This window comes from Protofrankia sp. BMG5.30, assembly GCF_001983005.1.
GTDB classification, from domain to species: domain Bacteria; phylum Actinomycetota; class Actinomycetes; order Frankiales; family Frankiaceae; genus Protofrankia; species Protofrankia coriariae.
On record NZ_MOME01000011.1, the window covers coordinates 57672 to 115342 of the forward strand.

Annotated in this window: 46 protein-coding genes (2 of these 46 cut by a window edge); 22 read left to right on the forward strand and 24 right to left on the reverse strand. The window is 71.0% G+C overall.

What is annotated here, in order from left to right:
* A protein-coding gene (locus BL254_RS07015) for a lytic transglycosylase domain-containing protein (protein ID WP_086055199.1) crosses the window boundary here: on the forward strand, window positions 1-241 show its final stretch. It extends 443 nt beyond the left edge of the window; only the last 241 of its 684 coding nucleotides appear in the window; its start codon lies off the left edge, out of view; the stop codon is at window positions 239-241.
* A gap of 83 nt (window positions 242-324) precedes the next feature.
* Window positions 325-1611: a CdaR family transcriptional regulator gene (locus BL254_RS07020; protein ID WP_047221418.1), complete on the forward strand. Its 1287-nt coding sequence runs from the start codon at window positions 325-327 to the stop codon at window positions 1609-1611.
* A gap of 19 nt (window positions 1612-1630) precedes the next feature.
* Here the strand turns inward: BL254_RS07020 and BL254_RS26905 are convergent, their stop codons facing one another.
* Window positions 1631-1789 carry a hypothetical protein gene (locus tag BL254_RS26905; RefSeq protein ID WP_157180352.1) on the reverse strand — a complete coding sequence of 53 codons (159 nt, stop codon included), beginning with the start codon at window positions 1787-1789 and terminating at the stop codon, window positions 1631-1633.
* A gap of 160 nt (window positions 1790-1949) precedes the next feature.
* Here BL254_RS26905 and BL254_RS07025 point away from each other — a divergent pair, with 160 nt between their 5' ends.
* From BL254_RS07025 to BL254_RS07050, 5 genes are all read left to right on the forward strand, one after another.
* Window positions 1950-2951 carry an ACP S-malonyltransferase gene (locus BL254_RS07025; RefSeq protein WP_047221417.1) on the forward strand — a complete coding sequence of 334 codons (1002 nt, stop codon included), beginning with the start codon at window positions 1950-1952 and terminating at the stop codon, window positions 2949-2951.
* Complete coding sequence (locus tag BL254_RS07030) at window positions 2948-3886, forward strand: beta-ketoacyl-ACP synthase III (protein ID WP_076842853.1); 939 nt, start codon at window positions 2948-2950, stop codon at window positions 3884-3886. The genes BL254_RS07025 and BL254_RS07030 overlap by 4 nt, the downstream gene beginning before the upstream one ends.
* Before the next feature lie 151 nt (window positions 3887-4037).
* Entirely contained in the window at window positions 4038-4286 is a 249-nt protein-coding gene (locus tag BL254_RS07035) for an acyl carrier protein (RefSeq protein ID WP_047221415.1), read from the forward strand.
* The gene (fabF, locus tag BL254_RS07040) at window positions 4283-5509 is read left to right on the forward strand and encodes a beta-ketoacyl-ACP synthase II (RefSeq protein ID WP_047221414.1); all 1227 of its coding nucleotides are present in this window, start codon (window positions 4283-4285) and stop codon (window positions 5507-5509) included. The genes BL254_RS07035 and fabF overlap by 4 nt, the downstream gene beginning before the upstream one ends.
* A gap of 532 nt (window positions 5510-6041) precedes the next feature.
* A complete protein-coding gene (locus tag BL254_RS07050) occupies window positions 6042-7433 on the forward strand; it encodes an acyl-CoA carboxylase subunit beta (protein ID WP_076842855.1) in 1392 nt (463 codons plus the stop codon).
* A 6-nt stretch (window positions 7434-7439) separates the two neighbouring features.
* On the opposite strand, the gene BL254_RS07055 is transcribed toward BL254_RS07050, so the two are convergent.
* The 5 genes from BL254_RS07055 to BL254_RS07075 all read right to left on the reverse strand — a co-directional run bounded on the left by BL254_RS07055 (window position 7440) and on the right by BL254_RS07075 (window position 16178).
* A complete protein-coding gene (locus tag BL254_RS07055; RefSeq protein WP_217699244.1) occupies window positions 7440-8612 on the reverse strand; it encodes a homoserine O-acetyltransferase in 1173 nt (390 codons plus the stop codon).
* A 19-nt stretch (window positions 8613-8631) separates the two neighbouring features.
* Window positions 8632-9924, reverse strand: coding sequence for a bifunctional o-acetylhomoserine/o-acetylserine sulfhydrylase (locus BL254_RS07060; RefSeq protein ID WP_047221411.1), 1293 nt, complete (start codon window positions 9922-9924; stop codon window positions 8632-8634).
* A 362-nt stretch (window positions 9925-10286) separates the two neighbouring features.
* Window positions 10287-12713 carry an AAA family ATPase gene (locus BL254_RS07065; RefSeq protein WP_076842919.1) on the reverse strand — a complete coding sequence of 809 codons (2427 nt, stop codon included), beginning with the start codon at window positions 12711-12713 and terminating at the stop codon, window positions 10287-10289.
* Between the two features lie 11 nt (window positions 12714-12724).
* A complete protein-coding gene (locus BL254_RS07070) occupies window positions 12725-13399 on the reverse strand; it encodes a hypothetical protein (RefSeq protein ID WP_047221410.1) in 675 nt (224 codons plus the stop codon).
* Between the two features lie 253 nt (window positions 13400-13652).
* On the reverse strand, window positions 13653-16178 hold the full coding sequence (locus BL254_RS07075; protein WP_076842856.1) for an EAL domain-containing protein: 2526 nt from the start codon (window positions 16176-16178) through the stop codon (window positions 13653-13655).
* A gap of 437 nt (window positions 16179-16615) precedes the next feature.
* On the opposite strand from BL254_RS07075, the gene BL254_RS07080 reads away from it, so the two are divergent.
* Together BL254_RS07080 and BL254_RS07085 are read left to right on the forward strand one after the other, a co-directional pair.
* A complete protein-coding gene (locus tag BL254_RS07080; RefSeq protein WP_139342213.1) occupies window positions 16616-17338 on the forward strand; it encodes a DUF5995 family protein in 723 nt (240 codons plus the stop codon).
* 178 nt (window positions 17339-17516) lie between these two features.
* Window positions 17517-17825 (forward strand): hypothetical protein, encoded by a 309-nt coding sequence (locus BL254_RS07085; RefSeq protein WP_254857875.1) that lies wholly within the window; start codon window positions 17517-17519, stop codon window positions 17823-17825.
* Here the strand turns inward: BL254_RS07085 and BL254_RS28215 are convergent.
* Both BL254_RS28215 and moaA read right to left on the reverse strand, forming a co-directional pair.
* Window positions 17822-18718 carry an NTP transferase domain-containing protein gene (locus tag BL254_RS28215; protein WP_076842859.1) on the reverse strand — a complete coding sequence of 299 codons (897 nt, stop codon included), beginning with the start codon at window positions 18716-18718 and terminating at the stop codon, window positions 17822-17824. The two genes, BL254_RS07085 and BL254_RS28215, sit on opposite strands and share 4 nt — an antisense overlap.
* A 9-nt stretch (window positions 18719-18727) precedes the next feature.
* Complete coding sequence (gene moaA, locus BL254_RS07095) at window positions 18728-19714, reverse strand: GTP 3',8-cyclase MoaA (protein WP_047221409.1); 987 nt, start codon at window positions 19712-19714, stop codon at window positions 18728-18730.
* Between the two features lie 274 nt (window positions 19715-19988).
* On the opposite strand from moaA, the gene ppgK reads away from it, so the two are divergent.
* The 4 genes from ppgK (at window position 19989) to BL254_RS07115 (ending at window position 24066) form a co-directional block, all read left to right on the forward strand.
* Entirely contained in the window at window positions 19989-20813 is an 825-nt protein-coding gene (gene ppgK, locus BL254_RS07100; protein ID WP_047221408.1) for a polyphosphate--glucose phosphotransferase, read from the forward strand.
* Window positions 20814-21099: 286 nt separating this feature from the next.
* Window positions 21100-22380, forward strand: a complete 1281-nt coding sequence (sepH, locus tag BL254_RS28220) for a septation protein SepH (RefSeq protein WP_076842860.1) — start codon at window positions 21100-21102, stop codon at window positions 22378-22380.
* Between the two features lie 119 nt (window positions 22381-22499).
* Window positions 22500-22703: a hypothetical protein gene (locus tag BL254_RS07110; protein ID WP_013874748.1), complete on the forward strand. Its 204-nt coding sequence runs from the start codon at window positions 22500-22502 to the stop codon at window positions 22701-22703.
* 436 nt (window positions 22704-23139) lie between these two features.
* On the forward strand, window positions 23140-24066 hold the full coding sequence (locus BL254_RS07115) for a YihY/virulence factor BrkB family protein (RefSeq protein WP_254857877.1): 927 nt from the start codon (window positions 23140-23142) through the stop codon (window positions 24064-24066).
* On the opposite strand, the gene BL254_RS07120 is transcribed toward BL254_RS07115, so the two are convergent.
* Window positions 24060-25124, reverse strand: coding sequence for an LCP family protein (locus tag BL254_RS07120; RefSeq protein WP_076842920.1), 1065 nt, complete (start codon window positions 25122-25124; stop codon window positions 24060-24062). The two genes, BL254_RS07115 and BL254_RS07120, sit on opposite strands and share 7 nt — an antisense overlap.
* A gap of 391 nt (window positions 25125-25515) precedes the next feature.
* Window positions 25516-26646: a CaiB/BaiF CoA-transferase family protein gene (locus BL254_RS07125; RefSeq protein WP_076842861.1), complete on the reverse strand. Its 1131-nt coding sequence runs from the start codon at window positions 26644-26646 to the stop codon at window positions 25516-25518.
* A gap of 273 nt (window positions 26647-26919) precedes the next feature.
* Here BL254_RS07125 and BL254_RS07130 point away from each other — a divergent pair, with 273 nt between their 5' ends.
* Entirely contained in the window at window positions 26920-28341 is a 1422-nt protein-coding gene (locus BL254_RS07130; RefSeq protein ID WP_047221405.1) for an aminopeptidase P family protein, read from the forward strand.
* A 258-nt stretch (window positions 28342-28599) separates the two neighbouring features.
* Here BL254_RS07130 and BL254_RS07135 read toward each other — a convergent pair whose 3' ends face one another.
* A complete protein-coding gene (locus tag BL254_RS07135; protein WP_013874753.1) occupies window positions 28600-28941 on the reverse strand; it encodes an Lsr2 family protein in 342 nt (113 codons plus the stop codon).
* Window positions 28942-29371: 430 nt separating this feature from the next.
* Here BL254_RS07135 and BL254_RS07140 point away from each other — a divergent pair, with 430 nt between their 5' ends.
* On the forward strand, window positions 29372-29833 hold the full coding sequence (locus tag BL254_RS07140; protein WP_047221404.1) for a hypothetical protein: 462 nt from the start codon (window positions 29372-29374) through the stop codon (window positions 29831-29833).
* Between the two features lie 103 nt (window positions 29834-29936).
* Here BL254_RS07140 and BL254_RS07145 read toward each other — a convergent pair whose 3' ends face one another.
* Both BL254_RS07145 and BL254_RS07150 read right to left on the reverse strand, forming a co-directional pair.
* Entirely contained in the window at window positions 29937-30761 is an 825-nt protein-coding gene (locus BL254_RS07145) for an ABC transporter ATP-binding protein (RefSeq protein WP_076842862.1), read from the reverse strand.
* 75 nt (window positions 30762-30836) lie between these two features.
* Window positions 30837-34055, reverse strand: coding sequence for a SpoIIE family protein phosphatase (locus BL254_RS07150; RefSeq protein ID WP_254857879.1), 3219 nt, complete (start codon window positions 34053-34055; stop codon window positions 30837-30839).
* A 757-nt stretch (window positions 34056-34812) separates the two neighbouring features.
* On the opposite strand from BL254_RS07150, the gene BL254_RS07155 reads away from it, so the two are divergent.
* On the forward strand, window positions 34813-36843 hold the full coding sequence (locus tag BL254_RS07155) for an acetoacetate--CoA ligase (RefSeq protein ID WP_083730905.1): 2031 nt from the start codon (window positions 34813-34815) through the stop codon (window positions 36841-36843).
* Between the two features lie 134 nt (window positions 36844-36977).
* On the opposite strand, the gene BL254_RS07160 is transcribed toward BL254_RS07155, so the two are convergent.
* The gene (locus BL254_RS07160; RefSeq protein WP_076842863.1) at window positions 36978-38255 is read right to left on the reverse strand and encodes an RNA polymerase sigma factor; all 1278 of its coding nucleotides are present in this window, start codon (window positions 38253-38255) and stop codon (window positions 36978-36980) included.
* A gap of 392 nt (window positions 38256-38647) precedes the next feature.
* Here BL254_RS07160 and BL254_RS07165 point away from each other — a divergent pair, with 392 nt between their 5' ends.
* Entirely contained in the window at window positions 38648-40054 is a 1407-nt protein-coding gene (locus BL254_RS07165; protein WP_047221402.1) for an amylo-alpha-1,6-glucosidase, read from the forward strand.
* 34 nt (window positions 40055-40088) lie between these two features.
* Here BL254_RS07165 and BL254_RS07170 read toward each other — a convergent pair whose 3' ends face one another.
* The 3 genes from BL254_RS07170 to BL254_RS07180 all read right to left on the reverse strand — a co-directional run bounded on the left by BL254_RS07170 (window position 40089) and on the right by BL254_RS07180 (window position 43994).
* Window positions 40089-42998 carry a vitamin B12-dependent ribonucleotide reductase gene (locus BL254_RS07170; RefSeq protein ID WP_047221401.1) on the reverse strand — a complete coding sequence of 970 codons (2910 nt, stop codon included), beginning with the start codon at window positions 42996-42998 and terminating at the stop codon, window positions 40089-40091.
* Between the two features lie 68 nt (window positions 42999-43066).
* Complete coding sequence (gene nrdR / locus BL254_RS07175) at window positions 43067-43528, reverse strand: transcriptional regulator NrdR (RefSeq protein ID WP_076842864.1); 462 nt, start codon at window positions 43526-43528, stop codon at window positions 43067-43069.
* Between the two features lie 163 nt (window positions 43529-43691).
* Window positions 43692-43994, reverse strand: a complete 303-nt coding sequence (locus tag BL254_RS07180; RefSeq protein ID WP_047221399.1) for a LysM peptidoglycan-binding domain-containing protein — start codon at window positions 43992-43994, stop codon at window positions 43692-43694.
* Window positions 43995-44289: 295 nt separating this feature from the next.
* Here BL254_RS07180 and lexA point away from each other — a divergent pair, with 295 nt between their 5' ends.
* The 4 genes from lexA to hflX all read left to right on the forward strand — a co-directional run bounded on the left by lexA (window position 44290) and on the right by hflX (window position 48445).
* Window positions 44290-45039, forward strand: coding sequence for a transcriptional repressor LexA (gene lexA, locus BL254_RS07185; RefSeq protein WP_076842865.1), 750 nt, complete (start codon window positions 44290-44292; stop codon window positions 45037-45039).
* 17 nt (window positions 45040-45056) lie between these two features.
* Window positions 45057-45971, forward strand: coding sequence for a tRNA (adenosine(37)-N6)-dimethylallyltransferase MiaA (gene miaA / locus BL254_RS07190; RefSeq protein WP_076842866.1), 915 nt, complete (start codon window positions 45057-45059; stop codon window positions 45969-45971).
* A gap of 65 nt (window positions 45972-46036) precedes the next feature.
* Window positions 46037-46978 (forward strand): EAL domain-containing protein, encoded by a 942-nt coding sequence (locus tag BL254_RS07195; RefSeq protein ID WP_047221482.1) that lies wholly within the window; start codon window positions 46037-46039, stop codon window positions 46976-46978.
* A gap of 84 nt (window positions 46979-47062) precedes the next feature.
* Complete coding sequence (gene hflX, locus BL254_RS07200; RefSeq protein WP_076842867.1) at window positions 47063-48445, forward strand: GTPase HflX; 1383 nt, start codon at window positions 47063-47065, stop codon at window positions 48443-48445.
* A gap of 25 nt (window positions 48446-48470) precedes the next feature.
* On the opposite strand, the gene BL254_RS07205 is transcribed toward hflX, so the two are convergent.
* From BL254_RS07205 to BL254_RS07235, 7 genes are all read right to left on the reverse strand, one after another.
* On the reverse strand, window positions 48471-49316 hold the full coding sequence (locus tag BL254_RS07205) for an alpha/beta fold hydrolase (protein ID WP_047221397.1): 846 nt from the start codon (window positions 49314-49316) through the stop codon (window positions 48471-48473).
* Window positions 49316-50086: a hypothetical protein gene (locus BL254_RS07210; protein ID WP_076842923.1), complete on the reverse strand. Its 771-nt coding sequence runs from the start codon at window positions 50084-50086 to the stop codon at window positions 49316-49318. The genes BL254_RS07205 and BL254_RS07210 overlap by 1 nt, the downstream gene beginning before the upstream one ends.
* The gene (gene miaB / locus BL254_RS07215; protein ID WP_076842868.1) at window positions 50083-51534 is read right to left on the reverse strand and encodes a tRNA (N6-isopentenyl adenosine(37)-C2)-methylthiotransferase MiaB; all 1452 of its coding nucleotides are present in this window, start codon (window positions 51532-51534) and stop codon (window positions 50083-50085) included. Before miaB ends, BL254_RS07210 begins: the two co-directional genes overlap by 4 nt.
* 65 nt (window positions 51535-51599) lie before the next feature.
* Window positions 51600-53315: a ribonuclease Y gene (gene rny / locus BL254_RS07220; protein WP_047221396.1), complete on the reverse strand. Its 1716-nt coding sequence runs from the start codon at window positions 53313-53315 to the stop codon at window positions 51600-51602.
* A gap of 271 nt (window positions 53316-53586) precedes the next feature.
* Entirely contained in the window at window positions 53587-54081 is a 495-nt protein-coding gene (locus BL254_RS07225) for a regulatory protein RecX (RefSeq protein ID WP_052914216.1), read from the reverse strand.
* A 16-nt stretch (window positions 54082-54097) separates the two neighbouring features.
* Window positions 54098-55135, reverse strand: a complete 1038-nt coding sequence (gene recA / locus BL254_RS07230) for a recombinase RecA (protein ID WP_076842869.1) — start codon at window positions 55133-55135, stop codon at window positions 54098-54100.
* Between the two features lie 228 nt (window positions 55136-55363).
* Window positions 55364-55558: a DUF3046 domain-containing protein gene (locus BL254_RS07235; RefSeq protein WP_047221395.1), complete on the reverse strand. Its 195-nt coding sequence runs from the start codon at window positions 55556-55558 to the stop codon at window positions 55364-55366.
* Window positions 55559-55613: 55 nt separating this feature from the next.
* Here BL254_RS07235 and BL254_RS07240 point away from each other — a divergent pair, with 55 nt between their 5' ends.
* Window positions 55614-57671, forward strand: partial view of a DEAD/DEAH box helicase gene (locus BL254_RS07240; RefSeq protein WP_076842870.1) — the beginning only. It continues 2406 nt past the right edge of the window; 2058 of the gene's 4464 nt are visible here — the first part of the coding sequence; the start codon lies at window positions 55614-55616; its stop codon lies off the right edge, out of view.

Below are 57671 nucleotides of genomic sequence, written 5' to 3' on the forward strand. Positions count from 1 at the left end.
CGACGGCGCGGTCGACCCGCTGGATCCGGCGGACGCCATCCTCTCCGCCGCGCGTTACGACGCCCACCTGGCCCAACTCGTCCAGAAACTGCCCGGTGACCGTGTCTCGCTGATCCTGGCCGCCTATAATGCGGGGCCCGCGGCTGTCCGCGATGCCGGCGGAGTTCCCGATTTCGCCGAGACGCGGGCATATGTCGCGAACGTCCACAACTGGACCAGCCGATTCAACAACCAACTCTAGACACCTGCCGGCGGCTTCGCCCCCGCACCGTCCGAAGCCCCGGAAAAATCGATGGAGAAAACAATGACCGACAATGGTGGGCGGTGACACGGCCGCTGCCGGACGCCGACGCCGCCCCGCCGCCCGCCGTCGACTCGGCACCCGCCGCGAACCCGGCGGCCACTGTCGACCCGGCGGTCGAGGACGTCATCCGGCGGATCGAGCGGTCCAGCGGCATGCTCGCCAGCCGCGCGGTGGCCCGCATGCACGAGGTCCTGCCCTGGTTCACGCCCATGTCGGCCCGGCACCGGGCCGACATCCAGTTGGTGGTGCAGGCCGGGATCTCCTCGTTCGTGGAGTGGTGCCGGCGTCCCCAGCACGCCCGGGAGCTGTCCGGGGACGTGTTCCGAGTCGCTCCCCGTGACCTCGTCCGAGCCGTCACCTTCCGCCGCCTGGTCGAACTGGTACGGGTGGCGGTCGAGGCGATCGAGGCCGAGGTGCCCGCCCTGGCCGGCCCCGACCACGAGCAGCGGCTGCTCGCCGACGTGCTGCGCTACTCCCGTGACATCGCCTTCGCCGGCGCGGTCGTCTACGCCCGCGCTGCCGAGGAGCGGGGCGCGTGGGACGCCCGGCTGGAGGCGCTCGTCGTGGACCACGTCGTGCGCGGCGAGGTGGAGCGGGCGCTGCCGTCACGCGCGGCGGCGCTGGGCTGGCGCAATCCGCCGGCCGTCGCGGTGATCGTCGGGGACACCCCGGACCACTCCCCCGAGGTGGTCGTCGACCAGGTCCACCGCCTCGGACGCGGGGCCGGTCTGGAGGTGCTCACCGGCGTCCACCACGAACGGCTGGTCGTCATCGTCGGTGGGGACTTCGTGGCCGGGTCCGCGCGGCGGCCGGCCCGGCCCGGTGGCGTCGGGTGCGGACGTGCCCTGCTCGACGCCGTCGACGCCCTGTTGCCGGCCTACGGGCCCGGGCCGGTCGTCATCGGCCCGGTCGCCGCCGACCTGGCCACGGCCGCCTCCTCGGCGCACGCGGCGCTGGCCGCGGCCGACGTGGTCACGGCGTGGCCGGCCGCCCCGCGCCCGGTGACCGCGCAGGCGCTCCTGCCGGAACGAGCGCTCGCTGGCGACACCGGGGCCCGCCGAGCACTGATCGAGGACGTGTACACGCCGCTGCGGGAGGCGGGGGCACCGCTGCTGGCGACGGTGGGTGCCTACCTCGACTTCGGTGCCTCGCTGGAGGCCACGGCCCGCGCCCTGTACCTGCATCCCAACACGGTCCGTTACCGACTTCGCAAGGCAGCCGACGCGTGCGGGCTCGACCCGACGGACCACCGGGAACGGTTCACCCTGCACGTGGCGCTCATCCTGGGCCGGCTCGCCACGGTGTGACCGCCGGCGGGCCGGTCGATCAGGCGATCGGCCGGCCCGCCGGCCCGCCGGCCGCGGCCGTGATCGTCAGCTGTTCGCTGCCGTGACCGACCATGTTCGGTTCGGCGTTCGGTTCGGCGTTCGGCACGGCGTTCAGCGCGGACTCACCGACGCCTGATCCGACGGGGCACGTTGCCATCACTTGTCGCCCCTGTCACCGAATTCCCCACCGGCCTGGCGATGGGCAATAAAGATATGGGACGACCGAATCACTTTGTAGAGATCCCACAATGAGCCGACGGCACAACGGTGAGTGCCCGCCAGCGACAGCCGGTGGGCGGGAAGGGTTAGGTGGTCCGGTGCTCGCTATCCTCGCCCCAGGTCAAGGTGCCCAGACTCCCGGTCAGCTGAAACCCTGGCTTGAGATCGGCGGTGTCGAGCCCCGGTTGCGATGGTGGTCGGCGGCCGTCGGAATCGACCTTGTGGACGTCGGCCGTGACGGCTCCGCGGAGACGATCCGCGACACCGCCGTCGCGCAGCCGTTGATCGTCGCGACCGGTCTTGTCGCCGCCGAACAACTTTCCCTTCCCCGGACGGGGAATCTTCTTGTCGCCGGGCACAGTGTGGGGGAAATCACCGCTTCTGTCCTGGCCGGTGCTCTGGACGCTGAAAGCGCGCTGCTCTTCGTCGCATTGCGCGGCCGTGCCATGGCCGAGGCCGCGGGGCGCGTCCCCACCGGTATGACGGCGGTCGTCGGCGGCGATCCGGACGAGGTCACCGAGCATCTGCGCCGGCTGGACCTGACCGCGGCGAACCGCAACGGCGCCGGGCAGATCGTCGCGGCCGGCTCCCTCGAGGCGCTGGCCCGCCTCGCCGAGGAGCCGCCGCCGCGCGCCCGGCTGCGCCCACTGTCCGTAGCCGGCGCCTTCCACACCCACTTCATGCAGCCCGCCAGCGACCAGCTCGCCGGGGTCGCCCCCGGACTGCGCCCGCGTACGCCTGTCGTGGCCCAGCTGTCCAACGCCGATGGTAATGTCATCGACAACGGTCCCGAGCTGGTCCAGCACCTTGTCGATCAGGTCGCCGCACCGGTGCGGTGGGACCTGTGCCTGGCCCGTATGCGTGATCTCGGGGTGACCGCCATCGTGGAACTACCACCCGCCGGGACGCTGGCAGGCATAGCCAAAAGGGAGCTCACCGGCGTGCAGATCCTTGCTGTGAAGACACCTGACGACCTRCCCGCGGCCCGTGAGCTGATCGCCCGCCACACGGACGCGCCGAGCGGCGGCGATCCGGATGGCGGCGGCGATCCGGCGGCGGCATCCTCCACCGCAGCCGGGCTCGTGGGAGCAACGCGGTGAACGGCTCCCGGCTGATGGGGATCGGCACCTACCGTCCCGCCCGCCTGGTGACCAACGACGACCTGGCCAAGCGGGTCGCGACGTCCGACGAATGGGTTCGCTCGCGGACCGGCATCGCCACCCGCCGGATCGCCGACACCGACGAGACCATCGTCGCGATGGGATCCATGGCCGCGGAGAAGGCGCTCGCCGCGGCCGGCATCGACGCCGCCGAGCTCGACATGGTGCTGCTGGCGACCTGCACGAACCCGTCCCAGATCCCGGGCTCCGGGCCGCAGATCGCGCACCGGCTGGGCGCCGTGCGCGCCGGCGCGCTCGACATCAACGCCGGCTGTGCCGGGTTCGCGTACGCCCTGTCGGTGGCTTCGGACATGGTCCGGGTGGGAAGCGCCCGACACGTTCTGGTGGTGGCGGCCGAGCGGCTGTCGGACTACACCGACTGGGATGACCGCTCCACCTGCATCCTGCTCGCCGACGGCGCCGGAGCCGCGGTGGTCGGGCCCGCCCCGACCCGCGAGATCGGCCCGGCGGTCTGGGGCCACGACGGCGGGAAGGCCGGCGCCATCCGGGTGCCCGGATACGGCGACAACCTCTTCCGCATGGAAGGCCAGACGGTGTTCCGGTGGGCCATCACCCTGAYCCCGACGGTCCGACGCGCCTGCGAGCTCGCCGGTGTCGCGCCGTCCGAGCTCGCCGGTGTCATCCCGCACCAGGCCAACCTGCGGATAATCGACGCGCTGGTGGCCGGCATCGGCGCCACGAACGCCGTGGTCGCCCGGGACGTGGTCGAATCCGGCAACACCTCGGCCGCCAGTATCCCGCTGGCATTCAGCCGGATTCTCGACGGCGGCCAGCTGCGGCCGGGCGACCCCGTCCTGCTCTTCGGCTTCGGCGCCGGCCTGACCTACTGTGGTCAGGTCGTGCGTTGCCCATAGGATTCATCTCATCGGCCGAGGACGACACGAGCCTGGTTGTTCGCGTCTTCCGGCGGTCTTTGTCAAAACCAGTTGGAACCAGTTTGGCCGATGGTGGCACGGGCAAATCCGCCCGTGTTGTCCGTGACGTCACGGAGGAACAGGAGGAATAATGTCGCAGTCTGACATCCTGGAGGGTCTCGCCGCGATTCTTGAGGAGGTCGCCGGAGTCGACCCGGCCGACGTCACCGCGGACAAGACGTTCATCGACGACCTGGACGTCGACTCGCTGTCCATGGTCGAGGTCGTCGTCGCCGCCGAGGAGAAGTTCGACGTCAAGATTCCTGACGAGGACGTCAAGAGCCTCAAGACCGTCGGCGACGCGGTGTCCTACATCCAGCGGGCGGGTGTCGCCGCGTGACCGCCACCCCCAGGCAGGTCGTCGTCACCGGCCTCGGGGCAACCACCCCTCTCGGCGGCGACGTCGCCTCCACGTGGGAGGGTCTGCTCGCGGGCCGTTCCGGTGTGCGTCGGCTGACCGACGAGTGGGTCGAGCAGCTTCCGGTTCACATCGCCGCGCCCGTCGCGGTGGAACCCCCGCTGGAGCGGCTGGAGGCACGCACCCTCGACCGCGTGCAGCAGCTGGCTCTGGTGGCCGCCCGGGAGGCGTGGGCCGACGCCGGGACGCCCGAGGTCGACCCCGAACGGCTCGCCGCGGTGGTCGGCTCCGGCATCGGCGGGGTGCTGACCCTGCTCAACCAGTACGACATACTGCGCGAGCGGGGCCCGCGCCGGGTCTCCCCACATGTGGTGCCGATGCTCATGCCCAACGGTCCGGCCGCGACCGTGGGGCTGGCCTTCACCGCCCGGGCCGGGGTGCACGCCCCGGTCAGCGCGTGCGCGTCGGGCGCGGAGGCCATCGGCTACGCCCTGGACATGATCCGGGCCGGCCGGGCGGACGTGGCCATCACCGGCGGGTCGGAGGCGGCGATCCACCCGCTGCCGCTCGCCGGATTCGCCCAGATGCAGGCCCTGTCCCGGCGTAACGACGCCCCGCAGGCGGCATCCCGGCCGTTCGACAAGGGACGCGACGGGTTCATCCTCGGGGAGGGCGCCGGCGCCCTCGTCCTGGAGTCCGCCGAGCACGCCGCAGCCCGCGGCGCGCGGGTGTACGCCACCCTGGCCGGGTCCGGGACCAGCGCAGACGCCTACCACGTGACCGCCCCCGAGCCCAGCGGCGCCGGCGCCGCCCGGGCCGTGCGTGCAGCGCTGCGCTCCGGGGGGCTGACCGCGGCCGACCTCGTGCACATCAACGCCCACGGCACCTCCACACCCATCGGGGACGTCGCCGAGGCCCACGCGCTGCGGGCCGCGCTCGGGGATGCCCTGGACAGGGTGGCGGTGACCTCCACCAAGTCCATGACCGGGCATCTGCTCGGGGCGGCCGGGGCCGTCGAGGCGGTGATAGCCGTCCTCACCCTGCGGGACAAGGTCGTGCCGGCCACCCGTAACCTCGACGCCCTCGACGACGAGATCGACCTCGACGTGGTGTCCATCGACAACCGTTCCATCCCCGGGGGCGCGGTCCTGTCGAACTCGTTCGGTTTCGGCGGGCACGACGTCTGTCTCGCCTTCACTCCCTGAGCACGCTCCCTGATCGCACCYCCTGAGCGACCGCCGGGCCACCCCCGGCGGCCTGCCGGCACCCTGACGGGAACAACGCGTCCCACCGCTGGTTCCCGGACCCGGCATCCATCCCGCCGGTGATTCCGTCCAGCCAGTTCGTGTCCTGTTCAGCCAGTTCGTTCAGCCGGATATTCATGGCGAACACCCGGTACCGACCGTCGCATCCGGCCGACGTGCGGTCGGTGGCCGGGTGCTTCCGTGTGCAGGTGTCCGGTTCTCTCGGTTCCAGATTTTCTGCTCTGATTTCTTTACCCACTTTTTTCCATACCTGCTTTTCTCATGCCCACAACCAGCGGATCATATGGCCCGACCGCTGTCCACAGACATAAACAACGGGAAATTACGGGTGACTGCGACAGAAAACCGTGAGGACCCGTCCGGTCGCAAACGGGAACGATGATCCGATGAGCCCGCGGGCCACGGCACGGCCCCGGCCCGCGGGCGCTCGCCTGCTCTCGTCACTGACCCAGGGATCCCAAGGAGATAAACGGTGAGTCTCTCCACGCTCGAACGCACCGACCCGCGTGCTCCGTCGGCCCGGCTGGCCCAGTTCTTCGACCCCGACACCTTCGAGCCCTTCACCACCACAGACACCTCCGGCGTGCTGGCGGGAACGGGCACCGTCGAGGGCAGCCCGGTGGTGGCCTTCGCCACCGACGCGGCCATCCAGGGCGGAGCGATGGGACGCGAGGGCTGCACGCGGATCGTCGACGCCATCGAGGCGGCGGCCCGCCTGCGCCGCCCGGTGGTCGGGATCTGGCATTCCGGCGGGGCCCGGCTGCGGGAGGGAGTGGCCTCCCTCGACGGGGTCGGCCGGGTGTTCGCGGCCACGGTCCGCAACTCCGGGCGCATCCCCCAGATCTCCCTGGTGCTCGGCGCCGCCGCCGGCGGTGCCGCCTACGGCCCCGCGCTGACCGACATCGTCGTGATGGGCCCGGCCGCCAAGGTCTTCGTCACCGGCCCCGACGTCGTACGGACGGTGACCGGTGAGGACTGCACCGCCGACAGCCTGGGCGGGCCCGACGTGCACGCGCGCCGCAGCGGGGTCGTCGCCGTCACCTGCGACTCCGACGAGGCCGCCGTCGCCCGGACCCGCCAGTTGTGCGTGCTGCTCGGCGAGCAGGGCGGCATCGGCACGGTCCAGGCCCGCGAACTCGGTGACCTGCTGCCGGAGTCCCCGCGCCGCGCCTACGACGTACGCCCGCTGGTGGCGGGCATCCTCGACGACGACGTGGTCGAACTGCACCCCCGCTGGGCGCCGAACATCGTCACCGCTCTGGGCCGGCTCGGCGGCCGGACGGTGGGTGTGGTGGCCAACAACCCGCTGCGCCGCGGCGGCTGCCTGGACGCCACGTCCGCGGAGAAGGCGTCCCGCTTCGTGCGGATGTGCGACTCCTTCGGCGTGCCGCTGGTCGTCCTGGTCGACGTCCCCGGCTACCTGCCCGGTGTGGGCCAGGAATGGGAGGGCGTGGTCCGGCGCGGCGCGAAGCTGCTGTACGCGTTCGCCGAGTGCACCGTGCCCCGAGTCACCGTTGTCACCCGCAAGGCCTACGGTGGCGCCTACGTCGCCATGAACTCGCACAGCCTGGGCGCGACGGCCGTGTTCGCCTGGCCGACCGCGGAGGTGGCGGTGATGGGCGCCGAGGCCGCCGTCGGGATCCTCCACCGGCGCGAGCTGGCCGAGGTCCCGACCCAGCGCCGTCCGGAGGTGGTCGCCGAGCTTGCCGCCGAGCACGTGCGCGCGGTCGGCGGGATCGACCGTGCGGTGGAGCTGGGCGTCGTGGACGCCGTGGTCACCCCGGCGGCCACCAGGGCGGCGATCGCCCAGGCCATCGCCGCCGCCCCGGCGGGTGCCGCGGGCCACGGCAACATCCCGCTGTAGCGATGGTCACTGCTGCGCCCGTTGTCCCGGCTTCGCCCGCGGGACGGCGGGCGCGGCGTCCAACGCCCCTCGGATGACGTCCGCGACCTGGTCAGCCTCCAGCAGGAACGCGTCGTGCCCGTACAGCGACCGGATCACCGCGAGCCGGCCGGCCAGGGCGGGTACCCGTGCCGTCTCGGCGATCTCACGCTGGAGGTACAGCGGGTAGAGCCGGTCGGAGTCGACGCCGGCCACCGCGATCGGCACCGGGCAGCGCGCCAGCGCCGCGGCCACCCCACCCCGGCCACGGCCGGCGTCCTGGGTCATCATCGCCCGGGTCAGGGTCACGTAGCTGCCGGCGTCGAACCGGCGGACGAGCTTGTCCGCGTGGTGCTCGGCGTAGGACTCGGCCTCGAAACGGCCGTCGGGCCGCACCCGGTTGCCGAAGCGGCCGGCGAGCTCCCGCTCGCTGCGGTAGCTGACCTGGGCCATCCGGCGAGCCAGCCCCATCCCCGCGTGGGGGCCGGCACCGGCGGGCCGGTGGTGGTAGTCCCCGCCGCGCCAGCCGGGGTCGGCGGTGATCGCCGCGATCTGAGTGGAGTACAGGGCGATCTGCTCGGCGGTCGCGGCCGCCCCGCAGGCGACGACCACCGCCCTGGCGACGCGGTCGGGATAGCGCAGCGCCCACTCCAGGGCACGCATCCCCCCCATCGACCCGCCGACCACGCCGGCGAAGCGCCGGATCCCGAGCGCGTCGGCCAGCAGCGCCTCCACCAGCACCTGGTCACCGATGGTGATCTGCGGCCAGCGGCTGCCCCAGGGCCGGCCGTCCGCGGCGGTCGAGGACGGGCCGGTCGTCCCCTGGCAGCCACCCAGGACGTTCGGGCACACGACGAAGTAGCGTTCGGTGTCCAGCGGCCGGCCCGGACCGATCATCGCATCCCACCAGCCACGGCTGACGTGCCCCGGGCCGGCCGGACCGGCGGCGTGGCTGTCACCGGTCAGCGCGTGCAGGACCAGCAGGGCGTTGGACGCCGTCGGGTCGAGCCGCCCCCACGCCTCATAGGCCACTGTCACGCCGGGTAGCGACGCCCCGCTCTCCAGTTCGACCGGGCCGGGCAGCTCGACGAACCGGCGCGCCCCGGCCGGGTCGCGTCCGGCCCGCCACGCGCCGGAGACGGGCGGCAGGCGGTCGCCCACCGCCCGGTCCGGGCTACTGTCAGCCCTTGGCGGCACGGAAGCCGGCGTCGAGGTCCGCGAGGATGTCGTCGATGCCCTCGATTCCGACGGAGAGGCGGACGAGGTCGGGGGTCACCCCGGTGCTCGCCTGCTCGGTCTCGGTGAGCTGCGAGTGCGTCGTGGTGGCCGGGTGAATGATCAGCGAACGTACGTCGCCGACGTTGGCCAGATGGCTGAACAGCTCCACGCCCTCGACGAACTTCCGGCCCGCCTCAGCACCGCCGACGATCCCGAACGACAGGATCGCGCCGGCGCCCTTCGGCAGCACCCGCTGGGCCCGGTCGTACCACCTCGACGACTCAAGCCCCGGGTAGTTGACCCAGCTCACCTCGTCCCGCGCCTGGAGCCACTCGGCCACCCGCTGGGCGTTGGCACTGTGCCGCTCGATCCGCAGCGACAGCGTCTCCAGGCCCTGCAGCAGGAGGAACGAGTTGAACGGCGAGATCGCCGCGCCGATGTCACGCAGCAGCTGGACGCGCGCCTTGGCGATGAAGGAGCCGTGGCCGAGGACGTCCCAGTAGACCAGCCCGTGATAGCTCGGGTCGGGCGTGGTGAAGTTCGCGAACCGGCCCGACGCGCCGAAGTCGAACCGCCCACCGTCGACGATCACGCCGCCGATCGCGGTGCCGTGGCCGCCGATGAACTTCGTCGCCGAGTGCACAACGATGTCGGCGCCGTGCTCGAACGGCCGGTAGAGGTAGGGCGTGGCCAGGGTGTTGTCGACGATGAGCGGGATACCGGCGGCGTGCGCGACCTCGGCGATCCCGGCGGTGTCGAGCACGTCCCCCTTGGGGTTGCCGATCGTCTCGCCGTAGAACGCCCGGGTGTTCGGGGCGATCGCGGCGCGCCAGGCGTCGAGGTCGTCCGGGTCCTCGATGAAGCTGACCTGGATGCCCAGCTTGGGCAGCGTGTAGTGGAACAGGTTGTACGTGCCGCCGTACAGGCTCGCCGAGGTCACGATGTGATCGCCGGACTCGGCCAGGTTCAGGATCGCCAGCGTCTCGGCCGCCTGGCCCGAGGACAGCGCGAGCGCTCCCACTCCCCCTTCGAGCGCGGTGATCCGCTGCTCGAAGACGTCCTGCGTGGGGTTCCCGATCCGGGTGTAGATGTTGCCGGTCTCACCGAGGGCGAACAGCGCGGCGGCGTGGTCGGTGTCCCGGAAGACGTAGCTCGTCGTCTGGTAGATCGGCACGGCACGGGCACCGGTCGTCGGATCCGGCTGGGCACCGGCGTGGATCTGGCGGGTCTCGAACGACCAGCTCTCTACTGACATGAAACGTGATCCTCCCCGGAAATGGGCGGCTGCGCCGGACAGGCCGCGTTAGCACTCATACCGGGACGGACGCGACCGCCGGGTCACGGCCACATGGATTTCGAACATCACCAACGGCCGTCAGGCGGGACAACAGACCTCGTCCACAAAGACCTCGTCCACAAAGGTCTTGTCCACGAACAGGCGCGCCGGGCACTCCCGCATGTCGCACGACATGACTAACCAGGAGCGCACATTTCGGACTCTAGCACCCGCCAGCGGGCCTCGTCCCCGGGAAGGGTGTCTCCCGGGGATCCTGCCGGTGGCCCGGCCCACGCGCCCCGCGCGACCCGCGGCCGCCCGCCTCGACAGCGCGTACCAGCTCAGGCCGACGCGGGGGCGGCCGACGGGCCCTCGGACGCCGGGGTGGCCGCGGCCTTGCCGGTGAGGTCCGGCAGCCGCAGCTGCTCGACGCGCTGGCCACGGTGCGCCAGCACCGCGCTGGAGTGGTACTCCTCGGCGAGGGAGAGGAAGTCCGGCTCGTGGTAGCGGCGCCCGTCCACGGTGGGGCCGGGCGTGCCCTCCATGATCGCTTCCACGTCCTCGCCGGTGATGGTCTTGTTCGTCTCCAGCGCGTGGGTGACCGCGAGGATCTCCCGGCGGTTGGCCTCCAGGATCGTCTCGGTGCGCGCGTAGAGCTCCTGCAGCTTGGCCTCCACCTCCGCGACGAACGTGCCGCCGAGGTAGCCCGGGCTGCTGCCCGAGTAGGCCGGGTTGCTGCCCAGTCCGGAGGCCAGTGCGGGGCGTGACGTGAGCGTGGTGCCCATGGCGTGCCGTCCGATGCTGCGGGCGACCAGCTCGGTGGCGGCGTGCAGGTCCCCGCCGACGCCCTGGGTGTGGTCGCCCTCGAAGAACATCCGCTCACCCACGATGGAGGCGAGGAAGGTCATCACGTCGATCTCGACCTCGGAGCGCCAGTCGACGAACCTGTCCTCCAGCGGCACCGGGGCCACGAAGCCGCCGGTGTCCCCCCGGCGCTCGATGGTCGCCATGTCGATCGCCATGTGCTTCTGCAGCCGGTACATGACCACCGCGTGGCAGGCCTCGTGCAGGGCGACGCTGTGCCGCTCCCGMTCGACGTACTCGTGGTCGTCGGGCAGGCCGTGTTCCTTGATTGCCTTGGCCTTGAGCAGGTCCGRCCAGGTGACGACCTCCCGGCCCGACTTGATCGCCTGGATCAGCGCCTCGTTGACCATGTCCTTGATGCTCGCGCCGGTGGCGTACGGGCTCATCACGGCGAGCCGCTCCACCTGCTCGGGCGCCACGTCGTGGCGGACCTTGGACAGGTAGCCCTGGAAGGTCCGTACCCGGCCCTCCTTGCTGGGGTAGCCGACCTTGTAGATGCGGTCGATACGGCCGGGCCGCAGCAGCGCCTCGTCCAGGGACTGCGGCATGTTGGTCGCCATCATGATCATAATGCGGTACTTCGGCGGCGGCTTCGGCCGCATCCCCAGGGCACGGCGAACGACCCGGTTGAGGAAGCCGCGGGGCTTCTTCAGACCCGATATCTCGGTCAGCAGCGCCTGCAGCGTCCCGTCGAAACTCGACTGGCCGCCACCRCCGCCGCCGGGGACGACGAACTGGGCCTCGGCGAGCTGCCGGCGGCTGCCGTGGCTGGCATAGGCCAGCCCGTTGCACGAGGAGTGCGCCAAGCCGCCAGGCCCGAAGACGGGGGTGCCGCCAGACCCGAAGGCGGAGGTGCCGGGCCCGAAGACGGGGATGTCGACCAGGCCCGCCGGAGCCGCCCGCCCGAAGTCGCCGGTGAGCTGGCCACGGTTGCCCAGGGTGTCGGCCTCGTCGAAGAAGACGATCACACCGCCGTAGCGGAGGGCCAGCTTGCGCAGCTTGCGGAAGAGACTCTTGACCTTCATCACGCCGACGCCGAAGAACATCGCCCGGAACGCCCCGGGGTCGACGAAGACGTAGGGCTTGCCGGTCTCGCCGGCGACCGCCTCCGCGATCAGGGTCTTGCCGGTACCCGGCGGGCCCCACAGCAGGATGCCGCCCGGCACGTAACCGCCACGGCTTTCGATCTCCTCGGGCTTCTCCAGGTGGAAGACCACCTCCTTGACCCGGGACAGGACGTGGTCCTGACCCCAGACGTCGGTGAACCGGGTCTTGATGTCCTCCGGGAAGTAGACGTCCACACCGCCGCGGGAGAGAAACCAGAAGATCGCTACGAACTGGCCGACGGCGAGCATCATGAACAGGACGAGCTGGAGCACGAACGGGACCGCGTCCCAGATGTCACCGGGGAGGGTGACGAGGGCGTTGAAGATCGAGTCGTTGCGGATCCGGGCGTAGACGAAGGCAGCGACCGCGAGGGTCACCACCCACTTCAGGGCCCGGCTCAGCCGGTAGCGGTTCCAGTCGTTGAACCGCAGCAGGCGGCGCTCGAAGCGGCCGAAGATCCGGTCGGTCCAGAACACGTAGTAGGCCGACGAGCGTTCGCCGATGAACATGTGCACCTGGCGGACGAGCTCGATCGCGAACAGCGCGACCAGCCACCAGCTCGTCGACACCTGCTCGCGCAGGGCGTCGGAGAAGGCCATGATCGGGTTGTCCGACATGGCCGCGGCCACCACGAACCCGAACAGCGCCGCGATCAGGACGAGGAACTTCACCCTGTCCCACAGGGCCAGCCGCCTGCGCACCGGCCCCGACGGCCGCGGCGGAGGGTCGGCGGGAGCGATCTGGAACGGCTGCATGGGCGGCTGCACAGGCTGCTGCGAGGACGAGGTCTGATTCATGGTCTTCAATCTCAGGTGATCGGCTTGATCGTGAACGATGTCTGAACCTGGTTGATCTGCGCACCGTGCTTGTCGTAGCACCAGGCGGAACAGGCGAACACGAGCTGGTAGAGCATCGTCTGATCCCGGTCGAAAAGACTGGTCTGGTCGATGGTGACCAGACCGGTGTCCACCCGGAGYTGGTAGATCAGATGGACACCGTGCACACCGCCGTCCTTGCGGACGGCCTCGTCGGTCAGTAGCAGGAAGTGCGGCGCCAGCCGGGCCCCCTCGGGATCCCGCCGGATCTCCTCGGCCTGCTCCCGCTCGGCGTCGTCGATGGAGATGAGCAGGTTACGCAGGTCGTTGGTGGACAGCGTGGCCGCTTCCTCCGGCAGGAGCTGGCGGACCTGGACGAACCCCTTCGGTTCCTGGGCGTCCGGGAGCAGGAGGTTCTTGTCGTCGAACTTCGCCGCCGCGTCGATCCCCACCACCCACTCGCGGGAGGCGAGCACCCGGGCCGCCTCGGGCGAGACGTTGCGAGCGTCTATCCCGACGAAGGCCGGGCCGAGCATGGGCTGGTGCTGCCAGGAGCTGGGGATCTTGAGAAACGTGCCCGCGTCCTTGTTCGTCACGTACTCGTAGCGACCGGAGCCACACCCGGCGAGAACGACGATGGCCGCCAGGAGAGCGGACACGACAGGCATGGCGCATCCCAGCGGCGTACGACTTCCCCTGYCCACGGCCGACCTCCAGAATGTAGTGAGGCTGAGCCTATGGTGCAGCACAGCGCGCCAACGTGACACCTTGTCCGGGAAAGCAGTGCGCACGCGTCGGCATCGACACGGGGGCAACACGCCCCGATTCCTCCCGACCCCGTCCTCGGCCTCCCGTCATGCTAGGACGTGCCCGAGGGATGTTCGATCGCGCGGGCGGCACTCAGACGACCACCAGACAGTTCTAGGCCGCGAGATCCGCGGGCGGCACCGGGTGACCGAGATAGAAACCCTGCCCCTCGTCGCACCCCAGGTCGCRCAGCAGGCTACAGACCTCGCTCGACTCGATACCTTCAGCAACCACTCGAAGATCGAGATTGTGAGCGAGATCGRTGATCGACCGGACGATCGAGAAGTCCTTCGTGCGATGCGCCACATTCACCACAAACGATTTGTCGATCTTGAGATCGTGGACGGGAAGATCACGCAGGTAGGCCAGGGACGAGTATCCCGTCCCGAAGTCGTCCACCGAGATCCGGATTCCCTCACCGCGTAACCGGGTGATGACGCTCATCGCGTTACGCGTGTTCACCATGACCGCGCTCTCGGTGAGCTCGAGTTCGAGCGCCCGCGGCGGCAGGCCGGTGCGGTCCAGCTCCGCCCGCACGGTCGAGATCAGCTCCGCGTCGTGCAGCATCCGGGCGGAGACGTTCACCGCCACCGGCAGCAGCCGGCCGGCGTCCCACCAGGACCGCGCCTGGTCGAGCGCGAGCATGAGCACCCGGCGGGTCAGCGGCTTGACCAGGTTGCTCTGCTCGGCGAAGGGGACGAAACGGCCCGGCTCGACCAGCCCGTGGGCCGGGTGCTGCCAGCGGACCAGCGCCTCGACCGCCGTGGTCCGCCCGGTACGCAGGTCCACCTTGGGCTGGTAGTGCAGGACGAGCTGACCGCCGGCGATCGCCGAACGCAGGCCACCGAGCAGCTCAAGGCGCTCCCGGCGGTTCTGGTCGGCGTCCGGGGCGTAGACGGCGACGCCGAGGGAGAGCTGCTTCGCCCGGTACATGGCCACGTCCGCGCAGCGCACCAACGTCCCGGGATCACGTCCGTCAGCGGGGGCGAGCGTGATCCCGATGCTGCCGTCCACATGCAGGGGCAGGGAGCCGACGTCGATGCGCTCGRCCAGCGCCGCCCGGATGCAGCCCGCGACCGCCAGCGCGTCCGCGGCACCCCCCGGTGTCGACGGGAGCAGGATCGCGAACTCGTCCCCGCCGAGGCGGGCGACCGTGTCGCCGGGCCGGGTGGCCCGGCCCAGCCGTACGGCGACCTCGCGCAGCACGTCGTCGCCCACGTTGTGACCCAACGTGTCGTTGATCTCCTTGAACCGGTCGAGATCCATCAGCAGCAGCGCGAGCCGCCCGCCGTCCCGCTCGATCTCCCCCAGTGCCCCGGAGATCCTGTCGTGCAGGAGGATCCGGTTGGYCAGGCCGGTCAGCGGGTCGTGCAGGGCCTGGCGGCGGACCTTCTGCTCGGCGTTGTGCCGTTCGATYGCCGCGGCCAGCACGTTGGCGACCGACTGGACGAAGTCCGCCTCGTCCGCGGCAAACTCCCGTGGTTGCGTCGTGTACGCCACCAGCAGCCCGAAACCGCGGCCGGCTGCTCCGACGCGGGCGGCGACACCGGCGACCCGGCCGACCCCGCCGTAGACCTCGGAGGCGCCCGGCAACGGCACGCCCAGGGGCGTCACGCCGTGGTCGACGACCACCGGGCTGTCCGCGGCCAGTACCCTCGCGATCACCGAGCCACGCTGCGCGACGGGTCCCAGCACCTCGCAGTACGGCACACCCAGCGTGTCGCGCACGACCTCGGCGGCCTCCCGCCGCAGGCTGCCGACCGTCGTCCCGACGAGCGCGCGCTGGCCGAGGCGGGCGACGGCCGCCTGCCGCCGTTCGGCCTGCCGCAGGTCCGTGACGTCCTGCAGCACCACCGCCAGCAGGTCCCGGGACTCCCCGACCTCGGGGATCACCGACACCCGCAGCGCCCGCTCCCGCGCGTACCCGTCGACCACCGGTCCGGCGGCCAGGCGCAGGCTCAGGTAGGCGTGCTGCGGCTGCTCGGTCCGGATCGCCGTCGCGACCAGCCCCCACTCGCCTTCCAGGGCGGTTGCGCCGGCGTACGGCCGCAGCAGCCCGGCCAGCCGATCCAGCGGGTCACCGGCCCGCAGCCGGCCGTCGATCAGACGGTCCACGACCGGTGACGCGCGGCGGATCCGCCGCGCGCGGTCGACGAGCAGGATCCCCATCGGGAGATCGTCGACCGGGGCGCCGTCGGAGACGAGCTCCAGCAACGCCGTGTGCTCGCCGACCGTCTCGGCGTCGATGTGGCCGCGGGTCACATCAATGATCGTTCCCAGGTTGCCCACGACCTGGCCGTCCGGGCCGCGCAGCAGACTGGCGCGGATCCCGACGCGACGGTAGGACCCGCCCCGGGTCCTATAGCGCGTCACGTGGTGACAGTGGTCGGCACCGCCGGCCACCACCGCCATGAACAACGCCACCGTGTGGTCGCGCTCGTCCGGGTGTACGTAGTCGAGGAAGTGCTTCCCCAGGCTGGCTTCGACCTCGAAGCCGGTCACCACCGTCCACGCGGGGTTGAGATAGGTCCAGCGGCCCTGGGCATCGGTCCGGAAGACGATCTCGGGCAGTCTGTCGAGAATGTCCCGGGCGGCACCGTCCGCGGCGGGCGGCGGATCCGTACCCGCGAGGCCTGCCATGGCCGCGGGACCAGAACGGCCTCCGGCGCCGGCGGGACCCTCGGCGCCGGCAGGGCCCGCTGCCGCCGGATCGTCCTCGGCCGGGCCGCGGTGAGCGGATCCGCCGCCAGCACCCTGGCGATGCCACGAACTGCGCAGCGTAGCCATCTCACGCGAAGTGTGACCGTTGGAGGACATGGCGCAGCAGTATTGCGACTCACCGCGGGGTTGTAAATACTTCTGGTAGCCATAAGGCTACTATGAGACCCATGATCCGGCTACGCACAGCAATCGCGATATCTCTTGCAGCCGGCTTACTGATCATCGCTATACCCGCTCGGGCGACCGTGCCGACCAGCCGGGCCTCGACGCCGGCCACCCCCGCCTGGACGCGACAGACGGACGGGACGTTTCCGCCACCCTGTACGACCGGTTCGGCAGCGTGCACGGACGCCGTAGTGACTACAATGCGTAACCGGCTGCGACTACTGGAAGACCACTGCGACCCCCGCGCGTCCTTCGCCCTGGTCTACCTGCGCACGACCGAGACGTTCCGCGACGCGGTCGCGACACCGGACTACTTCGCCGACCCCGCCTGGGTCCGGGCCGAGGCCGCGCTGTTCGCCGAGTACTACTTCCGGGCGTTCGACGGCTGGTCCGACGGCAGGCTGGCCGACGTGCCACCGGCGTGGCGGACCGCCTTCGCGGCGGCCTCGGCGCCCACCGTCTCCCCCGCCGGCGACCTGGTACTCGGCATGCACGCACACATCACCCGCGACCTCCCGTTCGTCCTCGCCGCCATGGGCCTCACCGGCCCGGACGGCAGCAGCCACAAGGGCGACCACGACCGGATCAACGAGGTCCTGGCGAAGGTGGCGGTGTCCCTGCTCAAGCAGCCCGGGACACCGCTGGGCTCGCTGCCGGACGAGGCGGCGAACCGGCTCGGCACCGATCGCGAGGCCCTCGTCCCGACGCTGGTCGCCGCCCGGGAGAACGCCTGGCGGGACGCCGAGCGGCTGGTCGCCGCCCGCGACAGCCGGGAACGCGCGGTGATCGCGTGGACGATCGAGACCCGCGCCGAGGCAGGCGCTCAGGGGCTGCGGTCGCTGTTCAGCGACGCGCCCGTGCCGGCGTCCGCTGCCGCCGCATCCTGTCCCCCCCGCTCCCCCACCGGGGGATAACCGCCCGCGCGCCTGCCGGCGGCCGGCCGCCGCGGCTGCCGGTGGACGGGGCCGGACTTTGGCGGATTCGTCCGCGAGAGGCACACTTGAGCTCGTGGCGCACTACCGACATGGTCGAAAGGTCCCGGCACTGCCACCCGCGCAACGCCACACGATCGGGGCGTGCACGGTCGTGGTCGTGTTCGCCGTCGTGGCGCTGACCGCGTGGCGGCCGGCGCTCTTCGCGCTKCCGGGGTTCGTGCTGATCCTCGCGCTCGGCGGCCTGGACCGGGTGATCGTCACGGCCCGGGGCCGGTCACCAGCACCGGACCAGGCCCGGACCGGCCCTCTCGGCCTTGCCCCGTCCGGCGCCGACAGGGATGTCGACACCGACATGGCCACGACGGTGCTGCCCCGCCTGTCAGCGGTGGACGACCCGCTCACCATGCAGACGATGGTCATCGACATGCGAGGGCTGTTGGAGGACAACMCGGCCTGGATGCGCTAGGCGTCCTGGATGCGCCGCTGGGCGTCCTGGGCGTCGCTGCCCGCGCGGGCCGCGACGAGGGCGAGCACCCTGTCGGTGGCCAGCCGGACCGCCCGCGGATCACCGCCGGCGCGGCCGGCCGCGAGGCCGACGAGGAAGGCGGTCAGGGGAGCCGCGGGCCGCTCCACGGCGTGAGCCACCTCCCGGGCGAGCTTGAGAACCCCTTGGACGTCGAGGAGCGCCGGGTCGAGGTCGAGCGCGCCGGCCGCGTCGACCACCCAGTCGTCAAGAGAACTCACCCGTCCATCCTGGCCTGGCGCCCCTGACCCGGCACTCCTGACCCAGCACCGTGCCCGCTCGACATCCGCGGGCCGGTCGCAGTCCAGCGTGACACGCGCGTCGGCGGGCAGCACCCGCACCGGCAGGCCAGCCAGGACGGAGCGCATCGGAACGCCGGCGGTGACCACAGGCAGCCGAGCGCGCAGCGCCGACGTCCGCCACACGCCGGTGAGGTACTGCCGGCGGCCCGCCGGGTCGGCCAGCAGGGCGCCCTGCACCTTGCCGTCGTCGACGGCCCGCACGAGCGTGTCGAGGGTCCCCGCCGTCACGAACGGGAGATCAGCGGCGAGCACCGCCACCAACGGCGCGCCCACCAGCTCGAGACCGGCGGCCAGGGCCGCGACCGGTCCCCCGCCGGGCGGTCGTTCCCGTGTCCAGACGACGTGCCGCGACGCCGCGACCGGACGCCGGGGACCGACCACGATCACCTCCTGGGCGTCGTCCACCGCGGTCAGCACACGTTCGAGCAGAGTCTTCTCACCGATGGTCAGCGCCGGTTTGTCCACTCCGCCGAGCCTGCGGGCCAGGCCGCCGGCGAGCACCACCGCGTCCCAGCCCGTCCGCCGGCCGTTCACGTCAGCCGGTCACCCGCCGATCGCCGACATCGGCCGCGCCGGCTGGGTGAACGCCGGCTGGTCGATGCCGTGCCCGGCCCGTTTGCCCCGGACCGCCCGCATCCACAACGCCGCCAGCTGCGCGTCGTCGGCCCCGGCCCGCATCGGGGTGCGCAGGTCGGTCTCCTCCCGGGCGAACAGGCAGGACCGGACCTGCCCGTCAGCGGTGAGCCGGACCCGGTCGCAGGCGGCACAGAAGGGCGCGGTCACCGAACCGACCAGTCCCACCGTGCCCGGCCCACCGTCGACGGTGAACAGCTCGGCGGGCGCGCTGCCCCGGGCGGGCAGCGGCGCGAGGGTGAACTCGCCACGCAGCCCGGCAAGGATCTCCGCGCCGGTGACCATGGCGGCCCGGTCCCAGGAGCGCTGGGGGTCGAGCGGCATCTGCTCGATGAAGCGCAGCTGGTAGCCCCGTCGCAGGCACCACCGCAGCAGGTCGGGCGCCTCGTCGTCGTTGACGCCGCGCAGCAGCACCGCGTTGACCTTCACCGGTACCAGCCCGGCGGCGGCCACGGCGGCCAGCCCCGCCTGCGCGTCGGCGAGCCGATCCCGACGCGTCAGCGCCTGGTAACGGCCGGGCCGCAGGGTGTCGAGGGAGACGTTCACCCGGTCCAGCCCCGCCGCGCGCAACGCCGGGGCCATGCCCACGAGCGCGATGCCGTTGGTCGTCATCGACAGCTGCGGGCGGGGGCGCAGCCGCGCCAGGCGGGCGACGAGGCCGACCAGGCCCGGCCGCAGCGTCGGCTCGCCACCGGTGAGYCTGACCTCGTCGACACCGAGCCTGCTCACCGCGATCCGCACCAGCCGGACGATCTCCTCGTCGGTCAGGATCTCCGCCCGTGGCAGCCAGGCCAGGCCTTCGGCGGGCATGCAGTAGGAACACCGCAGGTTGCAGTGATCGGTCAGCGAAACCCGAAGATCGGTGGCCACCCGGCCGTGGGAATCACGCAGGCGCACCCGCCCAGCTTAGGCCGTGCCTGACGGATGTTCGATCGCGTGGACGCCGGCCCGAAGCGCTCCGGAGATGATCCTCCCCGCCCCCGAATATCGGTGTCACACTCGGATAGGCCGACGAGGTGTGCGGATCTATGGTGGAGTGGGCACGGGGCTGGCACACAGGGCTTGGCACAGCGGTGCCCACGACGGCGCGCCGCGGCACTGTGCGCGCCGCGCATGGCGGATACCGCGTCAGAGATATCGGCGCCGGTGGTAACAGGAGGACACAGGCGACATGCAGGTCTTCGGTGTCGACATCGGCGGTACCGGTATCAAGGGTGCACCCGTCGACATCGACGAGGGAACACTCACCGCGCCCCGCTTCCGGCTACCCACACCGCAGCCGGCACAACCGGCGGCCATATCCAAGACCGTCGCGGAAGTCGTGGCGCACTTCGGCTGGACGGGGCCGGTCGGGGCCGCTTTCCCCGCCGTCATCAAGGGCGGCGCGGCCCGGACCGCGGCCAACATCGATCCGGTCTGGGTGGGCACCGATGTCGCGGCAACCCTTGGATCGGTGCTGCCAGGCAGCCCGGGCGGGGTGGCCGTGGTCAACGACGCCGATGCCGCGGGCGTCGCCGAGATGGCCTTCGGTGCCGGCCGGGACGTCGGCGGCGTCGTGATCATGACGACTTTCGGTACCGGTATCGGCACGGCGGTGTTCCTGCACGGGCAGCTCGTTCCCAACACCGAGCTCGGCCATCTGGAGATCGGTGGGTACGACGCGGAGACGAGGGCGTCCGAGGCGGCCCGCGAACGCGACGATCTTTCCTGGGAGAAGTGGGCGAAGCGCGTCACCCGCTATCTGAATGCGCTTGAGGCGCTGCTGTGGCCGGATCTCATCATCATCGGCGGTGGCGCCAGCCGAAAATCTGATCGTTTTCTCGACCGCCTCGAGGTGAACACGAAGGTCGTCGCGGCGCAGCTGCAGAACGAGGCCGGAATCGTCGGCGCGGCCCTGTTCGCCGGCGTCAGCGACCAGGCCCGGCCGAAGGTGACGGCCCGGCCCACGCGCCGGCGCCCGCCCGCCACCAGGCCCCCTGGCGGCCGTCGTCCCTGAAAGGCGACCCGCGGGCGCCGTCGTCGAAATGTAGCCCTGCGACCGGCTTCGCGACGATTGTCGTCTCCAAAAAGTGGCCCCGCGGCTACCGTCATCCCCAGAAGTGGGTAGTGTCGCCATACCGGCAACTCCGGCAGAGCGTGTCGACTCGGCGAGGTGGGACACCACAGGCGCACCGATGGCAAGGTGTGGTTGTAGGGATGAACGGTGGGTTCTCGGCAGCCCAGGTACCTATCGTCACCGAACGCGCTGTGGCAGACTCGGACCACGCCGATGAGGAGGCGCCATGCGTGAGCTGCGAGCGGTCGCGCTCAGCGAGGACGGCGGCTACCTCGTACTCGCCGACACCGCCGGCGGGCCCGACGCGGAAAAGTTCCGGGTGCCGGTCGACGACCGGTTGCGGGCCACGTTGCGCGGCGCGCGGCGCAACGAGGTGCGCCAGGAAAGCGCGCTGACCCCCCGCGAGATCCAGGCCCGGCTGCGGGCCGGTGAGACCACCGCGGAGGTCGCGCGGGTCGCCGGCATCGCGGTCGAGCGGGTGGAACGCTATGAGGGCCCGGTGCTCGCCGAACGGGCCCGGGTGGTGCAGGAGGCGCKGGCCGCCCTGCTGCCGAAGGATCCCGGCGGCGCGCCCGGCCGTCCCCTCGGCGAGGTGGTGGACGCGCGGCTGCAGGCCGTGCAGGACGACCCGGAGAACGCGCAGTGGGACGCCTGGCGCCGGGTGGACGGGATCTGGCTGGTCCAGCTCACCTCGGAGAGCCGGTGCGCCCGCTGGACCTGGGATCCGGTGGTACGCCGCGTCCGCCCGCACGACGACGCGGCCCGGGCGCTGGTGGCGCCGGAGGCCCCGGCCGAGCCCGCCGCCCCGCCGCCACCCCCGCAACCGGTCTTCGCGCGTCCGGCCGCCCCCGCGCTGACGCTGGTCCAGGAGTCCGCCGCCGTGTACGAGGTGCCACTGCCCCCGCAGCCGGTGGACAACGCCTCGCTGCCGGCGTCGCTGCCCGCGGTGGCGGCCGTGCCGGTGCCCACCCCGATCCAGCCGGCCGCGGCCAGGGGGCGGACCCACGGGCTGCCCCGGTCGACGGCCCGTACCGAGGCACCAGCCGTCCACCCGCATCCGGTGCCCGCCGTGCCCACCGCGCATCCCGCGCCCACCGCGCATCCCGCGCCCACCGCGCATCCACCGGCCACGGCGGCTCCCGAGCCGGCAACGGTCGCCGCCGGTAGCACCGACCTCGCCGACATCGCTGACCTCGCTGACACGGCCGAACTCGCCGACATCGCTGACCTTGCCGACGCGGCCAAGATTGCCACGGCCGGTATCGCTGATGCTGTCGGTGCCGCCAACGCCGCTGGCGGCACCGACAGCGCCGACACCGCTGGCAGCACCGACACCGCCGATGACACCGCCGGGCAGGCCGACCCCGCCGCACGGACGTCCTCGACGCCCCGGGGCGGACGTACGGGTACCGCCAGCCGAACGACGGAACGCGGTTCCGGCGGCCGCAAGAACCGCAAGTCCGTACCGGCCTGGGACGACATCGTCTTCGGCGCACGCCGTCCGTGATCATCACGACTCCCGCCGCGTCCTGACCTGACCTCCGTCGTCGACGGCCGCGAGGGACCTGAGGGAACCGTCACACCGCCGGGCGGAACCAAATCCCGACGAAGACTGTTGAAGATGGTGTGACTGGAACCACTACCAGACCGACGCTGACCAACCTCGACCGGTGCGACCGGTGCGGCGCGCAGGCGTACGTGCGGGTCGTGCTTCCCGGTGGCGGCGAACTGCTGTTCTGCCGGCACCATGCCAAGTCCTACGACTCGAAGCTACGAGCCGTGGCCGTCGAATACCATGACGAAACCGACAAACTGACCGTCTCCCCCTGACCGCCGCCATCCGGCGGCGGGCATCGGCCCGGTGACCCCCGCGGACACGATCACACGTTGTCAGCGGGGGCATTTTGATGTGCCTCGGAGGCATGGCGCGTCGACCGGCGGCATGCCTCCGCTATCCATGCCCCAGTACGGCTGGTGTATCTACACCGGTACGACTGGTGACATCGACAGCGGCCGACCGGCCCGGTTCCGGGCCAATCGGCGACCGCCGGAACCGCCGTGAACCCGAGGCCGTACCGTTGGTCCAGTGTGGTTGGCGAACAGGTTGCTGTCCGCGGTGCTCCAGACGCCTGGTTCCGCGTCCGATACGTCGCGGTCCGCTGATCTGACGCATCCTGCTTCTGCCGCGCTACCAGGCCTTGTACCACCGTCAGGCCCCGCATCACCGTCGCCGGCCCGGGTGCCGGCGGCCCGGGCTCCGAGAGCGGTGACCGCCCTGCTCGGACGGGTGTCGATGCGTGTTTTCACCCTTGCCCGCCGGACCACCGCTCGCGCCTGGCGCGACCGCGTGCTCGGCCTCGCGGCCGAGGCCGGCTTCTGGCAGCTGCTGTCGCTGCCTCCGTTACTACTGGCGATCCTCGGCACCATCGGCTACGTCGGGGACGCGGTCGGCGCGGACGCCGTCGACAGCGTCCGTCAGAGCCTGCTGAACGCCGCCGACGACCTGCTGACACCCTCGGTCGTCGACGACGTGGTCCGCCCCACGATCAACGAGATCCTCACCCGCGGGCGTCCGGACGTGATCTCGATCGGTTTCCTGTTGTCGTTGTGGACCGGATCGTCGGCCATGGCGACCTACGTCAACACCATCACGATCGCCTACGGACAGCGCCAGCTGCGATCAGCCGTACGCAGCCGGCTACTGGCACTGCGACTGTACCTGGCCCAGGTGGCCAGCGGTGTGATCCTGCTGCCCRCACTCGTCCTCGGGCCGGACCTGATCTCGGAGCTGCTCGACGCCAACCACCACCATCTCGTCAACTGGCTGCTGACGGTCCTGTTCTGGCCGGTGGTCGCGGTCCTCTCCCTGACGATGCTGACCTCGCTGTACCACCTGTCACTGCCGTCCCGGCGTCCGTGGCGACGGGCGCTGCCCGGTGCCCTGCTGGCCATGGTGGTCTGGAACGTCGGCAGCTACCTGCTGCGGCTGTACCTGGGAACGGTCATCGGCAACGAACTGATCTACGGCTCGGTGGCGGCGCCCGTGGCCGCGCTGCTGTTCTTCTACATCACGGCGCTGGCCGTCCTGCTCGGCGCCGAACTGAACGCCGCCATCGACGAGCACAGCGGCCGCACCCCGCCGTCGGCGGACAGCGGCCTACCTCCCCACCAGCGGCGGCCAGCGGCTCAGTAGGTGCACGATCCCGCGGTGGCGTCAGCCGCCGCGGCCGTGGCGGCCACCAGGGTGATGGCCGGCCCGCCCGGAGCGGCCAGTGCGTCACCGTCGATGCCCGCGGCGCGCGCGGCGGGCTGCCGCCGGCCGGAGAGGTCCGCCAGGAAGGCCGCCAGCTTGTCCGGGTCGGTGCGCAGCACGGACTGGCCGCCGGCCTGACCGGGTGACGCCGGGACGGTCTCGAAGCGGACACCCCCGCTGCCCACGCCGCGCAGCCGGACCGCGAGCGGCTGCAGGTCGGTCAGGGAGGTGCCGGCGTCGACGGTCACGGACGAGGTGGCCGCGTCCAGCAGGGACGTCAGCCGGACCGGGTTGACCAGGGTCGAGGTGCTGGTAGCCGACCGGAAGATCACGCCGATGAACTGCTGTTGACGCCGGATCCGGTCGAGGTCGCCCTCGGGCAGGCCGTACCGCTGGCGGACGAAGGCCAGTGCCTGCTCGCCGTTGACCGTGTTGTCGCCGACGTGACCGTGCCAGCCCGACATCTTGTCGTCGAGGTTGCTCCGGCTCCCGCCCGGCAGCGCTTTCACGCACACGGTCACCCCGCCGAGGGCGTCCGTCATCCGTTGGAAGCCGACGAAGTCGATCTGTAGGTAGTGGTCGATGCGGATCTTTGTCAGCGTCTCGATGGTCCGTACCAGCAGGGACGGCCCGCCCAGCGCGAACGCGGCGTTGAGCTTGGACTGCTGCGCCTTGTGGGAGCGACCGGTGGAGTCGGTGTAGGCGGGGATCGTCACCCACAGGTCCCGGGGGAACGAGGCGAGCGTGGTGGAGCCGTCCGCGTCCAGATGGGCGATGATCGTGGTGTCCGACCGCTGCCCCTCGACCTCACCRAACTCCCCGGCCGTACCGGTGCGGCTGTCCGAGCCGACGAGCAGGATGTTGCGGGTAGCGCCGCCGGCCCCGTCCGGCCGCCGGCCGGTGTCGGGGAAGGTCAGCGAAACATGGGTGACCTTGTTGTCGTAGTACCGCAGGGCCAGCCAACCCCCGCCGGAGACGGCCARCACGAGGACGGACACCAGCGCCGCCACACCGGTGACCAGGCGGCGTCCGGTGGACCATCGGGACGGTAACGGCCCGGGCGGTGGCTGTGCTGGTTGGAACGGCGGCTGAAACGGTGGTTGTGGCGGCCGCGGTGGCGGCTGCTGCCAGCCGGGCTGTGGTGGCGGCTGGCGCTGCCCTGGTTGTGGGGGCTGCTGCCAGCCGGGGGCCCCGCCGGGGGGCCACCGGTTCTCGGGCCGCCCAGGCCGCCCAGCTCGTCCGGGCCCGTCCGGAGGCCACGTCATGACCACGTCCCCTCGTCCACCCCACCGCTCGCCATCCCTGTCGACGTCCGGTGGCCGCCGGAATGTTCCCAGTTCGTGCTGTCGCGCCCACGACTTCCACGGTCGTCACCGGCGCATCGCCGGGTCAACCGAACTCGGCCCGGATCGCGGGGCCGTCCGCGTCGAGCCTTGGTTCCGGCGGCCGCTGGGAGGTCTGCGGCCAGTCCGCCATCTTCACCGGATTCCCGGGCAGCGGAAGGCCCCCGGCGTCGACCACCATGTCGCGAAAAACAGCCTGTTCAGAGGAGACCGCCTCCGCCACGTTGTTGATGAGGCCACAGGGTATGCCCGCCGTACCCAGCACTTTCAGCCAATACGCAGCCGGTCGGGCACGAAGAGTCCGCTCCGCTTCCTGTTTGAACGCGTCCCGGGCCGCGAGCCGGGCACTGTTGGTGACGAACCGCGGATCCGCGCCGAGATCCGGACGGTCCAACGCACGGCACAGCCCGGCGAAGAGGCTGTCGTTCGCGRCACAGATCACAATGCTGCGGTCCGCGCAGGCGAACGTGTCGAACGGCGCGATCGAGTAATGTGCGTTGCCGATGCGCGGCGGCGTGTCGCCGGTCGCCAGATAGGACAGGGCCGCGCCTTCGAGCAACGACAGTGTGGCGTCGAACATGCCTATGTCGATATGGGTACCGCGGCCGGTGGACAGCCGCCCGTACAATGCGGCCCCGATCGCGCCGAAAGCATACAGACCGGCCGCAAGGTCCGCGATCGGGACGCCGGGCTTCACCGGGTCGCTGTCCGGTGACCCGGTGATCGACATAATCCCGGTGGCCGCCTGTACGACCGCGTCGTAGGCCGGCCGGTTTCGCCACGGGCCGGTCCGCCCGAAGCCGGAGATGCTCACGTAAACCAGTCGGGGATTACGTTGCGACAACGTGTCCCAGTCGAGACCGAGCCGGTCCATCACACCGGGCCGGAAGTTCTCCACCAGCACATCGGCACGGTCGATGATGGAAAGTAACGTCGCGTGGTCGTCCGGATCCTTCAGATCGAGCGCGATCGACTGTTTGCCGCGGTTCACCCGGGCGAAGTAGAGTGACYGGCCGTCCATGAACGGACCGTAGGAGCGGGAGTCATCCCCGTGACCGGGACGTTCCACCTTGATGACCCTCGCTCCGAGATCGGCGAGCATCAGCGTGGACAACGGCCCGGCCAATACCCGGGTGAGATCGACGACAAGAAGACCATCCATGGGACCCGGTGACATAGGCACTCCTGGGACGCTACCCGCCACGGACCGCCGCAGCCTACCGTTGGAACCATGAGTACGCGCCCGAGTGCTTCCCCGCCTTCTACCGACAGATCCGAGCAGCTTACCGGCGGATCCGAACAGCCCACCGGCGGATCCGAACAGCCGGCTGTCACGTCATCCAGCGCTGGTTCCGACACCGGTTCCAGCACCGGTTCCGTCAGCGGGCCCGCTTCGCCGACGGGACAGGCCAGCCACGACCAGCAGCCACCATCCGCCTTCCGCCGATTCATGGCCACCGGCTGGGCGCCCACCGCCGAGATGGCACCGGCCTGTGACGATGTGGCACAGTACGCGGCCAAGCGACGCGCGCTGCTGAGCTCACGATTCCCGGCCGAGACGCTGGTGGTGCCCAGTGGCGGGTTCAAGGTACGGGCGAATGACACCGATTACCCGTTCCGGCCGGGCAGTGATTTCTTCTGGCTGACCGGTTGTCACGAGCCGGACGCCGTGGTGATTCTGCATCCGAACCCCGGTGGCGACCACGACGCCGTCCTGTATGTCGCCGACCGCTCGGACCGTTCCACAGCGGCCTTCTACACTGACCGGCGCTACGGCGAACTGTGGGTGGGACCACGCGCGGGGGTGCGGGAGACGTCGGCCGCTCTCGAGATCACCTGCCGTCCGCTCGACGAACTCGCCGACGCGCTGGCCCGGCTGTCACCAGCAACGACCCGGGTGATACGCAGCCAGGACGAGCAGGTGGACCGCGCGGTCCTGCGGTACACGCCCACCGGCCGGGGAGGGTCCACCCCCGCTGGGACCGACCGGGACACGGAGCTGGCCCAGGCCCTTTCCGAGCTGCGACTGGTCAAGGACGAGCACGAAACCGCCCTGCTGGAGCAGGCGATCGCCGCCACCGTCCTGGGCTTTTCCGAATGTGTGCGTGAGATGGACCACGCGATGACGCTGCCCAACGGCGAACGGTGGCTGGAGGGCACGTTCTGGCGCCGTGCCCGGGTCGACGGCAACGATGTCGGGTACGGCTCCATCGTCGCCTGCGGCCACCACGCCACCACCCTGCACTGGGTCCGTGACGACGGGCCGGTACGGCCCGGCGACCTCGCGTTGCTCGACATGGGTGTGGAGTCCCGCTCGCTTTACACCGCCGACATCACACGCACGCTTCCCGTGGACGGACATTTCAGCGACGTGCAGCGTCAGGTGTACGACGTGGTCCTCGCGGCCCAGCAGGCCGGAATCGAAGCGGTGCGACCGGGCGCACAGTTCCTCGATCCGCACCGGGCGGCAATGCGGGTGATAGCCGAGGCGCTGCACGACTGGGGGCTGCTCCCGGTCAGCGTCGAGGAGTCCCTCGCGGAAGACCCCGAAGCGCCGAACGCGGGCCTGCATCGCAGGTATACCCTGCACTCCACGTCACACATGTTGGGTCTCGACGTCCACGACTGCGCCCACGCCCGCGACGAAGCTTACCGCGACGGCCCACTCACGGCCGGGATGGTGCTCACGGCTGAGCCGGGTCTGTACTTCCAGCCCAACGACATTACGGTGCCGCCGGAGCTGCGCGGGATCGGGGTGCGGATTGAGGATGACATTCTCGTCACCACCGAGGGCCACCGCAACCTGTCGGCCGCGCTTCCCCGCGTCCGGGGTGAGGTGGAAAACTGGATGGCCCAGCAGCGCGGCGCCTGAGCCCGGACATGACCTGGGCGACAGGTTGCGGGCCCGACAACCTGTCGCCCAGAAAACAGCACTGCCACATGCCCCAAATTGGCCATAAGTGGCACCAACCAGAGGCCCGGCCGCTCCGCGCCGGCATCGCCGTACGACTGACCCCCCGCGTCATGGTCCAGCGCTCGGTCGCAACCGACCCCGCAGGCCCGCGACCACGCGAAAACAGTTGTGACCGCGTGGGATTCGAGCAACTGGACGAATGCGACCGAGAGCCGCTCAGTGAGCCTTGTCGTACGCCTCGACGATGTTGGAGGCGATACGACCACGGTCACTGACCGTGTAACCGTTGGCTCGCGCCCACTCACGAATGTCGGCGGTACGGTCAGTGCCGCCGGTACGACGAGAAGCGCCACGCTGCCCACGGCGGGCGGCAGTTGCCCGGCCGCCCGAGCGACGCGCCGCCCCAACGAACGGAGCCAACGACTCGCGCAGCTTGGTGGCGTTCTTCTCGGACAGATCGATCTCGTACGAAGCGCCGTCCAGCCCGAACCGAACAGTCTCATCAGCCTCGTGTCCATCGAGATCGTCAATCAACGACACGATGGTCTTCTGCGCCATGCTTCTCTCCTTCAGGTCAGCGAACCGCGGAACTCTTCGAGACTAGTATTACCACGTCATCAGGAAGAACTGTAACGGCTGGTTCGGACACGCGCGACCGCCATCGCCTGCGACATGCCGTCCGCAGCGTCATCGACACCACACAACACCCCTCAGGTAGACGTGAGTCACGTCTAGCCAAAGCGCTGGAGGCCACCGTCAGGATAAATTTTGATCATGAGTTGTCGCCGAATCACGACTTCCGATCCGAAACGCCGGTGGTCGGCGCAGACAAGGACGTCACGGTCTGACCAGCGGCGGTGAGCGCCACGCAACGGCATCAAGGATCCCACACCTGCGAATGCGATACACCACGTATGGGCCGCAGCCGCGCTCATCCGATTCACGGTCTGGTAGTAGAGCTGGTCCGGTAGTAGCCCAGGGAGCCACGGTGGATGAGCGGACATGGATCGTCGATGCGGCAAATGTGATAGGGGCCCGCCCGGACGGATGGTGGCGCGATCGCGCGGGGGCCGCCTTACGCCTGCACGAACACCTGTCCGCGCTGTGCCAGACCGGCTTCGAGGCCTCCACGCCGCGGGCCGCGGGCAGGGAGGACCTGCCCACCGAGGTGGTCCTGGTACTCGAAGGGGCGGCCCGGGCCGGGGTCGCCGCGAGCGGGCGGCCCGGCGGCGGCGACCCGGGGAACCGGGCCGCCAGGCTCGTTGTCGTCCACGCCCCCGGAGCGGGCGACGACACGGTCGTCGAGGCCGCTGTCGAGGCCGTCAGGCGGCAACGTGGGGCCGTTGTCGTCATCACCGCGGATCGCGCGCTTCGTGGCCGTGTCCACGCTGTGGGCGCGACCACAGCGGGGCCGGGGTGGCTGTGGGCGCTGCTCGACCGCACCCGCTAGACCCGTCAGAACGCGGCCGCATCCGCTGGAAACAGCCACTGGAGACAGCCACCCGTGGAAACCGCCCAGCGGACGGCTCAGACGGGCGGCTCAGACAGACGGCTCAGACAGACGGCGCGGTACGCCCCGAATGCTGGAAGACGGGCATCAGCCGCGCGGAGAACCGGCCGGCACCGGCACCGACCTCAAGGGGAATGCCGAAGCACGCCGACAGCGTCGGACCGGTCAGGACCGTCTCGACAGGCCCGGCCGCGACTACCCGGCCGGCGCGCAGGAGCAGCGCGTGGGTCACACCCGGTGGGATTTCCTCCACGTGGTGACTGACCATGATGGTCACCGGCGACAGCGGATCCGCGACCAGCCTGGTCAGCCGCACCAGCAGGGCCTCACGGGCCCCCAGATCGAGCCCGGCGGCCGGTTCGTCCATCAGCAGCAGTTCGGGGTCGGTCATCAGCGCACGCGCGATCTGGACGCGTTTGCGCTCGCCTTCGGACAGGGTGCCGTACCGCCGTTCGGCGAGATTCCCGCACCCGACCTGGGCGAGCAGCTCAAGGGCCCGCCAGYGGTCGTCATCGGTGTATTTCTCGGTGGCCCGCCCGAGCACCGCCCACGCGGCCGTCATGACCACGTCGAGGACGCGTTCGGTGGCCGGCAGGAGGTCCGCCACCGCCGAACTCGCCAGGCCCACCCGGCTGCGCAGGTCGAACACGTCGACCTCGCCAAGCCGACCGCCGAGCAGGTCGACCGTTCCTCGAGTCGGGAAAACCCGACTCGCCGCAACCTGGAGCAGGGTTGTCTTCCCGGCGCCGTTCGGCCCGAGAATGACCCAGCGTTCACCGTCGGCAACGGTCCAGTGGATGTCGGAAAGGAGCGTCGCGCCATCCCGTACAACAGTTACCGAGTCCAGGCGCAACACCACGTCTGTCACGGGCCTCACGTTACGCGACCCGTCCCGGCGCGGAGTCGGCCGGGATGGTGTGTCCGTCGGGAGGTGACCGACTTCTCAGCCCGTCTCAAGCGGTGGCGCAGCTATCTCCGCCCACACGACCTTGCCGTCACCGACCGATCTGGTCCCCCAGCGGGATGCGATGAGCGAGACCAGTTCGAGGCCGCGGCCGCCCTCGTCGTCGAAATCGGCGTGCCGGCGCCGGGGCAGCCGCGGGTCGCGGTCGGACACCTCCACGATCACCCGGGACCCGGTCCGGCGCAGCCGCACGGACAGCGGGGACCGACCGTGCACCAGCGCGTTGGTGACCAGCTCCGACATCAGCAGGACGACGGAGTCGGCGGTGTCGGCGTCCACCGACCACGTCGTCAGCAGGTCGCAGGCCCGTCCCCGGGCCGCGCCTAGGCCGGCCGGCCCGTCGGGGACCGTGATGTCGGCGTAGCGGGTCGCCCCGCCCGCGTCGGTGTCGGGCAGCCCCACCAGCAGCAGGGCCACGTCGTCGTCATGGCCGACATCCCGGCCGAGGGCCTCCAGGGCCTGGTCGGCCCGTCTGCCCAGGGAGCCGTCCTGCCGGGCGAGCACGGCGGCCAGGTCCGAGACACCGGCGTCGATGTCGCGTTCCCGGCTTTCCACCAGCCCGTCGGTGAACAGGACCAGCAACGCCCCCCGCTGCAGGCGGACGGTGTACTCCTTGACGTCACCGCGGCCGAGGCCGAGCGGGGTGCCGACCTCCATGTACAGCCGCGACACCAGGCCGTCGGGGGCCACCACCAGCGGCGGCGGATGCCCCGCGTTCGCCAGCGTCAGCAGGCCCGTGTGCGGCTCGATGACGCCGTAGATGCAGGTGGCGATCTGGCCTTCGTCGATCTCGCTGACCACGCCGTCGAGCAGGGTCAGCACCTCGTACGGGGAGAGCTCCAGGCGCGCGCAGGTCCGCACCGCGGTCCGTAGCTGGCCCATGATCGCCGCGGCGCGGACCCCGCGGCCCATGACGTCGCCGATGACCAGACCGACCCGGCCCGCGCCGAGGTCGATCACGTCGAACCAGTCCCCGCCGACCTCGGTGTCCTCGACCCCGGGCACGTAGCGGGCGGCGATCTCCAGCCCCTCCGGCTCGACCACGGTCGGTGGGAGCAGGCTGCGCTGCAGGGTCAGCGCGGTGTCCCGGCTGCGCCGGTAGAGCTCCGCGTGCTCGACCGCGACCGCCGCGCGGGCCGCGAGCTCCTCGAGAAAGGCCACGTCGGCCTGGGTGTACGGCGGCCGGTCGCYGGCGGCCATCAGGCTGACCACACCGGCCACCTGGCCGCGCAGGATCAACGGCACGGCGGCGAGGGTGTGCGCGCCGACATGCTCCATCCAGCGCGCCATGTCGGTGGACGACAGCCAGGGCGCGCCGGCCAACGGAGCGATGTGCCCACGCCCGGTGAGCGCGGCGAGATGGACCGGGCTGTCCCGCGGCCACCGGCCCGTGCGGGCCCGGGGCATCAGCAGCTGGGTCAGACCGGGGCGCACCGACACGACCGCCCGCCGCAGGACCGGCGCCCCGGCCGGGCCGGCGGCGGGCGCTCCTCCCAGGCCGTCCGGCCCGTCCGTCCTGACTGGTAGGTCCTGCCTGTCCGGTCCGGACTCGACCAGGTAGACCGCGCACGAGTCGGCCAGCTCGCCCACGACGACGTCGGTGAGCGCCCGCAGGGCCCGCTCGGGCTCCAGCGCGCTGCCGACCGCCCCGGTCGCCCGGGCGAGCAGCTCAAGGCGACGGCCGGCCTCCCGGGCCGCGGCCGCGGCGGTGCGGGCGGTCTCCTCCGCCCGGCGGCTGGAACGGGCCTCGGCCAGGACGCGCTCGAACAGCGTCGCGCGTTCCAGCGCCCGGGCGCACTGGTCGGCGAGCGCGGTCAGATACGCGCGGTCGGCCGCGGAGAACGCCTGCCGGGCCCGGAAGCCGAACAGCAGGACGCCGAACGGCGCGTCGACGGTCGCCAGCGGCAGGATCGCCCAGGCGTGCTCGTCGGCCTCGGCCAGGATCGCGGCCTGCTCGGGCGCGGGCCACCGCGCGGTCAGTTCCTCCCGGTCGAGGAGGAACAGCGGCGAGGCGCCGCGGACCGCCTCCGCGACCGGGTGGGACGCCTCCAGGCTGATCCCCGACCATGCCTGGGCGAGGAGCGCGGGATAACCGAGCAGCGATCGAAAACGCAGACAGTTGTCGACTTCGTCGACCAGCGCGATCCCCCGCCCGTTCGCCCCCAGCACCTGCCGGCCGGCGGCGAGCACCACGGCGGCGACCTCGTCGATGCTTACAGCACGTGACAATGCCGCCGTGACCAGGCGAATCTGTTCGGCCTGTTCGGCTGCGCCAGCTGTTGTGCCTGTCGTGTCATCCATTGTGTCTGCCGTGTTGGGCCCGTCGACCGCCGGCGCGTCGCGTGCCGCCGCGGCGGCACGGATCTCGGTCACGTCACGGCTGACACCGATCCACTCAAGCGGATAATCACCCTCAGTAATAGGAACGATCCGCATGACGAGCACCCGCTCCGTCCCGTCCGCGGCGTCGAGACGGAACTCGGCGTCGAAGACGGTGCGCTGCTCGACAGCCTTGCGCCAGGCGTCGGCGACCCGGTCACGGTCCTCGGCGTGCACCCCGCCAAGCCAGCCTGCCCCGGCGATCTCCGGGAAGCTCTGGCCGGTGACGGCCCGCCAGCGCGGCATGTCCACGTCCAGGGCGCCGCGGGCACCGGCATGGAACACGTCCGTGTCCCCGGCCTGCGCGAGCGCCCGGTACCGAGCCTCACCGCGGGCCAACTGGTGGCGGGCGTCGCTGATCCTGGTGACGTCGGTGGCGACGAGCGCCGCACCCAGCGGCACGCCATGGGCGTCCGTGGCCGGAAACCAGCTCATCGTCCAGATCCGCGGCGGCCCCGCGGCGGTGGTGGYGGCGCTGACCTCGAAGTTGGCCACCGGCTCACCGGTGGTGAGCACCCGCCGCAACAGGCGGTCCATCTCGTGGCCGACGTCGCCGAGCAGCTCCGGCATGGTGCGGCCGACGTGCTCGCTGGGCGCCCGCCCGTTCAGCCTGGCCAGGACGTCATTGACCCGCAGGTAGCGTCCCTGGGTGTCGTAGAAGGCGAAACCGGCCGGCGCCTGGGCGAACAGCGCCTCGAGCAGGGTGATGGTCGGCTCCACCGCGGCGGGCGGCCTCGGCGGGTCGTCCGGACCAGCCCCGGCGGGCTCCTCCCCGGCGGCGCTCCCACCCTCGCTCCTGCCCTCGTCGTCCTCGGCCACCCCGGCGCCCCTGGCTTTCTCCGCACCCGCATGGCCGGCACCGTTCGTCCTGCGAGCCCCGTGAGCGTCGCTCCAGCCAGYCCGGTCACCTGCCGGTCCGCTCGGCGGCTGTCCGGGAAGCTCCCCGAGGAACGGCGTCGTCATGGGAGAAGATTGTGGCCGGTGTGGYAGCGTTGTGCCCAAAACCTTACCTCTGATGTTTTCGGACACCGGTTCCTCACCAGTCCCGGGAACTGGACCGCTGCTCGCCCCGGGTGTCGGATCGCTGTCACGTCCCACCATGGGCCGGCACGTCGCTGGTCGGTCGACGGCCCGGGACACACCCTGGGCCTGGAAAACACCTCATGCGCCCGATCGTGCCGGGCCGGGCAGGCCGTGCGCTGTCCATCGACTGACAGGGGTGGCACGCATCGCATGTGTGACGGCGCATGTCCGACGGCGTCCCGCCCGTTTTCTCTCGACCGCCGTCGGCCCTGGATCGCCCGACCGGGCAGCGCCCGCCCATGCCCTGACAGTAGCCGGCCCGACCCGTCCATATCGGGCCCAACGGATTCCCAGGGAACATCGACCGCACTGTCGACATCCTTTGTCGTTCCGTTGTGACGAACACCCGGGGCCGAACGCCCGGGGCCGAACGCCCGGGACAGCGCCGGGCCCTACCTCCCGTGCCCGGTACGCGTCCGCACCCGTCAGCTGTCCACGATCTCCGCGGTTACGCCGCGTTGAACAGGCCAGGAATTCGTTAGGGTCTGGGTCCGTGGCTGCTGGACACGGCAACGAACACGGACCTGCCCCGGACACCGGAGCGGATACCGGCATCGAGGGACAACTGCTGTGGACGCCGTCCGCGCAGCGGGTCCGCGCCGCCGGGGTCACCGCCTACCTCGAGTGGCTGGCCGCCGAACGGGGCCGACGGCTGACCGACGCCACCGCCCTGTGGCAGTGGTCGGTGGACGATCTCGACGGCTTCTGGGACTCGATCTGGGACTTCTGCGCGGTCGAGGGCGAACGCGGGGACGGGCCCGCGCTCGCCGACGCGCGGATGCCGGGCGCCCGATGGTTCCCGACCGCCCAGGTGAACTACGCCGAGAACGCCCTGACCCGCCACGGGCCGGCGCCGGCGGTGATCGCCGTACGCGAGGACGCCACCACGGCCGTGGTGTCCTGGGACGAACTGCGCCGCGAGGTCGCGGCCGCCGCCGCGGGCCTGCGCCGGCTGGGGGTGGGACCGGGCGACCGGGTCTGCGCCGTGCTGCCGAACTGTATTCACGCGGTGGTGGCGATGCTCGCCACCACCGCTGTCGGAGCGGTCTGGTCGTCATGCTCCCCCGACTTCGGGCCCACCGGCCTTGCGGACCGTTTCGCCCAGGTGCGCCCGACCGTGCTCATCGGCGTCGACGGCTACACCCACGGCGGGCAGTCGTTCGACACGCTCGGAGTCCTGGCCAAGGTGGCCGAGCGGCTGCCCGGCCTGCGCGCCACCGTCATCGTCGCCTACCTGGCCACGGACGCCCTTGAACGGGCCCGCACCATCGGCCTGCCGGGCATCCTGGCCTGGGAGGACCTGCTCGCYGGATGTGACGACGCCGTCCCGACCTTCCACCGTCTCCCGTTCGACGCGCCGCTGTGGATCCTGTACTCCTCCGGTTCGACCGGAAAACCCAAACCGATCGTGCACGGTCACGGCGGCATCCTGCTCGAACATCTCAAGGCGCTGGTACTCCACCTCGACCTCGGGCCGGACGACCGCTTCCTGTGGGTGACGAGCACCGGCTGGATGATGTGGAACCTGCTCGTCTCCGGCCTGCTCGCCGGCTCGACCGTGGTGCTTTTCGACGGAAGCCCGAAGTTCCCCGACCCCGGCGCTCTCTGGCGCCTGGCCGAGGCCACCGGGGTCACCTGTTTCGGGACGAGCCCCGGTTTCCTGGCCGAGTGCGCACGCTCCGGCACGGTTCCCCGTGAGATCGCCGACCTCTCGGCGCTGCGCACCGTGGGATCCACCGGCGCGCCGCTGCCCACGCGGACGTACGCCTGGGTGTACGAGTCCGTCGGCAGCGACCTGATGCTGTCCTCCATCAGCGGCGGGACGGAGGTGTGCACCGCGTTCGTGCTCGGCCTGCCGACGCTGCCGGTGCGCGCCGGGGAGATCCCCATGCGTGGGCTCGGCTGCGCGGTGACCACCTTCGACGAACAGGGCAAGGATGTCGTCGACGAGGTCGGCGAGCTGGTGATCACCGCTCCCATGCCGTCCATGCCGGTCGCCCTGTGGGGGGACGACGACGGCTCGCTGCTGCGGGCGGCCTACTTCTCGACCTACGAGGACGTGTGGCGGCACGGGGACTGGGCGCGCGTCACCTCCCGCGGGGCCGTGTCCATCCACGGCCGGTCCGACGCCACGCTGAACCGCGCGGGGGTCCGGATCGGTACCGCCGAGCTGTACCAGGTGGTGGAGAACATCCCTGGTGTGACCGACAGTATTGTCATCGACACCTCGACCGCCGACCGGCGTGGTGAGCTCGTCCTCTACGTCTGCCTGGCAGACGACGTGGTGTTCGACGGCGTGTTCACCGAGACGCTGCGCGCCGCGATCCGCCGTGAGCTCAGCCCTCGTCACGTGCCCGACCGCATCGAGAAGATCGTCGAGGTTCCCCGCACCCAGAACGGCAAGAAACTGGAGGTGCCGGTCAGACGGCTGCTGCTGGGCGAGCCGCTGGAGCAGGCGATCAGCCTCGGTGCCGTCGCCAATCCCCAGGCGCTGCTGCCGTTCATGCCGCCGGCGCCCGGCTGACCCACGCCATACCGGTCTCGTACGAACAGGCCGGTCTCGTACGAACAGGCCGTACAACGCGACGATCCCCTGCCCGGTCAACCACCCGGACAGGGGATCGTGTGTCGTGCGCGGGGAAACCAGCCGCGGGGAAACTAGTCGAGGAACTCCCGCAGCCTGCCCGCGACCGCCGGCTTGCGCAGCTCACGCAGGGTGTCCCGCTCGATCTGGCGGATCCGCTCCCGGGTCAGCCCCAGGYGGTTGCCCACCTCGGCGAGGGTGTGCTGCTTGCCGTCGGCGAGACCGAACCGCAGCCGCATCACCTCACGCTCACGCGGGGTGAGCGAGTTCAACACGCCTTCGATCTCGTCCTGCATGGCGCCGTAGGAGGCGGCGTCCGCGGGCGAGGTGGCGTCGGCGTCCTCGATGAAGTCACCGAGGACGGAGTCGCCGTCGTCGCCGACGGCGGTCTCCAGGCTGACCGTGTCCTGCGCGTACCGCCGCAGTTCGACGACCTGCTCGATCGGCATGTCGAGCTCGAGCGCCAGCTCCTCGTCGGTCGGTTCCCGGCCGAGCGTGGAGACGAGCTGCCGCTGCAGCCGAGTGATCTTGTTGATCTGCTCGACCACGTGCACCGGGATCCGGATGGTCCTGGCCTGGTCGGCCAGGGCCCGGCCGATGGCCTGCCTGATCCACCAGGTGGCATAGGTCGAGAACTTGTAGCCCTTGGCGTAGTCGAACTTCTCGACCGCGCGGATCAGGCCGAGGTTGCCCTCCTGGACCAGGTCGAGCAGGGTCATGCCCCGGCCGCTGTACTTCTTGGCGACCGAGACGACCAGGCGCAGGTTCGCCGAGACCAACTGCTGCTTGGCGGCGTGCCCGTCCCGGACCAGGGTCTGCAGGTCGCRACGCAGCTCCGGGGCCAGGTCGGAATCGGTGTCCAGCTTGTACTCGGCGAACAGCCCGGCCTCGACCCGCTTCGACAGCTCGACCTCCTGCGCGGCGTTGAGCAGCGGCACCTTGCCGATCTCACGCAGGTACATGCGGACAAGGTCGGCGGTTCCGGCGTGCTCGGACGTCGCGCRCGTGGCCGCAGCCCCGCCCGGCGCCTCCTCTTCTTCCTCGTCGAGAACCTCGACCCCGAGTGTGGTCAGCCGGGCGACCAGGACAGGCAGCAGTTCAAGACCGAGATCGGCGGTCTCCAGTGCCTCACGGAGCTCGGCACGGCTGAGTTCGCCGGACTCACGTCCACGCGCGACGAGCTCGGCGACCTGAGTCACGTCGAGTTCGTCGGTATCATCGGGCACGGCGGCCAAGCTGCGGCTGGGCGCCGTGCGGGCAGGAGTGGATGACCGACGAGTCCGTCGCGTGCTCACGGCACGCGTACGCGGCTCATCGGAGCGCTCATGAAGTTCGAGGGCAGGCAGCGTCATCAGTAGCAGATCCGAAGGTCGGTGCGGGTGGCGGGTCTTGGTGCTTGCACGTATGGGCAACGCCTGGGGGCGTCTCTCCCATTCCGCGTTCAGACACAACCGGACGTAAGCGATCGCCGGGTCTACGAAGCAGTGTAGACCCTCACCCTCGGGACGCCGCACCCGCTGTCGCGAAGACTACTCCGCGGATCAGCCGGTGTGTCACGAATAACTAATTATCTCTTCAGTTCTCCACGTCCGCGCCGTCGAGAACGAGACTAGTCCCAACTTTCCGTCAACACAGCCACAATAATGCGGACGGACCGTAACAATCGTCACCGAGAGTACGTGAGATCACGAGAGTGTCACGAGCTTCCGGCGCTGCCCGCCACCGGCCCCGGTACCCTCACACGATGTCATCGTCGGCTCTGCCGTCCGAGGTGCTCACCGAACTCCGAACGTCCGCGATCGAGGTACTGCGGGACAACGATCTGGGTGGGGCGACCCGACCGTCTCCGACGCTCTACCCGCACCAGTGGTTGTGGGACAGTTGCTTCATCGCCATCGGGCTACGGCACATCGACCCCGAACGGGCCAGCCGGGAAATCCTCTCGCTGCTGCACGGCCAGTGGCCCAACGGGATGATTCCGCACGTCATCTTCTCCGGCTCCGGCAGCTACCACGCCGGGCCCGACCGGTGGCGCTCCGATCTCGTCGACGGCGGCCCGGAGCATGTGCAGACGACCGGCGTCACCCAGCCGCCGATGATCGCTGAGGCCGTCGTCCGCGTCGGCGAGGTGTTCGACCCGGCCCGGCGCCGCGAGTTCTACCGGGCGATCTACCCGGGTCTGCTGCGCTACCACTGCTGGCTGTACCGCGAACGTGACCCCGACGACACCGGGCTGGTCACCCTGGTCCACTCGTGGGAGTCGGGGATGGACAACACCCCCGCCTGGATGGAGCTCACTCGCAGGGCAGCCCCCATCCCCCTGAAGCTCATCCGCCGGCTCAACGGGGACGGCGCGCTCGACGCCCTGCGGCGGGACAACAAGGAGGTCCCGTCCGACCAGCGGCTGTCCGCCACCGACCTGTTCACCCTCTACCACCTGGTCGGGGAGCTACGCGACGCCCGTTACGACTTCAGCCGGATCCGCGCCTCCCGCGTCCCGCTGGTACAGGACGTCGCCTTCAACGCGATTCTCGCCCGCGCGAACGACCACCTGCGCGACATCGCCGCCGACATCGGCGAACAGCTGCCCAACCAGCTGCTGCGCTCGGCCCGCCGGACCAGGGCAGCGTTGCCCACCCTGTTCGCCGACGGCATGTACTGGAGCCGGGACGCGCGTTCCGGCCGGCTGATCAGCAGACCCACGGTCGCCGGCTTCCTCGCCCTGTATGCCGGTGTCGTGCCCCCTGACAGCGTCGAGGACCTTGTCAGCCGGATGACCGCGCGGCGGTTCTGGCCGGCCCACGGCATCGCCAGCACCCCCACCGACGATCCCGACTTCCAGCCCCGCTGCTACTGGCAGGGCCCGGTCTGGGTGAACATGAACTGGCTGCTCGCCGACGGGCTCGACCGCGCCGGCCGCGGCGACCTCGCCGAACGGCTGCGCGCCGGCACGATCTCGATGATCGCGGGATCCGAGGGCCTGTACGAGTACTACTCGCCGTTCGACGGCACCGGGGTGGGCAGCAACCACTTCTCGTGGACGGCGGCCCTGCTCCTGGACCTGCTCGACGGCCGGAAAGCCGCTCACCACCTGCCGTCCGCCCGCACGGGCGCGGACGACGGAGAGCACCTGACCCGGCGCGGCGGCTGACCGGCCGCCGCGCCGGGTCAACCGGCCCGAGCGATCAGCTGCAGCCGCTGGTGGAACCGCACTGTTCGCACACGTAGCAACTGCCCGCGGGACGCATGGTGACCCCACAGGTGAAGCACAGTGGCGCGTCCACCACGTTCTGGGCCGACAGCGCCTCACCCGGTGGGACACTGCGCGGCATCGCGCCCCGCACCTCCAGCGTCGTGGGCAGGCCCACCTGGTGGGTGTGGACGGCCCCGGCATCAACCGCTGCCCCGGCCACGTCGGGCCCGGCCACCTCGGCCACCTCCGGGTCGGCTGTCTCGACCGCGTCCGCCGGGCCGGTTCCCCCGTGCTGGCCGGTGAGCTGGCGGGCCCGCTCCTGCGCGCTGAGGACGCCGAGCTCCGCGCGGGTCTGTTCGGGGAGGTAGTCCAGGGCGAGGCGGCGGAAGAGGTAGTCCATCACCGACTGGGCGATCCGCACGTCCGGGTCGTCGGTCATGCCGGCCGGCTCGAAGCGCATGTTGATGAACTTGCGGACGTAGGTCTCCAACGGGACGCCGTGCTGGAGCGCGATCGAGACCGCGATGGCGAACGCGTCCATCACGCCGGAGAGGGTCGAGCCCTGCTTCGACATCTTGATGAAGACCTCGCCGAGCCCGTCGTCGGGATACGACCCGGCGGTCAGGTACCCCTCGGCGCCACCCACGGTGAAGGAGACCGTCTGCGACTGGCGGATCTTCGGCAGCCGGCGCCGGACCGGGCGGTGCTCACCGGACGGCGCGGCAGCGGGCTGCGCGGCCGTCTGCTCGCCCGCGCCCCCGCTCGCGGACCGCTTCGCGCCGCGCAGGTCCGACAGCGGCTGGCCGACCTTGCAGTTGTCCCGGTAGATCGCCAGTGCCTTCAGGCCGAGCCGCCACCCTTCCAGGTAGATCTGCTCGACCTCCTCGACCGTGGCCGACGTGGGCATGTTGACGGTCTTGGAGATGGCGCCGGACAGGAACGGCTGGACCGCCGCCATCATCCGGATGTGCCCCATCGGGGTGATGGCCCGCTCCCCGATCGCGCAGTCGAAGACCTCGTAGTGCTCGCGGCGCAGGCCGGGAGCGTCGATGACGTGGCCGTGCTCGGCGATGTACTCGACGATCGCCTCGATGGTCTCCTCGGCGTAGCCGAGAGCGCGCAGCGCGGCGGGAACCGTCTGGTTGACGATCCGCATGCTGGAGCCGCCGACCATCTTCTTCATCTTCACCAGCGCGAGGTCGGGCTCGATGCCGGTGGTGTCGCAGTCCATCGCCAGGCCGATCGTGCCGGTCGGGGCGAGCAGGCTGACCTGGGCGTTGCGCCAGCCGTGCTTCTCCCCGACGCTCTGGGCACGCTCCCACTCGCGGGCGGCGACGGCGAGCACGCGGGCGTCGTCGGTCCCGACCGTGCGGACGGCGTCGGTGGCGGCGGCATGCTTGCGGATCACCCGGCGGTGGGCGTCGGTGTTGCGCGCGAAGCCGTCGTAGGCCCCGAGCGCCGCCGCGATCTCCGCCGAACGGCGGTAGGCCGTCGCGGTCATCAGCGACGTGATGGCCGCGCCCATGGCCCGGCCGCCCTCGGAGTCGTATGCGCGGCCGGTGGCCATCAGCAGCGCGCCGAGGTTGGCGTAGCCGATGCCGAGCTGGCGGAACATCCGGGACACCCGGGTGATCTCCGGTGTCGGGAAGTCCGCGAAGCATATCGAGATGTCCATCGCGGTGATGATCAGTTCAACGGCCGCCACGAACGCGTCGGCGTCGAAACTGAGGTCCTTGCGCAGAAACTTCATCAGGTTGAGCGACGCCAGGTTGCAGCTGGAGTTGTCCAGATGCACGTATTCGCTGCAGGGGTTGCTGGCGCTGATCCGACCGGACTCCGGGCAGGTGTGCCAGTCGTTGATCGTGTCGTCGTACTGGATCCCGGGGTCCGCGCAGTCCCAGGCCGCCTGGGCGATGGTGCGGAACAGCGACTGGGCCGAGATGGTCTCGACCGTGCGCCCGTCGAGCCTGGCCCGCAGGTTGAAGTCGGCGTCGTCGATGACGGCCCGCATGAACTCGTCCGTCACCCGGACGGAGTTGTTGGCGTTCTGATACTGCACCGAGACGATGTCACGGCCGCCGAGGTCCATGTCGAAGCCGGCGTCCCGCAACGCACGGATCTTGCTTTCCTCACGGGACTTGGTCTCGACAAAGTCAACGATGTCCGGATGATCAACATCGAGTACGACCATCTTCGCGGCCCGTCGGGTCGCGCCGCCCGACTTGATCGTGCCGGCCGAGGCGTCGGCCCCGCGCATGAAGCTCACCGGGCCCGAGGCGGTACCGCCCGAGGACAGCAGCTCCTTGGACGATCGGATACGCGACAGGTTCAGCCCGGCGCCCGACCCGCCCTTGAAGATCAGCCCCTCCTCCCGGTACCAGTTGAGGATCGACTCCATCGTGTCGTCGACCGAGAGGATGAAGCAGGCCGAGACCTGCTGCGGCGCGGACGTGCCGACGTTGAACCACACCGGGCTGTTGAAGCTGAACACCTGGTGCAGCAGCATCCAGGTCAGTTCGTGCTCGAAGATCTCGGCGTCCGCCGGCGAGGCGAAGTACCCGTGCTCGGTGCCGGCCGCGCCGTAGGCGCGCACGACCCGGTCGATGAGCTGACGCAGGGACCGCTCGCGGGCGGAGCTGCCGAGCGCGCCCCGGAAGTACTTGCTCGTGACGATGTTCGTGGCGTTCACCGACCAGAAGTCGGGGAACTCCACCCCGCGCTGCTCGAAGTTGACCGAGCCGTCGCGCCAGTTGGTCATGACGACGTCCCGCAGCTCCCAGGTGACCTCGTCATAAGGGTGGACACCCGGCGAGGTGTTGACGCGTCGCACCTTCAGGCCGGTGGCCCTGGGGGCGGCCTTGGTGGCGGTCTTGCTGGCTTTCGTGCCACGGTTGTCGGTCATGGCGCTCCTCGTCTGGCGTCGGTCGGATGGTGTTCCTCACCAGCTGTCTGTCGTGTCGGGGTGYGTGGCTACGACGGCGACCGGTCGGCCCGCCCGCGCAGATCGGCGATCRCCGCCTCGAAGTCCTCCAGCGACTCGAAGGACAGGTACACCGAGGCGAACCGCAGGTAGGCGACCTCGTCGAGCTCCCGCAGCGGTCCGAGGATCGTTCGGCCGATCTCGTCCGAGGYGACCTCGGCAGCCCCCGAGGCACGCAACGTGTCCTCGACCAGCTGGGCGAGCCGGGCCAGCGCGTCCGCCTGGACCGGTCGCCCCTGGCATGCCCGCCGCACGCCGGCGATCACCTTCCCGCGGCTGAACGGCTCGGTGACACCGCTGCGCTTGATGACCCGCAGTGACGCCTCTTCGATCGTCGTGAAACGACGGCCGCAGGACGGGCACGACCGGCGGCGACGGATCGCGGCGCCCTCCTCAGCCTCCCGACTGTCGACGACCTTGCTGTCGGGGTGTCGACAGAACGGACACCGCACGCACAACCCCCAAGATCTTGTCAACTCACAGCCATGCAACTACAAGATGTTGTGGTCAACACTAGGACCGGACACTACGACCTGGCAAGCTGGCCAGTGTGTGGAGCCTCCTGACAAATCCGTCACAGCGAACCCGTCATGACAGACCCGTCACGAGGACCTGTCACGGCAGGCGGAGCGTCTGGCCGGGGACGAGATCGGTCGTCTCCAGCCGATTGAGGCCGGCCAGACGGGCCACGGCCACCCGGGTGTCACCGTCGGGAGCCAGCCCGCGGGCGATGCCCCACAACGTCTCCCCGGACCGGACCACATGGACGCGCGCCGGCCGGTCGTCCCCGGTCGGCGCGGCCGACGACGTCACCCGGGCCACGGACAGCACCAGGCAGGACACCAGCATAACCAGGACAACCAGGACAACCCGGCCCCGCCCGGTCAGCCGCAACGGAGGCTCAGCCGACGCCCGCATCGTCCACCTCCCCAACTTCCACCAGCACGTACCACTTCCAACAACATGATCAAAGAACATCCGTTCGATCGAACGCCTGGTCGAGTTTKTACTGCACGGCCCCGACGGAATCGTCGTGACACGCTCGAACAGACGTTTGAGATATCCGGCCGCGACGGTTACGGTCGTAGCGATCAGATTCAGGTCAGATCCAGGTCAGATCCAGGTCGTGGCCGCRGCTCCGGTTCACGGCAAAACGTCGGATATGCCGGGAGCGTAAGTCTGCCATGACCGACAACGAAGGAGTACGGCAGGGATGACCACCGACGACAACCGCACCCGCCGTGGCCGGCCCCCCCGCGGCTCCGTGCGCGACCTGCCGGACGGGCCGGCGGACGCCGCGGGCCTGACCCCCCGCCAACGCAAGGTGCTTGAGGTGATCCGCGACGCTGTCGAGCGCCGAGGCTACCCGCCGAGCGTGCGGGAAATCGGCGATGCGGTGGGGCTCACGAGCACGTCCAGCGTCGCGCACCAGCTGAAGACGCTGGAGGAGAAGGGCTTCCTGCGCCGTGACCCGCACCGCCCCCGGGCCATGGAGGTCCTCTCCGCACAGGCACCGGTACGCCCCGTGGCACGCCAGGCCCCCGGCGTCGGTACACTCACGGCGGGTTCGTCGACGGACGGCCCCGCACAGGCGGYCTACGTGCCGGTCCTCGGCCGCATCGCCGCGGGTGGGCCGATCCTCGCCGAGCAGGCGGTCGAGGAGGTCTTCCCGCTCCCCCGCGAGATCGTGGGCGAGGGCACCCTGTTCACCCTGCGGGTCGTCGGGGACTCCATGGTCAACGCCGCGATCTGTGACGGCGACTGGGTGGTCGTCCGCCAGCAGCCGGTCGCGGACAACGGCGAGATCGTCGCCGCGATGATCGACGGCGAGGCGACGGTCAAGACACTGCGCCGTCGTGACGGCCACGTCTGGCTCGAGCCGCAGAATCCGGCCTATGCTGACATTCCGGGTGACAGCGCGACGATCCTCGGCCGGATCGTCGCGGTCCTTCGCCGGGTCTGATCCTCCCGGGAGGGAGCATGGGCACAGGTGTCGACCGGCACCGCACCGGTCGGGTCGTGGCTGTCGTGGGGCCGACAGCGGCCGGCAAGAGCGACCTGGCGATCGCGCTGGCCACCGAGCTGGACGGTGAGATCGTCAACGCCGACTCCATGCAGCTCTACCGCGGGATGAACATCGGTACCGCCAAGGTGCCGCCGGCGGAACGCGGCGGTGTCCCCCACCACCTGCTCGATGTCTGGGACGTCACCCGCGCCGCCGACGTGGCGTCCTACCAGGCGCTGGCCCGACAGGTCGTCGACGGTCTGCTGGCCGCCGGCCGCACGCCGGTGCTCGTGGGCGGCTCCGGGCTCTACGTCCGGGCCGTCCTCGACGACCTCGCCTTCCCCGGCACCGACCCGGCCGTGCGGGGGCGGCTGGAGCGAGAGCTGTCCGAGCGGGGCCCGGCCGCGCTGCACGCCGATCTCGCCGCGCGGGCACCGGCGGCGGCCGCCGCCATCCTGCCCGGCAACGGCCGCCGTATCGTGCGCGCGCTGGAGGTGGTGGAGCTCACCGGCAGCTTCACCGCCTCCCTGCCGGAACACCGCTCGGTCTACGACGCGGTCCAGATCGGCATCGACCATCCTCAACTCGACGCGAGGATCGCCGACCGGGTGGCCGGCATGTGGGCCGCCGGCATGATCGAGGAGGTCCACGCCCTCGTCAGCATGGGCCTGCGGGACGGCCCCACCGCCTCCCGGGCGCTGGGCTACGCCCAGGTTCTCGCCTGGCTCGACGGCGCGCTCGATTCGGCCGAGTCGGCCCGGCTCGCGACAATTGCCGCGACGCGCCGACTGGCACGTAGACAAAGGTCGTGGTTTCGGYGCGATCCTCGCATAATTTGGCTKGACCGTCCCGACGTCGAGCAGGTGGCGGGCATGGTCAACCCGGCCTGAACGTGCGGCGGGTCCGTGGCCCGTTCTTCCCGTCGTCTGGAGACACCCGTCGTCTGGAGACATGTGTGACCGCGATCGAGTTGAACCTCGTCCCGGCCCTGTGTGCCGCGTTCGACGACGGGTCGTTACAACTGCACTACCAGCCCGAGGTCGACCTGCGCACCGGGTCGGTTCCCGGGATGGAGGCCTTCCTGCGCTGGCACCATCCCGACCGGGGGCTGATGAACCCGTCGCAGTTCATGCCGGCCGCCGCGGCCGCGGGCCTGTCCGACCAGGTCGGCCGCTGGGTGTTACGCACCGCCGTGGCCGAGGCCCGGACATGGCACGAAATGGCCGCGGGAACCGCGATCCGCCCACCCCGGCTGTGGGTCAACGTGACCGCCGACCAGCTGACCCGGCCCGGTTTCGCGATCGAGGTGGAACAGCTCATGCACGGACGTGCGCTGCCACCGGGAGCGCTCGGGCTGGAGTTCACCGAGCAGACCCTCGGCCTCGCGCGGGTCGGGGTGCCCCGGCTGCTGGCCCGGCTGCGTTCGTTCGGACCAGCGATCGGCGTCGACGGTTTCGGCACCTGGTACGCGTCGCTGTCCACCCTCGACGTCCTGCCGCTGGACATGGTGAAGATCGACGGCCGCTTCCTCCACGCGATGCAGCGGGACCTGGAGGGCGAGGCGGTCCTGGCCTCGATCATCACGCTGGCCCACCGGCGGCAGATGGTCGTGACCGCCGAGGGCGTCGACAGCGTGGTCATGGCGTCCCGGCTGGCGGCGATGCACTGTGACCGGGGAGCCGGCCGCCTGTTCTGCCCGCCCGTCCCCACCGACGACGCCAGGATGATTGCCCTGGGCCGCGGCCGACCGAACCGGCGCCACGGGCGTTCCCGGCCGACCGGCGCCACCAGCGGCACGGGACGCGCCGGACGCGCCGCRCCCGACCGCGCCACGGCCACCGCCACCGCCACCGCCACCGGCACAATCCCGAGACCGGCCCGGGCCGCCGTCATCTGACCGGGAACTGCCATCATCCGACCGAGAAAATTCGGTCGCGGCCCCGGAGCGGACGTGGGAGTCTGCGATAAAGGAGGCAGCGACATGACGTTTCCCGCCATCTTCGACGCCTCCGATGAGGACCTCGGCCTCGACCTCGCCGACCGTTTGGCGCTGCGCCGGGTACCAGGCCTGGCGACCGAGCTCGACGACGTCACCGAGGTCGAATACCGCCAGCTCCGGCTGGAACGGGTGGTTCTCATCGGAGTGTGGACCTCGGGCACGGCCGCCGAGGCGGAGACCTCCATGGCCGAGCTCGCCGCGCTGGCGGCCACGGCCGGCTCGGTCATCCTGGACGCKCTCATCCAGCGTCGGGACACTCCCGACTCGGCGACGTACGTCGGCTCCGGCAAGGCGCGTGAGCTGCGCGACGTCGTCACCGCCACCGGCGCCGACACCGTCGTCTGCGACGGTGAGCTGACCCCCGGCCAGCTGCGCCAGCTGGAGGACGTCGTCAAGGTCAAGGTCATCGACCGGACCGCACTGATCCTCGACATCTTCGCCCAGCACGCCACCTCCCGGGAGGGCAAGGCCCAGGTCGAGCTCGCGCAGCTGCAGTACATGCTGCCGCGGCTGCGTGGCTGGGGTGAGTCGATGTCCCGCGCCGGTGGTGGCATCGGCACCCGCGGCCCCGGTGAAACAAAGATCGAAACGGACCGGCGGCGGCTGYGCGCCCGCATGGCCAGGCTCCGCCGGGAGCTCACCGGAATGAAGACGGTCCGGACGACCAAACGGTCGGCGCGGCAGCGCAGCGGCATCCCCGCGGTCGCGATCACCGGTTACACCAATGCCGGCAAGTCCTCACTGCTCAACCGGCTGACCGGCGCCGGGGTGCTGGTCGAGGACGCCCTGTTCGCCACCCTGGACCCGGCCGTGCGGCGGGCCACGCTGCCCGACGGCAGGACGTTCACCCTCGCCGACACCGTCGGCTTCGTCCGCCACCTGCCGCACCAGATCGTGGAGGCGTTCCGCTCCACCCTGGAGGAGGTCGCCGACGCCGACCTGCTGCTGCACGTCGTCGACGGCTCGCATCCCGACCCGATGTCACAGATCTCCGCGGTCCGCACGGTGATCAACGACATCGGCGCCGCGGACGTCCCCGAGCTGCTGGTCGTGAACAAGATCGACGCCACCGACCCGGACGTGCTCGCCCGGGTGCGCCGCACCGTCCCCGACGCGATCCTTGTCTCGGCCCGCACCGGGGACGGGCTGACCGCCCTGGTGGAGGAGCTGACCGAGCGCGTCCCCCACCCCGACGTCGAGGTGTGTGTGCTGCTGCCGTTCACCCGCGGCGACCTGCTCTCACGGGTCTACGCCCGCGGGGAGGTCCTCGGCCTCGAGCACACGGCGACCGGCACCGTCCTGCGGGCCCTGGTACCGGTCGAGCTCGCCTCCCAGCTCGCCGACTTTCTCCTCGAACCGGCCTGAGGGAGCCGGCCTGAGGCCGGCGGGTCTACGCGGCCCGCTGGCCCACGCCGTTACGCCAGAACTCGACCAGCACCGCGGCGGTGACCTTCGGGTTCTCGATCGCCGGTGAGTGCGCCGCCCCGGCGATCACCTCGTAACGGGCGCCCAGGCGTGTCGCCATCTCCGCCTGCAGACGCGGCGGCCAGGCGTCGTCGGCGGCCCCGTGGGCGACCAGCACGGGTACGGCGTCCTGGCCGACAGCGTCAGCAAGCTCACCGACCCGGTCAGGTTCGCTCAGAAGCTGCTCCCCCATCACCCGGAGACCGACGTCACTGCTGGCGAAGAACCGGCGCTCCAGGAACTCAAGCCCACCGGGCGGGTACACGGCGGTGTCCGCGGCCCGCATGGCGGCCCACACCGCGTCCCGGCCGCTACGCCTGTACAGGACCCGCATGGCCTGCAGCGCGATCCGCCGAGGGCCGACGATCCCGGCCGGGCCGGAGCTGAGCAGCACAAGGCTTGCCACACACGACGGCCGGGCGATGACCGCGGCCCGCGCGACCAGCCCCCCGAAGGAATGGCCGAGCAGGTGCACCGGGCGACCGATCTCGTCGGCCACCAGGCTGACCTGCCCGGCAAGGGCGTCGACCGTGCAGTCCTGTTCCGGGTTGGCCGCGGGCGACTCGTACTGGCCGTGCTGGTCGACCGCGATCACGTCGAACCCGGCCCGCGCAAGACGCGGAATGATCGGCAGAAAGTCCTCCTTGCTCCCGGTGTAGCCGGGTAGCAGGACGACCGGCGGGTCGATGGACGATCCGGCCCGCAGGACCGCAAGGCTTGCGCAGGTCGAGCGCTGTACCCCGGACGGCAGTTCCGTCGACGTCGAGACCATTACCAAGGACTCCCCTGCTCCCACACGGCGACCACGTACCCCACACCGTAAGGGGCAGCGACATACTCAGCACGAGACATCCATGACCACGTGCGCGTGTCGCTCATGGTGATGTCCGGGTCGTGCGCTGTGGCGGCGAGGGTAGCATCGGCAAGCCGCGCGCCGGCGAGCACCTGCCACGACGCGCGGCCGGCCGCCATCAGCTCGCGGGAGAGGACGGGGTCCAGGCTCAGCAGCGCGGCCGCGTCGCCGGTGGCGAGCGCCTCCGCCACCGCGGCGTCGTGGCCGTCCGCGCGGCTGTCGAACCCGCCAGGCGCGCCGACCGTCCGCCGCGCGCTGCCGTCGCCCATCACCAGCAGGGCGACCCGCCGCGCCGAGCCGGCGAGCTCGGCGCCGAGCCGGGCGGCGTCCGCCGCGCTGGTCGTCGCGCTCACGCCGAGGCCGGTGACCGCGCCCTCCCACGGAACCTGCCCGAGCAGCCAGGCCCCGACCGTCAGCGACAGCGGCAGCGTCGGGGCCGCCCCTGGCGTGGCGGATCCCAGCGCGACCGACAGCGGCACCCCGTAACCAGCCAGACTTCCGGACTCGCCAGCGGCGTACGGCCTGGTCCGTGGCGCGTCACCGACGACGACGACGACGTCCGGGCCGCCGGCCACGAGCCGGCGCACCGCCTGGATCGCCGGCCTACGCACCGCGACAGCCTCACCGGCGGCGAGCTCGGGGACGAGCAACGGTGGATGCGGACAGACAACCGCCGCTGTCAGCGTCACCGCCGCAGGGCGGGCATACCGAGAAGCGTGGGCGCGCCGGCAGCGGCCGCGGCGGCCGGCCGCTCCCGCTCGGCCTCCCACAGGTCACCGGCCCTGGTCCGCCGGTGGGCCAGCAGCGGGCCGTCCGCGACGAGATGATGGGGCGCGCCCCGCGTGACCGCCGTCCGCACCACGTCGCCGGGACGGATCAGGGTGGCCGACGGCGCACCCAGATGGACCAACCGGCCGTCCCGGGCGCGGCCGGAACGCCGCCCGGTGGCGGCGTCCTTGCGCCCCTCCCCCTCGACGACGAGGACTTCCACCGGCTGGCCGACGAGCGCGCGGTTGCCCACCCAGGAGATCTCGTCCTGGACGGCCACCAGCCGTTCGTAACGGTCCCGCACGGCAGCCGGGTCGACCTGGCCGTCCATGGCGGCGGCCGGGGTGCCCGCCCGCGCGGAGTACTGGAAGGTGAAGGCGCCGGCGAACCGCGCCTCGCGCACCACGTGCAGGGTGTCGGCGAAGTCGGTCTCCGTCTCGCCCGGGAAGCCCACGATGATGTCGGTGGTGATGGCGGCGTGCGGCATCGCGGCCCGGACCCGTTCGAGGATTCCCAGGAAACGCTCCTGGCGGTAGGAGCGGCGCATCCGCCGCAGCACCGCGTCCGACCCCGACTGCAGCGGCATGTGCAGCTGCGGGCAGACGTTCGGGGTCGCCGCCATCGCCTCGATCACGTCGTCGGTGAAGTCCCGCGGATGCGGCGAGGTGAACCGGACCCGTTCCAGCCCGTCGATCGTCCCGCAGGCATGCAGCAGTTTCGCGAACGCCCCGGGATCACCCAGCGACCGGCCGTAGGAGTTCACGTTCTGGCCGAGCAGGGTGATCTCGATGACGCCGTCGGCGACCAGCGCCTCGACCTCGGCCAGGACGTCGCCCGGACGCCGGTCGGTCTCCCTGCCCCGCAGGCTCGGCACGATGCAGAAGGTGCAGGTGTTGTCGCAGCCGACGCTGATGCTCACCCAGGCCGAGTGGTGCGTCGACCGGCGGGAGGGCAGCGCGCTGGGGAAGACCTCCAGCGCCTCGACGATCTCGACCTCGGCCGCCGCGTTGTGCCGTGCCCGCTCGAGCAGCACGGGCAGCCGGTGCAGGTTGTGGGTGCCGAAGACGACGTCCACCCAGGGCGCCCGTTCGGTGATCGTCGCGCGGTCCTTCTGCGCGAGACAGCCACCGACCGCGATCTGCATACCCGGATGGTGCTTCTTCGCCGGGTACATCTGACCAAGATTGCCGTAGAGCCGGTTGTCGGCGTTCTCGCGCACGGCGCAGGTGTTGAACACCACCACGTCCGGAGTGACATCCGTGGCCGCGGGCACGTAACCGGCGGCCTCCAGCATGCCGGCGATCCGCTCGGAGTCGTGGACGTTCATCTGACATCCGAATGTCCGGACCTGGTAACTGCGGGGACTCACGCAGCCAGCCTACGGCGCGGGCGCAACAGACACTTTCCACCGCCTCCGGCGGGTGGTCTCGACGGCTAACGGGCGGTCTCGACGGCGCGGGTCTCGCGAACCACCGTGACCCGGATCTGGCCCGGGTAGGTCAGCTCGTCCTCGATCTGTTTCGCGACGTCGCGGGCGAGCATGTGCGCGGCGATGTCGTCCACCTGATCCGGGACGACCATCACCCGGACCTCGCGGCCGGCCTGCATCGCGAAGACCTTCTCCACCCCCGGGCGTTCGCCGGCGATCTGCTCGATGCGCTCGAGCCGCTTGACGTAGGACTCCAGGCTCTCCCGGCGGGCACCCGGCCGTCCGCCGGAGATCTGGTCCGCGACCTGGGTGAGCACCGCCCCGATCGAACGCGGCTCGACCTCGTTGTGGTGCGCCTCGATGGCGTGGACGATCTCCTCGTCCTCGCCGTAGCGGCGGGCGATCTCGGCGCCGATGAGGGCGTGGCTGCCCTCCACCTCGTGGGTCAGCGCCTTGCCGAGGTCGTGGAGCAGGGTGCCCCGTTTGACCAGTGCCGGCGGCAGCCGCAGCTCGGCGGCCATGATCCCAGCCAGGTGCGCGGACTCGATCAGGTGCGCCAGGACGTTCTGGCCGTAGCTGGTCCGGTACCGCAGCCGCCCGAGGATGTGGATCAGCTCGGGGTGCATCTCCGCGACGCCGGTCTGCACGAGCGCGTCCTCGCCGGCGCGCACACAGCGTGCCTCGACCTCGCGCCTGGCCCGGTCGTGTTCCTCCTCGATGCGATGCGGATGAATGCGCCCGTCCCCGACCAGGGCCTCCAGGGTGATCTTGGCGATTTCGCGGCGTACCGGATCGAAGCAGCTGAGCAGAACCGCTTCGGGCGTGTCGTCGATGATGACGTTCACGCCGGTGACCGACTCGAACGACCGGATGTTGCGGCCCTCGCGGCCGATGATGCGGCCCTTCATCTCGTCGCTGGGCAGATGCAGGACGGAGACGACCGACTCCGTGGTCGTCTCCGAGGCGACCCGCTGGATGGCCAGCGTAACGATCTTCCTGGCCCGTTCTTCGCCCTGTTCCCGGGCCTGCGCCTCGATGTCGCGGACCAGCACGGCCGCGTCCCGCCGGGCGTCGGCCTCGACGACCTTGACAAGTTCGGCCCGCGCCTGGGCGGCGGTGAGCCGGGCCGCCTCCTCCAGCGTCCGGCGGCGTTCCTCCTCCAGGTCGACGACCTCCGCGCGCCGTCTGGCGAGTTCGGCCTCCCGGGCCGCCAGGTCGTGGTCCCTGGCCTCGATGTGGCGGGCCTGTTCGTCCACGACGGCGGCACGGGCCTCCAGCCGCTGTTCGCGCTGGGCGAGACGGGCGTCCCGCTCGCGCAGCTCCACCCGCAGCGCCCGCACCTCCTCCTCGGCCTGCGTCCGGAAGGTCTCCGCCGACTTCCGGCCGGCCTCGCGCGCCTCCGCCTCGACAAGGGAGCCACGCAGCGTCGACTCCGCCTCGGCCCGTTCCCGCAGCGCTCGGGCGTTCTCCTCCGCGCGGCGGAGCAGCTCCGCGGCTTCCCGCTCCGCCTGCTCCCGCAGGCTGCTGGCCTGCCTGGCGAGCTCGGCGGCTTCAGCGGACTCGGCCTCCGCCACCTCGACATCAGCGCCGTCCTCGCCCCCGGCCCGGGGCTGGGACGCCGCCAGGCCATCTCCCGAGCGCAGGACGCGAAGAAGAAGCAGCGTAATTACCCCCAGGCCCACGAGCACGCAGCTGGCAAGCACGACGAGGAGAACGCTCATCGGTCCTCCTCCCTCGGCCGGGATTGGCCCGCGGTCAACGGGCCGAAACGGCGAGGGGGCCCACGAAACGGGCTGTTCCGGAACTTGCGGAATCCGTGCTGCTACCGACAAACGCCTGAGCACAAGCGGATGCGGCGGCGTCCACAGACGTCGCGATCCGGGCCAGCCACCCTCGTGTGAAGTTGTTTCACGTTATCGGAACCGCGTCACCGCGGGAGCCCTCTCACCTTTGCCGAGAGTAGGTCTGCGGCTCGTGAACGGTCAAGAAAAGCTAGTCAAGCGAACCATCCACAACCTCCTCGGTGATCACCCTTACAACAAGATCGGACGGGTAGCCGCGACGGCCGAGCAACGCGGCCAGACGCCGGGTGCGCACCTGGGCCGGCAGCCCTGCCATCGCCGGCATACGACGTCGTACCAGCTCCCGCGCGGCGGCCTCCTCGTCGTGGGTGTCCAGGTCGTCCTGGTCGGCGAGCGCCGCGGCGATGACATCCGCGTCAACCCCCCGGCGACGCAGCTCATGGACGAGCCCGTGGCGACCCAGACCTCGGTTCGCCCGCGCGGAGGAGATCAACGCGGTGGCGAACGCCCTGTCGTCAACAAGACCCACCTCGGCCAGACGGGCCAGCACCGCCTGCGCGGTGTCGGGATCCACCCCGCGCCGCGCCAGGGTGGCAGCCAGTTCTGCATGGCTTCGCGGCCGGGCCTCAAGCTGGCGCAGACAGATCTCCCGCGCTCTGGCGACCGGGTCCGCGGCCTCTTTCACAGGTCCGCGGCCTGTTTCACAGGTCGGCCGGCGGCGGGGACGCCGGATCCACGTCGAGCGTCGGCACCAGGCCGAGCTTTTCCTTGATTCGCTTTTCGATCTCGTCGGCGATGTCGGGATTGTCCCGCATGAAGGAGCGGGCGTTCTCCTTGCCCTGACCCAGTTGATCACCGTCGTAGGTGTACCAGGCCCCCGACTTGCGGATGATGCCCTGCTCGACCCCCATATCGATCAACGAGCCTTCCCTGCTGATGCCGCCCCCGTAGACGATGTCGAACTCCGCCGTGCGGAACGGGGGGGCCATCTTGTTCTTCACGACCTTCACTCGGGTACGGTTACCCACGGCATCCGTCCCGTCCTTCAGAGTCTCGATACGGCGAACATCCAGCCGCACGGACGCGTAGAACTTCAGCGCCTTGCCGCCCGTGGTCGTCTCGGGCGAACCGAACATGACACCGACCTTCTCGCGGAGCTGGTTGATGAAGATGGCGGTGGTCCCCGAGTGCGACAGCGCGCCGGTGAGCTTGYGCAGCGCCTGGGACATCAGCCTGGCCTGCAGACCGACATGGCTGTCACCCATCTCACCCTCGATCTCGGCCCGGGGCACGAGGGCCGCCACCGAGTCGATGACGATGATGTCGATCGCGCCGGACCGGATGAGCATGTCCGCGATCTCCAACGCCTGCTCACCGGTGTCGGGCTGGGAGACCAGCAGCGCGTCGGTGTTGACCCCGAGCTTGGCCGCGTAGTCGGGGTCGAGCGCGTGCTCGGCGTCGATGAAGGCCGCGATCCCGCCGGCGGCCTGGGCGTTCGCGACCGCGTGCAGCGCGACGGTCGTCTTCCCGGACGACTCCGGACCGTAGATCTCCACGACGCGGCCACGCGGCAGCCCACCGATGCCGAGCGCCACGTCCAGGGCGATGGAACCGGTCGGGATGACCTGGACCGGTGGGCGGGTGTCGTCACCGAGCCGCATCACCGAGCCCTTGCCGAACTGCTTGTCTATCTGAGCGAGGGCGTTCTCCAACGCCTTCTCGCGGTCGAGTCCTGCCATCGGGGTCACTCCAGGCTGAGGTCGTCGATTCTTGGCCACGATGGCGACGGTAGGGGGCGGGTCCGACAATTTCGAGCGCCGGGCCGCGCCTGTGGACAACTGGACGGTCGAAGCAGCCACGATCAACAGCCTTTCTCACCCGTCGGCTCACCCCACCGGGGCACCTTGTCACTCGGTATCCACAGTAGGCGAACAGGCGTTCGATAGCATCCTCGACGCGCCGAACCGTCAGCGTTCGCGCGCGGACAGGCCGAACTCCTCGCACACCGCCCGCCAGACGTCCTTGGCGTCGTCACCGCGAGCGAGGGCCGCCTCGACCGTGACCCCGCCGAGCCCGGCGACAACATGGTCGCGGGCAACCGACTCCGCGTACCCGGAGCCGAACTGCTTGTTCATTCGCGCCCAGAACTCGGTCAGTCGCACGGGTGCAAGTCTGCCCTTCCCGACAGGCATACTCGCGACAGGCAGACTCGAGGGCATGCCCGCGCCGTCCCCCCTCACGCTGTTCTCGGCCCCCACCCGGGCCTGGTTCACCGGCGTGTTCCCCGCGCCCACCCCCGCGCAGGCCGGCGCCTGGGAGGCGATCAGCCACGGGGACGACGTCCTGGTCGTCGCCCCGACCGGCTCGGGCAAGACGCTCGCGGCCTTCCTGTGGTCGCTGGACCGGATCGCCCGCGCCGGTCCCCCGGCCGACGCGTCCCGGCGCTGCCGGGTGCTCTACGTCAGCCCGCTCAAGGCCCTGGCCGTGGACGTCGAACGCAACCTGCGGGCCCCGCTGGCCGGGATCCGGGCCACCGCGGCGCGCCTGGGCCGGCCCGAGCCCGACGTGCGGGTGGGTATCCGCTCCGGTGACACCCCCGCCGCCGAGCGGCGGGCGTTCGGACGGCTGCCCCCGGACGTGCTCATTACCACGCCCGAGTCGCTGTTCCTGATCCTGACCAGCCAGGCGCGCGAGGCGCTGCGCGGGGTGGAGACGGTCATCGTGGACGAGGTGCACGCCGTGGCCGGCACCAAGCGCGGCGCCCACCTCGCCCTGAGCCTGGAACGCCTTGACGCGCTGCTGGACACCCCCGCCCAGCGGGTGGGCCTGTCGGCGACGGTGCGCCCGACCGAGGAGGTCGCCCGCTTCCTCGGAGGTGCCCGCGCGGTCACGGTGGTCCGCCCACCCACGGGAAAGACCCTGCGGATCGACGTGGTCGTGCCGGTGCCGGACATGACCCAGCTCGCCGGTCCAACTACCGACGCCGACACCGGTCCGCGGCCGGCCGCGTCGATCTGGCCGGCCGTGGAGGAACGCATCCTCGACCTCGTCCTCGCACACCGCTCGACCATCGTGTTCGCCAACTCCCGCCGGCTGGCCGAACGGCTGTGCGCCCGGCTGAACGAGGCGTACGCCCAGCGCATGCGGGACCCGTCCCTCGAGGTGGCCCGGGCGCATCACGGCAGCGTCAGCCGACAGCAGCGGGCGCTCATCGAGGATGATCTCAAAGCCGGCCGGCTGCCCGCGGTCGTGGCCACCTCCAGCCTGGAACTCGGCATCGACATGGGCGCCGTCGACCTCGTCGTCCAGGTCGAGTCACCACCGAGCGTGGCCGCCGGCATGCAGCGGGTGGGGCGCGCCGGGCACCAGGTCGGAGCCGCCAGCCGCGGCGTGATCATGCCCAAGCACCGCGGCGACCTGCTGTCGTGCGCCGTCGTCGCCGAACGGATGTGCGACGGCGGGATCGAACAGCTGCGGTATCCGCGCAACCCGCTGGACGTGCTCGCCCAGCAGATCGTGGCGATGGTCGCGATGGATCCCTGGCCGGTCGACGACATCGCCGCGCTGGTCCGCCGGGCGGCCTCGTTCGCGACGCTGCCGCCGCCCGCTCTGGATGCGGTCCTGGACATGCTCGCGGGCCGCTACCCCAGCGACGACTTCGCCGAGCTGCGTCCCCGCCTGGTCTGGGACCGGGTCACCGGCACCCTCACCGGCCGGCCCGGCAGCGGGCGGCTGGCGGTCACCAGCGGCGGCACCATCCCCGACCGCGGCCTGTTCGGGGTCTTTCTGGTGGGTGAGAAGGCCAGCCGGGTCGGCGAACTGGACGAGGAGATGGTCTACGAGTCCCGGGTCGGTGACGTCGTCCTGCTCGGGTCGTCAAGCTGGCGGATCGAGGAGATCACCCCCGACCGGGTGCTGGTGGCCCCGGCGCCGGGCCGGCCGGGCAAGCTGCCGTTCTGGCACGGTGACACGCTCGGGCGTCCCGCGGAACTCGGCCGCGAGATCGGCGCCTTCACCCGCGAGCTGGCCCGCCTCGACAGCGGGCAGGCACGCGAGCGCCTGCGGGCGGCCGGGTTCGACAGGTGGGCCACCGACAACCTGCTCACCTACCTCGCCGACCAGCGGGCGGCCACCGGCCATCTGCCGGACGACCGGACGATCGTCGTCGAACGCTTCCGGGACGAGCTCGGCGACTGGCGGCTGGCGGTCCACTCGCCCGTCGGCGCCCCGGTGGCCGCGCCGTGGGCGCTGGCCATCGCCGCCCGGCTGCGCGAC

Coding starts and splice junctions, on each gene's coding strand:
- BL254_RS07205 (WP_047221397.1), bottom strand. CDS start 49,316: ATGGTCTCGACGTCGACGGAACTGCCGTCCGGGGTACAGCGCTCGACC.
- BL254_RS07035 (WP_047221415.1), top strand. CDS start 4,038: ATGTCGCAGTCTGACATCCTGGAGGGTCTCGCCGCGATTCTTGAGGAG.
- BL254_RS07060 (WP_047221411.1), bottom strand. CDS start 9,924: ATGTCAGTAGAGAGCTGGTCGTTCGAGACCCGCCAGATCCACGCCGGT.
- BL254_RS07165 (WP_047221402.1), top strand. CDS start 38,648: ATGTCATCGTCGGCTCTGCCGTCCGAGGTGCTCACCGAACTCCGAACG.
- rny (WP_047221396.1), bottom strand. CDS start 53,315: ATGAGCGTTCTCCTCGTCGTGCTTGCCAGCTGCGTGCTCGTGGGCCTG.
- BL254_RS07170 (WP_047221401.1), bottom strand. CDS start 42,998: ATGACCGACAACCGTGGCACGAAAGCCAGCAAGACCGCCACCAAGGCC.
- ppgK (WP_047221408.1), top strand. CDS start 19,989: ATGCAGGTCTTCGGTGTCGACATCGGCGGTACCGGTATCAAGGGTGCA.
- BL254_RS26905 (WP_157180352.1), bottom strand. CDS start 1,789: ATGGCAACGTGCCCCGTCGGATCAGGCGTCGGTGAGTCCGCGCTGAAC.
- BL254_RS07135 (WP_013874753.1), bottom strand. CDS start 28,941: ATGGCGCAGAAGACCATCGTGTCGTTGATTGACGATCTCGATGGACAC.
- BL254_RS07130 (WP_047221405.1), top strand. CDS start 26,920: ATGGCCACCGGCTGGGCGCCCACCGCCGAGATGGCACCGGCCTGTGAC.
- BL254_RS07180 (WP_047221399.1), bottom strand. CDS start 43,994: ATGCGGGCGTCGGCTGAGCCTCCGTTGCGGCTGACCGGGCGGGGCCGG.